The sequence below is a fragment of the Neorhizobium phenanthreniclasticum genome, assembly GCF_040066075.1.
Classification (GTDB): domain Bacteria; phylum Pseudomonadota; class Alphaproteobacteria; order Rhizobiales; family Rhizobiaceae; genus Neorhizobium; species Neorhizobium petrolearium.
Map to the genome: position 1 here is coordinate 1 of NZ_JBEAAL010000020.1, position 52363 is coordinate 52363.

The 52363-nt window shown below is 60.6% G+C and carries 67 protein-coding genes, 5 tRNA genes and 1 pseudogene; 42 read left to right on the top strand and 31 right to left on the bottom strand.

Annotated features, from left to right (window positions below):
• Positions 1 to 401 precede the first annotated feature (401 nt).
• From ABK249_RS22460 to ABK249_RS22490, 7 genes are all read left to right on the top strand, one after another.
• On the top strand, positions 402 to 680 hold the full coding sequence (locus ABK249_RS22460) for a type II toxin-antitoxin system RelE/ParE family toxin (RefSeq protein ID WP_348864212.1): 279 nt from the start codon (positions 402 to 404) through the stop codon (positions 678 to 680).
• An 11-nt stretch (positions 681 to 691) separates the two neighbouring features.
• A complete protein-coding gene (locus ABK249_RS22465) occupies positions 692 to 979 on the top strand; it encodes a HigA family addiction module antitoxin (RefSeq protein WP_037154815.1) in 288 nt (95 codons plus the stop codon).
• A gap of 73 nt (positions 980 to 1052) precedes the next feature.
• Complete coding sequence (locus tag ABK249_RS22470; RefSeq protein ID WP_348864061.1) at positions 1053 to 1691, top strand: LysE family translocator; 639 nt, start codon at positions 1053 to 1055, stop codon at positions 1689 to 1691.
• Positions 1692 to 1712: 21 nt separating this feature from the next.
• Positions 1713 to 2084: a GFA family protein gene (locus ABK249_RS22475; protein WP_348864062.1), complete on the top strand. Its 372-nt coding sequence runs from the start codon at positions 1713 to 1715 to the stop codon at positions 2082 to 2084.
• A 9-nt stretch (positions 2085 to 2093) separates the two neighbouring features.
• A complete protein-coding gene (locus ABK249_RS22480; RefSeq protein ID WP_348864063.1) occupies positions 2094 to 2726 on the top strand; it encodes a LysE family translocator in 633 nt (210 codons plus the stop codon).
• Positions 2727 to 2734: 8 nt separating this feature from the next.
• Entirely contained in the window at positions 2735 to 3145 is a 411-nt protein-coding gene (locus ABK249_RS22485) for a VOC family protein (RefSeq protein WP_348864064.1), read from the top strand.
• A gap of 118 nt (positions 3146 to 3263) precedes the next feature.
• Positions 3264 to 4781, top strand: coding sequence for an ATP-binding protein (locus ABK249_RS22490; RefSeq protein WP_348864066.1), 1518 nt, complete (start codon positions 3264 to 3266; stop codon positions 4779 to 4781).
• 3 nt (positions 4782 to 4784) lie between these two features.
• Here the strand turns inward: ABK249_RS22490 and ABK249_RS22495 are convergent, their stop codons facing one another.
• Positions 4785 to 5030: a DUF982 domain-containing protein gene (locus tag ABK249_RS22495; RefSeq protein WP_348864067.1), complete on the bottom strand. Its 246-nt coding sequence runs from the start codon at positions 5028 to 5030 to the stop codon at positions 4785 to 4787.
• A gap of 301 nt (positions 5031 to 5331) precedes the next feature.
• Between ABK249_RS22495 and rpsD the strand changes: the two genes are divergently transcribed.
• On the top strand, positions 5332 to 5949 hold the full coding sequence (gene rpsD, locus ABK249_RS22500; RefSeq protein WP_348864068.1) for a 30S ribosomal protein S4: 618 nt from the start codon (positions 5332 to 5334) through the stop codon (positions 5947 to 5949).
• Between the two features lie 60 nt (positions 5950 to 6009).
• On the opposite strand, the gene sthA is transcribed toward rpsD, so the two are convergent.
• The gene (sthA, locus tag ABK249_RS22505; RefSeq protein ID WP_348864069.1) at positions 6010 to 7506 is read right to left on the bottom strand and encodes a Si-specific NAD(P)(+) transhydrogenase; all 1497 of its coding nucleotides are present in this window, start codon (positions 7504 to 7506) and stop codon (positions 6010 to 6012) included.
• Positions 7507 to 7721: 215 nt separating this feature from the next.
• Here sthA and ABK249_RS22510 point away from each other — a divergent pair, with 215 nt between their 5' ends.
• The 7 genes from ABK249_RS22510 to ABK249_RS22540 all read left to right on the top strand — a co-directional run bounded on the left by ABK249_RS22510 (position 7722) and on the right by ABK249_RS22540 (position 16346).
• On the top strand, positions 7722 to 8483 hold the full coding sequence (locus ABK249_RS22510) for a FadR/GntR family transcriptional regulator (RefSeq protein WP_348864070.1): 762 nt from the start codon (positions 7722 to 7724) through the stop codon (positions 8481 to 8483).
• 67 nt (positions 8484 to 8550) lie between these two features.
• Entirely contained in the window at positions 8551 to 10062 is a 1512-nt protein-coding gene (locus ABK249_RS22515; RefSeq protein WP_037154846.1) for an ABC transporter substrate-binding protein, read from the top strand.
• A gap of 82 nt (positions 10063 to 10144) precedes the next feature.
• Positions 10145 to 11092 (top strand): ABC transporter permease, encoded by a 948-nt coding sequence (locus ABK249_RS22520; protein WP_348864071.1) that lies wholly within the window; start codon positions 10145 to 10147, stop codon positions 11090 to 11092.
• Positions 11089 to 11964, top strand: coding sequence for an ABC transporter permease (locus tag ABK249_RS22525; RefSeq protein WP_037154851.1), 876 nt, complete (start codon positions 11089 to 11091; stop codon positions 11962 to 11964). The genes ABK249_RS22520 and ABK249_RS22525 overlap by 4 nt, the downstream gene beginning before the upstream one ends.
• Before the next feature lie 21 nt (positions 11965 to 11985).
• Positions 11986 to 13770 (top strand): gamma-glutamyltransferase family protein, encoded by a 1785-nt coding sequence (locus ABK249_RS22530; protein WP_348864072.1) that lies wholly within the window; start codon positions 11986 to 11988, stop codon positions 13768 to 13770.
• 3 nt (positions 13771 to 13773) lie between these two features.
• Positions 13774 to 14538 carry a DUF1028 domain-containing protein gene (locus tag ABK249_RS22535; protein WP_348864073.1) on the top strand — a complete coding sequence of 255 codons (765 nt, stop codon included), beginning with the start codon at positions 13774 to 13776 and terminating at the stop codon, positions 14536 to 14538.
• Positions 14535 to 16346 (top strand): ABC transporter ATP-binding protein, encoded by a 1812-nt coding sequence (locus tag ABK249_RS22540; RefSeq protein WP_348864074.1) that lies wholly within the window; start codon positions 14535 to 14537, stop codon positions 16344 to 16346. Before ABK249_RS22535 ends, ABK249_RS22540 begins: the two co-directional genes overlap by 4 nt.
• 11 nt (positions 16347 to 16357) lie before the next feature.
• Here ABK249_RS22540 and radC read toward each other — a convergent pair whose 3' ends face one another.
• Positions 16358 to 17161, bottom strand: a complete 804-nt coding sequence (gene radC / locus ABK249_RS22545; RefSeq protein ID WP_348864076.1) for a RadC family protein — start codon at positions 17159 to 17161, stop codon at positions 16358 to 16360.
• Positions 17162 to 17163: 2 nt separating this feature from the next.
• Positions 17164 to 18000 (bottom strand): type I methionyl aminopeptidase, encoded by an 837-nt coding sequence (gene map, locus ABK249_RS22550; RefSeq protein WP_227702704.1) that lies wholly within the window; start codon positions 17998 to 18000, stop codon positions 17164 to 17166.
• Between the two features lie 178 nt (positions 18001 to 18178).
• Between map and ABK249_RS22555 the strand changes: the two genes are divergently transcribed.
• Together ABK249_RS22555 and ABK249_RS22560 are read left to right on the top strand one after the other, a co-directional pair.
• On the top strand, positions 18179 to 18427 hold the full coding sequence (locus tag ABK249_RS22555) for a type II toxin-antitoxin system Phd/YefM family antitoxin (protein ID WP_037154866.1): 249 nt from the start codon (positions 18179 to 18181) through the stop codon (positions 18425 to 18427).
• On the top strand, positions 18417 to 18698 hold the full coding sequence (locus ABK249_RS22560) for a type II toxin-antitoxin system RelE family toxin (RefSeq protein WP_227702706.1): 282 nt from the start codon (positions 18417 to 18419) through the stop codon (positions 18696 to 18698). Before ABK249_RS22555 ends, ABK249_RS22560 begins: the two co-directional genes overlap by 11 nt.
• Here the strand turns inward: ABK249_RS22560 and sfsA are convergent.
• Together sfsA and ABK249_RS22570 are read right to left on the bottom strand one after the other, a co-directional pair.
• On the bottom strand, positions 18695 to 19402 hold the full coding sequence (gene sfsA, locus ABK249_RS22565) for a DNA/RNA nuclease SfsA (RefSeq protein WP_037154871.1): 708 nt from the start codon (positions 19400 to 19402) through the stop codon (positions 18695 to 18697). The two genes, ABK249_RS22560 and sfsA, sit on opposite strands and share 4 nt — an antisense overlap.
• 12 nt (positions 19403 to 19414) lie before the next feature.
• The gene (locus ABK249_RS22570) at positions 19415 to 21262 is read right to left on the bottom strand and encodes a PHA/PHB synthase family protein (RefSeq protein ID WP_348864079.1); all 1848 of its coding nucleotides are present in this window, start codon (positions 21260 to 21262) and stop codon (positions 19415 to 19417) included.
• A 124-nt stretch (positions 21263 to 21386) separates the two neighbouring features.
• Here ABK249_RS22570 and ABK249_RS22575 point away from each other — a divergent pair, with 124 nt between their 5' ends.
• The 5 genes from ABK249_RS22575 to recJ all read left to right on the top strand — a co-directional run bounded on the left by ABK249_RS22575 (position 21387) and on the right by recJ (position 26814).
• Positions 21387 to 21788, top strand: coding sequence for a hypothetical protein (locus ABK249_RS22575; protein ID WP_348864080.1), 402 nt, complete (start codon positions 21387 to 21389; stop codon positions 21786 to 21788).
• A 105-nt stretch (positions 21789 to 21893) separates the two neighbouring features.
• Positions 21894 to 23111, top strand: coding sequence for an LL-diaminopimelate aminotransferase (locus ABK249_RS22580; protein WP_037155344.1), 1218 nt, complete (start codon positions 21894 to 21896; stop codon positions 23109 to 23111).
• 70 nt (positions 23112 to 23181) lie between these two features.
• Positions 23182 to 24504, top strand: a complete 1323-nt coding sequence (locus ABK249_RS22585) for a homoserine dehydrogenase (RefSeq protein WP_348864082.1) — start codon at positions 23182 to 23184, stop codon at positions 24502 to 24504.
• A 172-nt stretch (positions 24505 to 24676) separates the two neighbouring features.
• On the top strand, positions 24677 to 24889 hold the full coding sequence (locus ABK249_RS22590; RefSeq protein ID WP_037154881.1) for a hypothetical protein: 213 nt from the start codon (positions 24677 to 24679) through the stop codon (positions 24887 to 24889).
• 92 nt (positions 24890 to 24981) lie between these two features.
• Complete coding sequence (gene recJ, locus ABK249_RS22595; protein ID WP_348864084.1) at positions 24982 to 26814, top strand: single-stranded-DNA-specific exonuclease RecJ; 1833 nt, start codon at positions 24982 to 24984, stop codon at positions 26812 to 26814.
• Positions 26815 to 26843: 29 nt separating this feature from the next.
• Here the strand turns inward: recJ and ABK249_RS22600 are convergent.
• From ABK249_RS22600 to gloA, 5 genes are all read right to left on the bottom strand, one after another.
• Positions 26844 to 26918 (bottom strand) — tRNA-Glu (locus tag ABK249_RS22600).
• Between the two features lie 58 nt (positions 26919 to 26976).
• Positions 26977 to 27051, bottom strand: a tRNA-Glu gene (locus ABK249_RS22605).
• Between the two features lie 152 nt (positions 27052 to 27203).
• Positions 27204 to 27278, bottom strand: a tRNA-Glu gene (locus ABK249_RS22610).
• A gap of 118 nt (positions 27279 to 27396) precedes the next feature.
• A complete protein-coding gene (locus tag ABK249_RS22615) occupies positions 27397 to 27915 on the bottom strand; it encodes a hypothetical protein (RefSeq protein ID WP_348864085.1) in 519 nt (172 codons plus the stop codon).
• Positions 27916 to 28112: 197 nt separating this feature from the next.
• Positions 28113 to 28553, bottom strand: a complete 441-nt coding sequence (gloA, locus tag ABK249_RS22620; protein ID WP_037154890.1) for a lactoylglutathione lyase — start codon at positions 28551 to 28553, stop codon at positions 28113 to 28115.
• A 196-nt stretch (positions 28554 to 28749) separates the two neighbouring features.
• Here gloA and ABK249_RS22625 point away from each other — a divergent pair, with 196 nt between their 5' ends.
• The 5 genes from ABK249_RS22625 (at position 28750) to ABK249_RS22645 (ending at position 30449) form a co-directional block, all read left to right on the top strand.
• Positions 28750 to 29328 carry a cold-shock protein gene (locus ABK249_RS22625; protein ID WP_037154893.1) on the top strand — a complete coding sequence of 193 codons (579 nt, stop codon included), beginning with the start codon at positions 28750 to 28752 and terminating at the stop codon, positions 29326 to 29328.
• Entirely contained in the window at positions 29328 to 29801 is a 474-nt protein-coding gene (locus ABK249_RS22630) for a DUF192 domain-containing protein (RefSeq protein WP_348864087.1), read from the top strand. The genes ABK249_RS22625 and ABK249_RS22630 overlap by 1 nt, the downstream gene beginning before the upstream one ends.
• Positions 29802 to 29892: 91 nt before the next feature.
• Positions 29893 to 29969: transfer RNA gene (locus ABK249_RS22635), tRNA-Pro, on the top strand.
• 49 nt (positions 29970 to 30018) lie between these two features.
• A complete protein-coding gene (locus ABK249_RS22640; protein ID WP_037154899.1) occupies positions 30019 to 30324 on the top strand; it encodes an ETC complex I subunit in 306 nt (101 codons plus the stop codon).
• A gap of 48 nt (positions 30325 to 30372) precedes the next feature.
• Positions 30373 to 30449: transfer RNA gene (locus tag ABK249_RS22645), tRNA-Arg, on the top strand.
• Positions 30450 to 30510: 61 nt separating this feature from the next.
• On the opposite strand, the gene ABK249_RS22650 is transcribed toward ABK249_RS22645, so the two are convergent.
• The 13 genes from ABK249_RS22650 to ABK249_RS22710 all read right to left on the bottom strand — a co-directional run bounded on the left by ABK249_RS22650 (position 30511) and on the right by ABK249_RS22710 (position 37261).
• Complete coding sequence (locus tag ABK249_RS22650; RefSeq protein ID WP_348864089.1) at positions 30511 to 31185, bottom strand: tyrosine-type recombinase/integrase; 675 nt, start codon at positions 31183 to 31185, stop codon at positions 30511 to 30513.
• A gap of 362 nt (positions 31186 to 31547) precedes the next feature.
• Entirely contained in the window at positions 31548 to 31724 is a 177-nt protein-coding gene (locus tag ABK249_RS22655; protein ID WP_348864091.1) for a hypothetical protein, read from the bottom strand.
• The gene (locus ABK249_RS22660) at positions 31721 to 32143 is read right to left on the bottom strand and encodes a hypothetical protein (protein WP_348864092.1); all 423 of its coding nucleotides are present in this window, start codon (positions 32141 to 32143) and stop codon (positions 31721 to 31723) included. The genes ABK249_RS22655 and ABK249_RS22660 overlap by 4 nt, the downstream gene beginning before the upstream one ends.
• Entirely contained in the window at positions 32140 to 32535 is a 396-nt protein-coding gene (locus ABK249_RS22665) for a hypothetical protein (protein WP_348864093.1), read from the bottom strand. Before ABK249_RS22665 ends, ABK249_RS22660 begins: the two co-directional genes overlap by 4 nt.
• The gene (locus ABK249_RS22670; protein ID WP_348864094.1) at positions 32532 to 32768 is read right to left on the bottom strand and encodes a hypothetical protein; all 237 of its coding nucleotides are present in this window, start codon (positions 32766 to 32768) and stop codon (positions 32532 to 32534) included. Before ABK249_RS22670 ends, ABK249_RS22665 begins: the two co-directional genes overlap by 4 nt.
• 268 nt (positions 32769 to 33036) lie before the next feature.
• Positions 33037 to 33309, bottom strand: a complete 273-nt coding sequence (locus ABK249_RS22675; protein ID WP_348864095.1) for a hypothetical protein — start codon at positions 33307 to 33309, stop codon at positions 33037 to 33039.
• On the bottom strand, positions 33306 to 33641 hold the full coding sequence (locus ABK249_RS22680) for a hypothetical protein (protein WP_348864097.1): 336 nt from the start codon (positions 33639 to 33641) through the stop codon (positions 33306 to 33308). Before ABK249_RS22680 ends, ABK249_RS22675 begins: the two co-directional genes overlap by 4 nt.
• The gene (locus ABK249_RS22685) at positions 33638 to 34078 is read right to left on the bottom strand and encodes a hypothetical protein (protein WP_348864098.1); all 441 of its coding nucleotides are present in this window, start codon (positions 34076 to 34078) and stop codon (positions 33638 to 33640) included. Before ABK249_RS22685 ends, ABK249_RS22680 begins: the two co-directional genes overlap by 4 nt.
• Positions 34079 to 34081: 3 nt before the next feature.
• On the bottom strand, positions 34082 to 34981 hold the full coding sequence (locus tag ABK249_RS22690; RefSeq protein WP_348864099.1) for a recombinase RecT: 900 nt from the start codon (positions 34979 to 34981) through the stop codon (positions 34082 to 34084).
• Between the two features lie 186 nt (positions 34982 to 35167).
• Positions 35168 to 35497 carry a hypothetical protein gene (locus tag ABK249_RS22695; protein ID WP_348864100.1) on the bottom strand — a complete coding sequence of 110 codons (330 nt, stop codon included), beginning with the start codon at positions 35495 to 35497 and terminating at the stop codon, positions 35168 to 35170.
• Positions 35497 to 36468 (bottom strand): hypothetical protein, encoded by a 972-nt coding sequence (locus ABK249_RS22700; RefSeq protein ID WP_348864101.1) that lies wholly within the window; start codon positions 36466 to 36468, stop codon positions 35497 to 35499. Before ABK249_RS22700 ends, ABK249_RS22695 begins: the two co-directional genes overlap by 1 nt.
• Before the next feature lie 229 nt (positions 36469 to 36697).
• Positions 36698 to 36916 (bottom strand): hypothetical protein, encoded by a 219-nt coding sequence (locus ABK249_RS22705; RefSeq protein ID WP_348864102.1) that lies wholly within the window; start codon positions 36914 to 36916, stop codon positions 36698 to 36700.
• Between the two features lie 6 nt (positions 36917 to 36922).
• Positions 36923 to 37261, bottom strand: coding sequence for a hypothetical protein (locus tag ABK249_RS22710; RefSeq protein WP_348864104.1), 339 nt, complete (start codon positions 37259 to 37261; stop codon positions 36923 to 36925).
• A gap of 445 nt (positions 37262 to 37706) precedes the next feature.
• On the opposite strand from ABK249_RS22710, the gene ABK249_RS22715 reads away from it, so the two are divergent.
• Together ABK249_RS22715 and ABK249_RS22720 are read left to right on the top strand one after the other, a co-directional pair.
• Positions 37707 to 38009, top strand: coding sequence for a hypothetical protein (locus ABK249_RS22715; protein ID WP_348864105.1), 303 nt, complete (start codon positions 37707 to 37709; stop codon positions 38007 to 38009).
• Positions 38010 to 38262: 253 nt separating this feature from the next.
• The gene (locus ABK249_RS22720; protein WP_348864106.1) at positions 38263 to 39252 is read left to right on the top strand and encodes a DUF2971 domain-containing protein; all 990 of its coding nucleotides are present in this window, start codon (positions 38263 to 38265) and stop codon (positions 39250 to 39252) included.
• A gap of 233 nt (positions 39253 to 39485) precedes the next feature.
• Here the strand turns inward: ABK249_RS22720 and ABK249_RS22725 are convergent, their stop codons facing one another.
• Together ABK249_RS22725 and ABK249_RS22730 are read right to left on the bottom strand one after the other, a co-directional pair.
• Entirely contained in the window at positions 39486 to 39683 is a 198-nt protein-coding gene (locus tag ABK249_RS22725) for a hypothetical protein (protein WP_348864107.1), read from the bottom strand.
• A gap of 1 nt (position 39684) precedes the next feature.
• Entirely contained in the window at positions 39685 to 40380 is a 696-nt protein-coding gene (locus tag ABK249_RS22730; RefSeq protein WP_348864109.1) for a LexA family protein, read from the bottom strand.
• 138 nt (positions 40381 to 40518) lie between these two features.
• Here ABK249_RS22730 and ABK249_RS22735 point away from each other — a divergent pair, with 138 nt between their 5' ends.
• From ABK249_RS22735 to ABK249_RS22750, 4 genes and pseudogenes are all read left to right on the top strand, one after another.
• Complete coding sequence (locus ABK249_RS22735) at positions 40519 to 40710, top strand: hypothetical protein (RefSeq protein WP_348864110.1); 192 nt, start codon at positions 40519 to 40521, stop codon at positions 40708 to 40710.
• A pseudogene (locus tag ABK249_RS22740) lies at positions 40707 to 40949 on the top strand (DUF2312 domain-containing protein); the annotation flags it as partial. The gene ABK249_RS22735 and the pseudogene ABK249_RS22740, both read left to right, overlap by 4 nt.
• 746 nt (positions 40950 to 41695) lie before the next feature.
• Positions 41696 to 41884 carry a hypothetical protein gene (locus ABK249_RS22745; protein WP_348864112.1) on the top strand — a complete coding sequence of 63 codons (189 nt, stop codon included), beginning with the start codon at positions 41696 to 41698 and terminating at the stop codon, positions 41882 to 41884.
• Positions 41881 to 42024: a hypothetical protein gene (locus ABK249_RS22750; RefSeq protein ID WP_348864114.1), complete on the top strand. Its 144-nt coding sequence runs from the start codon at positions 41881 to 41883 to the stop codon at positions 42022 to 42024. Before ABK249_RS22745 ends, ABK249_RS22750 begins: the two co-directional genes overlap by 4 nt.
• A gap of 31 nt (positions 42025 to 42055) precedes the next feature.
• On the opposite strand, the gene ABK249_RS22755 is transcribed toward ABK249_RS22750, so the two are convergent.
• On the bottom strand, positions 42056 to 42334 hold the full coding sequence (locus ABK249_RS22755; protein ID WP_348864116.1) for a hypothetical protein: 279 nt from the start codon (positions 42332 to 42334) through the stop codon (positions 42056 to 42058).
• A gap of 28 nt (positions 42335 to 42362) precedes the next feature.
• On the opposite strand from ABK249_RS22755, the gene ABK249_RS22760 reads away from it, so the two are divergent.
• From ABK249_RS22760 to ABK249_RS22770, 3 genes are read left to right on the top strand one after another with little or no spacing between them, the layout of a single operon-like run.
• Entirely contained in the window at positions 42363 to 42767 is a 405-nt protein-coding gene (locus ABK249_RS22760; RefSeq protein ID WP_348864117.1) for a hypothetical protein, read from the top strand.
• Positions 42768 to 42776: 9 nt separating this feature from the next.
• Positions 42777 to 44633 carry a DNA cytosine methyltransferase gene (locus ABK249_RS22765; protein ID WP_348864118.1) on the top strand — a complete coding sequence of 619 codons (1857 nt, stop codon included), beginning with the start codon at positions 42777 to 42779 and terminating at the stop codon, positions 44631 to 44633.
• Positions 44630 to 44830: a hypothetical protein gene (locus ABK249_RS22770; RefSeq protein WP_348864119.1), complete on the top strand. Its 201-nt coding sequence runs from the start codon at positions 44630 to 44632 to the stop codon at positions 44828 to 44830. Before ABK249_RS22765 ends, ABK249_RS22770 begins: the two co-directional genes overlap by 4 nt.
• A 74-nt stretch (positions 44831 to 44904) precedes the next feature.
• On the opposite strand, the gene ABK249_RS22775 is transcribed toward ABK249_RS22770, so the two are convergent.
• The 3 genes from ABK249_RS22775 to ABK249_RS22785 all read right to left on the bottom strand — a co-directional run bounded on the left by ABK249_RS22775 (position 44905) and on the right by ABK249_RS22785 (position 46048).
• Positions 44905 to 45132 carry a DUF982 domain-containing protein gene (locus ABK249_RS22775; protein ID WP_348864121.1) on the bottom strand — a complete coding sequence of 76 codons (228 nt, stop codon included), beginning with the start codon at positions 45130 to 45132 and terminating at the stop codon, positions 44905 to 44907.
• Between the two features lie 227 nt (positions 45133 to 45359).
• Positions 45360 to 45605, bottom strand: a complete 246-nt coding sequence (locus ABK249_RS22780) for a DUF982 domain-containing protein (RefSeq protein ID WP_348864122.1) — start codon at positions 45603 to 45605, stop codon at positions 45360 to 45362.
• A gap of 140 nt (positions 45606 to 45745) precedes the next feature.
• On the bottom strand, positions 45746 to 46048 hold the full coding sequence (locus ABK249_RS22785) for a DUF982 domain-containing protein (protein ID WP_348864123.1): 303 nt from the start codon (positions 46046 to 46048) through the stop codon (positions 45746 to 45748).
• A gap of 140 nt (positions 46049 to 46188) precedes the next feature.
• Between ABK249_RS22785 and ABK249_RS22790 the strand changes: the two genes are divergently transcribed.
• From ABK249_RS22790 to ABK249_RS22815, 6 genes are all read left to right on the top strand, one after another.
• Positions 46189 to 46377 (top strand): hypothetical protein, encoded by a 189-nt coding sequence (locus ABK249_RS22790; protein WP_348864124.1) that lies wholly within the window; start codon positions 46189 to 46191, stop codon positions 46375 to 46377.
• The gene (locus tag ABK249_RS22795) at positions 46374 to 47132 is read left to right on the top strand and encodes a YdaU family protein (protein WP_348864125.1); all 759 of its coding nucleotides are present in this window, start codon (positions 46374 to 46376) and stop codon (positions 47130 to 47132) included. Before ABK249_RS22790 ends, ABK249_RS22795 begins: the two co-directional genes overlap by 4 nt.
• Entirely contained in the window at positions 47129 to 47353 is a 225-nt protein-coding gene (locus ABK249_RS22800) for a helix-turn-helix transcriptional regulator (protein WP_348864126.1), read from the top strand. The genes ABK249_RS22795 and ABK249_RS22800 overlap by 4 nt, the downstream gene beginning before the upstream one ends.
• A 367-nt stretch (positions 47354 to 47720) precedes the next feature.
• Entirely contained in the window at positions 47721 to 48590 is an 870-nt protein-coding gene (locus ABK249_RS22805; RefSeq protein WP_348864127.1) for a hypothetical protein, read from the top strand.
• A 42-nt stretch (positions 48591 to 48632) separates the two neighbouring features.
• Positions 48633 to 49277 carry a hypothetical protein gene (locus tag ABK249_RS22810; protein ID WP_348864128.1) on the top strand — a complete coding sequence of 215 codons (645 nt, stop codon included), beginning with the start codon at positions 48633 to 48635 and terminating at the stop codon, positions 49275 to 49277.
• 464 nt (positions 49278 to 49741) lie between these two features.
• Positions 49742 to 51034, top strand: a complete 1293-nt coding sequence (locus ABK249_RS22815; protein WP_348864129.1) for a hypothetical protein — start codon at positions 49742 to 49744, stop codon at positions 51032 to 51034.
• Positions 51035 to 51699: 665 nt separating this feature from the next.
• Here ABK249_RS22815 and ABK249_RS22820 read toward each other — a convergent pair.
• A complete protein-coding gene (locus ABK249_RS22820) occupies positions 51700 to 51897 on the bottom strand; it encodes a hypothetical protein (RefSeq protein ID WP_348864130.1) in 198 nt (65 codons plus the stop codon).
• Positions 51898 to 52363 lie beyond the last annotated feature (466 nt).

Consider the following 52363-nt stretch of genomic DNA (forward strand, 5'->3'; position numbering starts at 1 on the left):
ACATCGTCACCGTCGCCATCGCGCGCGAACTCGCTGCTTTCGTCTGGGCGATTGCGACAACAGTTCCCATTCCCCCCACAAAGGCAGCCTGACGAAGGGGGCGCCAAGTACAAAGGAGAGTTTAATTACATCACGCTGCTTATTGCTGGGCGTGGCGGCCGGTCAGGGCAACCCTCGTTGTGATTCTGCGAGCCTGAAACGGCAACACGCGCCACGTGAGACAGAGGAAGGCCCGAGACGAACCACGGTCCTGCGGTATTCAACCCGCGCATCAGAGTCTGATCAACCGTCGTCTCAATGCCGCCGCGTCCTGCAATAGGCAGCATATTTGTCCCTCGTCGACGCTGAAAAAGCGACGCGAAAAACCCATGCCCAAGCTCTTGAAAACGGACATGAGAATCATGATAGTCAGCTTTCGGCATAAAGGACTCGAAGCCTTCTACCATTCGGGTACGACGAAGGGCATTCAGGCGGCCCATGCCGCCAAGTTAGGACGTATCCTGGGCTTGCTCGATGCCGCTGCTGGTCCGGCAGACCTGAATCTGCCCGGCTTCAAGCTTCACCCGCTTAAGGGAGACCTGAAAGGACAATGGTCCATTTGGGTCAATGGAAATTGGCGAGTGACGTTTCGATTTGTTGGCATCGACATCGAACTGGTCGACTATCAGGATTATCACTGAAGGAGCTTGTGATGATGAAATTTCCGCCGCACCCTGGCGAACTGCTCCGTGAGGATGTCCTTTTGCCGCTTGATCTGTCGGTGACGGAAGCGGCCAAGCGCCTCGGCATGTCCCGGGTCGCTCTGTCGCGAGTGCTCCACGGTCGGGCTGCTGTCAGTCCCGATCTCGCCGTGCGTCTGGAGCGGGCTGGTGTCAGCACCGCTCGGGCGTGGTTGTCCATGCAGGCCAATTATGATCTGGCGCAGGCACTGATGCGAGAGCAGCCGCCGGTCAGGCCGATCGGCGACGAGGCCGCCTGATCCCAACAAAACACTGCTTGCAAAGCGCAAAATTCGATGGCTTGCTCGCTTTCTCATCGAGAGGATTTTTTGCATGTCGCTTGAACACTGGCTCGCCTTCGTCGCCGCTTCGTCTGTCCTGCTCGCCATCCCTGGCCCGACGATCCTGCTTGTCATTTCCTATGCGCTCAGCCACGGACGCAATGTCGCCTCGGCGACTGTGGCAGGGGTCGCGCTTGGCGATTTCACCGCGATGACGGCCTCGATGCTCGGCCTCGGTGCGCTGCTTGCGACGTCTGCGGCGCTCTTCACGGTGCTGAAATGGGCGGGGGCCGCTTATCTCATCTATCTCGGCATCAAGCTCTGGCGTGCTCCGGTCTCCGAACGTGCGGCCGATATAGAAGAGGCTGAGGCGCCATCGGCAAAACCTTTCCGCATCTTCCTGCATGCCTATGCGGTGACGGCGCTGAACCCGAAGAGCATCGTCTTCTTCGTGGCTTTCCTGCCGCAGTTCCTGGATCTGACCCAGCCGCTCTTTATGCAGATGGCGATTTTCGAGGTCACGTTCCTGACGCTCGCGACGCTCAACGCCACCCTTTACGGCCTGCTGGCCGCCCTGGCGCGCAATCAGATCCGCAAGCCGAAGATCCAGAGGATCGTCAACCGCACAGGCGGATCGCTGATGATCGGCGCAGGCCTCCTGTCGATCGGCTTCAAGCGCGCCGCCGCCTGAGGAATCTGGGAGGAGTATCTGATGCTGACCGGACGTTGCCATTGCGGCGGGACCGTTTTCGAAATCGACGGCGAGCTGCCGCAGGCGCTCACCCGCTGCACTTGTTCCCTTTGCTCCAGGCGCGGCACGCTTTACGCCTATTACGAGCCGAAGCAGGTTCGCGTGAAGGCGGATTCCGCAAGCGACAGCGTCTACCGCTGGAATACGAAGCTGGTGGCGCACCATTTCTGCGGCATCTGTGGCTGCACGACCTATAGCGACAGCCCGGATTTCCAGATGGACGGCACCTGGGACGGCAAGACGCGCCGCTTCGGGGTGAACGCGCGTCTGTTCGACGATTTCGACGCCGAGGAATGGCCGCATACGGTCATCGACGGCAAGAATCTCTGGTAGGAGGGAGAGATGGGTGAAGTGACCTTGCTCGCGTTCGCGATCGTCGCCGTCATTGGGATCGCAACGCCCGGACCGACCGTGCTGCTGGCGCTGACCAACGGCTCGCGCTACGGTCTCGGCCGCGCGGTTCCCGGCATGGCGGGTGCCATGCTCTCGGATTTCGTGCTGATCGGTGCGGTAGCGCTCGGTCTCGGCGCGCTGCTTGCCGCCTCGGAATTCTGGTTCACCATCGTCAAATGGCTGGGAGCGGCCTATCTCACCTTCCTCGGTATCATGCTTTTGCGGTCGAAGGGGTCGCTTGACGTTACGGAAGGTATTGCAGCGTCAGGCTCGGGGTCTGCAAGGTCGATTTTCCTGAAAAGCTTTCTCGTCGCTGTCACCAATCCCAAGGGGTATCTCTTTTTCTCGGCCTTCCTGCCGCAGTTCATTACATCGGATGCACCGCAGGTTCCGCAATATGCCATTCTCGCCATCGTTTTTGCTCTGATCGACTTTATGGTCATGTTCGCCTATGCGCTGCTCGGGTCACGGGCCGTGCATCTGCTGAAGCGGAAAGGTGCGCTCTGGCTGGACCGTGCCTGCGGCGGCGCACTTCTGGCGCTTGCCGGTTCGCTTGCGTTCTACCGTCGAGCCGCATCCTGAGGGAGAATATGATGGTAAGCCCGACCAAATCCGTCCGGCCTTTCCTGATGTTCCAGGGCAATAAATGCGAGGAAGCAATCACTTTCTACACCTCGGTTCTGCCGGAAAGCCGGGTAGTCGACATCAAGCATTACGGACCAGGCGAGATGGGAGCGGAAGGCAGCGTGTTTCGCGCCACCTTCGAGCTTGCCGGCCAGAAAGTCGATTGCATCGACAGTCCGGTCAGGCACGCCTTCGATTTCACGCCGTCCTTTTCGTTCTTCGTGGAATGTGGGACGGAGGAGGAGCTTGAGCGACTGGCTGGAGCTCTGGGGGAAGGCGGGTCCTTTCTGATGCCGATCGACAATTACGGCTTCAGTAAGAAGTTCTGCTGGCTGAATGACCGCTTCGGCGTTTCCTGGCAGATCAATGTCGAGTAGCTGCAAAGCCCTGTGCATTTTCGCTCTTGCCCGGCGAAACGAATCCCGATCTCTGTTAAGGTTCAAGAGTCGCGGTCCAGTGAGGAGCCGCGAAGACGCGGCATAAGAGGAAAGTGCATTGCAAGTCGGCATCGATATGGGAATTGTGTCCGGGGGCGATCCGGCCAAGCTCGATATCGAGGAGCTTCTGGCCACCCGCCTGCTCGTGCAAGGCAATTCCGGCTCAGGTAAGTCGCATCTCCTGCGGCGCCTGCTCGAACAATCCGCCCAATGGGTGCAGCAGGTGGTGATCGATCCGGAAGGCGACTTCGTCACTCTTTCCGACAGGTTCGGCCACGTCGTGGTCGATGGAGAACGCACCGAAGCCGAACTTGCCGGCATTGCCAACCGCATCCGCCAGCACCGGGTCTCCTGCGTGCTGACGCTCGAAGGCCTCGACCTCGAGGAGCAGATGCGGGCGGCCGCCGCTTTCCTGAACGGCATGTTCGATGCCGACCGGGAATTCTGGTATCCGGTGCTCGTCGTGGTGGACGAGGCGCAGATGTTTGCGCCTTCCGTCGGCGGCGATGTCTCCGAAGATGCTCGAAAACTCTCCCTCGGTGCGATGACCAACCTCATGTGCCGCGGCCGCAAGCGGGGGCTCGCCGGTGTCATCGCCACCCAGCGCCTTGCGAAGCTTGCCAAGAATGTTGCAGCGGAAGCTTCGAACTTCCTGATGGGCCGCACCTTCCTCGATATCGACATGGCGCGCGCCGCCGACCTTCTGGGCATGGACCGCCGCCAGGCGGAAATGTTCCGGGATTTGAAGCGCGGCAATTTCGTCGCCCTCGGCCCGGCGCTCTCGCGGCGGCCGCTGCCGATCGTGATCGGCGCGGTCGAAACGTCGGCCCGCTCGTCGAGCCCGAAGCTGATGCCGCTGCCGGACGCGCCGCAGGACGTCGAGGATCTGATCTTCACGCCCGACCCGGAAGAATTCACCCGGCCGATCGTGGTGCGCCGGGCAACGCCTGCGCCGCGCCCGACGACGGATATCCTTGCCGAACTTTCCCGCTCCATGCCGGCCGCTTCGTCCGCGCCGCAGGAGCCGCGCGCCCCCCAGCAGGAGATATCGCCGGAGGAGCGCGAGGAACGGCTTTCCGCCGTGCTCTCGGAAATCCTCGACGATCCGCAATCGGGTTACCGGACCGATTCGGTGCTCTACCAGGATTTCCTGGTGCGCGCCCGCATGCGGCGTCTGCCAGGGCCACCGCTGTCGCTTTCGGAATTCCGCCGCCGTGCGGCGATCGCCCGCTCGGGCGTCGATGCCGAGACCGCCGCGGGCGAGGCCTGGGCCACGGCGGTGTCCCTGTCTGCCGGTGTTTCCGACGACCTGCAGGGCGTATTCCTGATGATGGCGAAGGCGGCGATTACGGGCGAGCCATGCCCGTCGGATGCCCGGATCGCACGGGCCTACGGCACCCATTCGGCCCGCCGTGCGCGGCGTCTGCTCGGTTACTTCGAGGAGCAGGGTCTGATCGTCGTCCACACGGATTTTTCGGGAAAACGCGTCGTCGCCTTCCCGGATCTGCAGGCGGAAACTGCACCCGGCAACGCCGATGCGGCGGACGAGGGCGAAGCGAGAGCCGCAGCCGAATAGATCTTACTGAATGTGGAAATGCGCTTCCACGGCAGCGGCGATGAAGGCTCGGCGCGCTTCCGTAGGATCGGATTTTCCCTTCAGGGCATCGTCGCATGCCTGTTCGGCCCGATGATGCTGGCTGCCGTGATAGGCCGGCCAGAAGCGGTCGAGCACGGTCTTTGCCTGTCGCACCGTCTTGACAGCGCGGATGATGCCGGTTTCGGGATCCTCGACTCTCAACGGGCTGGTCCAGTTTGTGCGTCTCATGACACATTACCTCCCTCAAATATGAGATGGGTTGGATATTCGAAGAGTCAAACCGACCTTGGAAACAGCCTTGCCGAGAGGTTAAGGAACCGCTGCTGTTGACATTTCCATGACATCCGCCTAAAGACCCCGCCAGCACCGGGTGGCAACGCCCGGTGTTTCATTTGACATGTCCCGTGGTTGTCTCCGATCGCTTTCGTGAGAAACCTGTCAGAGCTTCTCGATCGAGGCTCAGAGGAGGGCGTGTTTCCTTGATCCGGTTTGGCAACAAACCGGTGTAACCTGTTGAGAAGGAAATGCGATGAGCAAGCGCGAATCGTCCAAGTACAAAATTGACCGCCGTATGGGCGAAAATATCTGGGGCCGTCCGAAGTCCCCGGTCAACCGCCGCGAATACGGCCCGGGCCAGCACGGCCAGCGCCGCAAGGGCAAGCTTTCCGACTTCGGCGTGCAACTGCGCGCCAAGCAGAAGCTGAAGGGCTATTACGGCGACATCCGCGAGAAGCAGTTCCGCGCGACCTATGATGAAGCCAACCGCCGCAAGGGCGACACGTCCGAGAACCTGATCGGCCTTCTGGAATCGCGCCTCGACGCCATCGTCTACCGCGCCAAGTTCGTGCCGACGGTTTTCGCGGCTCGCCAGTTCGTCAACCACGGCCATGTGACCGTCAACGGCGTTCGCGTCAACATCGGCTCCTACCGTTGCAAGGCCGGTGACGTGATCGAAGTCCGCCAGAAGTCGAAGCAGCTCGTTTCGGTTCTGGAAGCGGTAAGCCTCGCTGAACGCGACGTTCCGGACTATATCGAAGCCGATCACAACAAGATGGTGGCAACCTTCGTCCGCGTTCCGAGCCTTTCCGACGTGCCGTATCCGGTCATCATGGAACCGCATCTGGTCGTCGAATTCTATTCGCGTTGATCCTGACGAAAATGGCCCCGAAAGGGGCCATTTTCATATCGACGCTCCGGAAAAGCCGCTTCATTTCGAGGCGGCTTTTTTCTTTTCGGTCGTTGCGGTTTCGGCCCCCGTCACGGTGGTTGCCGTGTCGAGCGGCTGGGCGGTTGCGATCGGTGCTTCCTTCGGCAGTTCGCCCATGCGGTTCCAGGCGTCGAGGCCGGCGATCTTGTAGGCTTCGGCGAGTGTGGGATAGTTGAACGTGTTCTCGACGAAATATTCCACCGTGCCTTTGAGGTTCAGTACGGCCTGGCCGATATGGACGAGCTCGGTGGCGCCTTCGCCGACGATATGCACGCCCAGCAGGCGGCGGGTCTTCAGCGAGAAGATGAGCTTCAGAAGTCCGGTGTCGAGGCCCATGATATGGCCGCGCGAGGTTTCGCGGAAACGGGCGATGCCGCATTCATAAGGGATGCCACGCTCCTTCATCTCCTCTTCGGTCAAGCCGCAGGTGGAGATTTCCGGCACCGCATAGATGCCGTAGGGGAAATATTTCTGCGGCTCCTTGGCGATCGCGCCGACGGCGACACGGGCGGCGATGCGGCCCTGTTCCATCGAGGTCGAGGCAAGGCTCGGGAAGCCGACGACATCGCCGGCCGCATAGATGCCGGGAACGTTGGTTTCAAAAGTCTCGGGGTTCACTCTCAAACGTCCGCGGCTGTCGGCTTCCAGGCCGGCGGCGGCGAGATTCAGTGTGTCGGTGGCGCCCATGCGGCCTGCGGCGAAAAGCACCATGTCGGTGACGATGCGGCGGCCGCTGTCGACCGTCACCGAGACCTTGCCGTCGGGCAGGCGCTCCACCTTCTCGGCTTTCTGGCCGAGCAGGAGCTTCATGTTGCGGTCGCGGAGCTGATAGGTGAAGTCCTCGACGATCTCCTTGTCGATGAAGTCGAGCATGGTCGATTTGGGATCGATGACCGTGACGGCGGTATCGAGTGCGCTGAAGATCGTCGCATATTCAATGCCGATGACGCCTGCGCCGATCACCACCATGGACCGCGGGAGTTCTTCGATTTCCAGCAACTCGTCGCTGTCTAGGACCGTCTTGCCGTCGAAGGGTATGTAGTCGGGCCGGAAGGGCCGCGTGCCGACGGCCAGCAGGATCGACTTGCCGGTGACGTGCATGACGTCGCCGTCGTCCTTGACGATGGCCAATGTCTCGTTCGTCGCGAAACTGGCCTTGCCGCGAATGTGCTGGACCCGGTTGCGCGCGAACTGATGCTCCAGGACCTCGACCTCGTGATCGAGCGTGATCAGGAGGCGGCGGCGCAGGTCCTCCGCGCTGATTTCCTCCTTGACGCGATAGGCGCGTCCGTAGAAGCCGCGCTCGCGCCAGCCGGACAGGTTGAGAGCTGTTTCGCGAAGCGTCTTCGACGGAATGGTGCCGGTATGGACGGAGACGCCGCCAACCCGGCGGCCTTGCTCGATGACAAGCACCTTCCTGTCGAGTTTGGCTGCCTGGATGGCCGCCCGGCGGCCTGCCGGACCGCTGCCGACGACGATGAGGTCGTATTGGTTCATGGATTACTCCGCTTCGAAACTCCGGCTGCCGCACTGCGGCAGCGCTCACGATTCCGTTTGTAACCACCTATTCTAAAGTTTTGATTGCGGCGCGTCCAAGCCTCGACTCCGACCTTTCTGCACAAATTTTGTGCACTGCAAAAATTGATGAAAAAGTGTCTTGACTGGGCACGCGAAATGCCATCCACTTGAACCAATCAAGAATTGGTACAAAAATGGTTCAGGGGAAAACGAGCGAGGCTCACGACAATTCGAACTATGCGCTTGATCGCCTGAGGGAGCTTATGGCTGCCGGGGAATTCGGTGCCGAGGGACGTTTGCCGACCGAGCGGGCATTGGCCGAGATGCTTGGGATCAGCCGCCGCGCGGTACGCCGGGCGCTCGAAGTGCTGGAAGCTGAGGGGTTGATCTGGCGCCGCCAGGGCTCGGGAACGTTCATCGGCGAACGGCCCGCCCGCTGGAGCGAACATCTCGGCGATCTCGTCGCCGGCACCGATTTCATGGAAATCATGGAAGTCCGGTTGAGGATCGAGCCGCAGCTTGCCCAGCTTGCTGCCATGCGCGCCAAGCCTCGCGACGTGGAGAAGATGCGCGATCTTGCCCGCAAGATCGCCGAGAGCACTGACGCGGATTCGAAGGAACTTTGGGACGGCGCGTTTCACCGCCAGATCGCGCAGGCGGCCGGCAACCAGCTCTTCCTGTCGATTTTCGACCTCATCAACCGTGTTCGCCAGGACGAGGCCTGGCAGGCGATCCGGGAGCGGGCGCGTGCCAGCAACCGCCGACAGGGCGCCATCCATATCCAGCATGCCAGCATCATCGATGCGATCGAGGCACGGGACCCGGCGCGAGCCGGGGAGGCGATGCGCGAACATCTTCTCGGGCTCCAGGAGGTGCTGATCCGTGCGACCTCCGTCGATCACGGGGGCGCGGAGACTGCCCCGGAGGATTTGAAGACAAGGAACGCGACTGCATGAGAAGCCGGCAGCCAAGCCGGACAGCAGAAAAACAGGAACCAGAGAACCAAAAGAGAGGAATGACCATATGAAACGACTTGCCAAGCTGACGACAGCGTTGCTTGCTGGCGCGCTGTTTGCCCTTCCGGCCATGTCCGCCGAACTCCGTATCGGTCTGCAGGACGATGCGGATGTTCTCGACCCGGCCCAGTCCCGCACCTTCGTGGGCCGCATCGTCTACACCGCCATGTGCGACAAGCTGGTCGATGTCTCCCCGGATCTGAAAATCGTTCCGCAGCTTGCGACCGAATGGAATTGGTCCGCCGACGGCAAGGAACTGACGATGAAGATCCGCGAGGGCGTCAAGTTCCATGACGAAACGCCGCTCGACGCGGCCGCCGTGGTCGCCACGATCGAACGCAACATGACGCTGCCCGAATCCCGACGCAAGAGCGAGCTCTCCTCGGTGGAAAAGGTCGAGGCGACCGGCCCGCTGGAAGTCAAGTTTACGCTGAAGGCTCCGGACGTGACGCTGCTCGCCCAGCTTTCCGACCGCGCCGGCATGATCGTTTCGCCGACGGCGGCCAAGGAACTCGGCGCCAACTTCGGTTCCAAGCCTGCCTGCGCCGGCCCGTTCAAATTCGTCGAGCGCGTCCAGCAGGACCGCATCGTGCTCGAAAAGTTCGCCGATTACTGGGACAAGGACAAGGTCTTCATCGACAAGGTCACCTACCTTCCGATTCCGGATACGACCGTCCGCCTCGCCAACCTGCGTTCCGGCGACCTCGATTTCATCGAGCGTCTGGCGCCGACGGATGTTGCGTCCGTCAAGGGGGATTCCGGCCTGAAATATGATGCCGTCGTCAACATCGGCTACATGGCGCTTTATGCGAACATCGGCAACGGCCCGCGCGCCGACAATCCGTTCGGCAAGGACAAGCGCCTGCGCCAGGCCTTCTCGCTGGCGATTGATCGCGATGCCCTGACCCAGATCGTCTATGAAGGCACGGCCGTCGGCGGCAACCAGCCTTTCCCGCCGAACAGCCCGTGGTTCAACAAAGCGATTCCGGTCCCGGCGCGCGATGTCGAAAAGGCCAAGGCCTTGATCAAGGAAGCCGGCTTCGACCGTGTGCCGATCGAGATGCAGATTCCGAACAACCCGGTCGCCCAGCAGATGATGCAGATCGTCCAGTCGATGGTGGCGGAAGCCGGTTTCGACGTCAGCCTGAAGTCGACGGAATTTGCGACCCTGCTCGACGAGCAGACCCGTGGCAACTACCAGCTCAGCCGCTCCGACTGGTCCGGCCGCGTCGATCCCGACGGCAACGTCCATCAGTTCGTCACCTGCAAGGGCGGCATCAACGATACCAAATACTGCAACCCGGAAGTCGACAAACTGCTCAACGAGGCGCGTGCTTCGACCGACGATGCGATCCGCAAGGAGAAATACGACGCGGCGACCGCCATCCTGAACGACGAACTGCCGGTCATCTATCTCGGCCACCAGTCATGGATCTGGGCTTACAAGAACAGCGTCAGCGGCTTTGTGCCGAGCCCCGACGGGATGATCCGCCTGCAAGGCGTCAAGAAGGAAGGCTGATCTGCCGGTGCCGCGCGGGAATTCCCGTGCGGCATCTTTCCCTCGCACCTTTGAACCGCATACTTCAACAAGGGACGGCATCATGCCTGTCTATATTGGAAAGCGTCTGCTGGTCGCCATCCCGACCCTGCTGATCATCTCCGTCTTCGTCTTTTCGCTGCAGAAGCTCTTACCCGGCGATCCGATTCTCGCCATGGCCGGGGAGGAGCGTGATCCGGCGGTGATCGAATTCCTGCGCGAGAAATACCATCTGAACGATCCCGTGCCGGTGCAATATGTCCGCTGGCTCGGCGGCATCGTGCAGGGCGATTTCGGGATTTCACTGAGGACCAATCAACCGGTGCTCGAACTCATCCTGCAGAAGTTGCCGGTGACCATTCAGCTTGCTGTCATGTCGATGATCATCGCCTTCGTGATCGGCATACCGACCGGCATCCTGGCCGCCGTCAAGAAGAATACGGCCCTCGACTATATCGCGAACATCTTCGCGCTTTCCGGGCTGTCGATCCCGAATTTCTGGCTCGGAATCATGCTGATCCTGCTGATTTCGGTCAATCTCGGCTGGTTGCCGGCCTCCGGCTACGAGTCGATTTTTGTCGACCCCGTGCGCTCCCTGCAGACCATGATCATGCCGGCCTTTGTGCTCGGCACCGCGCTCGCAGCCCAGCTCATGCGCCACACGCGCTCAGCCATGGTGGGCGTCATGAGCGCGGATTATATCCGCACCGCCCGCGCCAAGGGGCTTTCGCCCCGCGAGGTCGTCCTGAGCCACAGTTTCCGCAACGCGCTGCTTCCCGTCGTCACGCTCTCGGCGCTGCTTTTCGGCGAGCTGCTTGCTGGCGCGGTCCTGACAGAACAGATCTTCACCATTCCGGGTTTCGGCAAGCTGATCGTCGATGCCGTCTTCAACCGCGACTATGCGGTGGTGCAGGGCGTCGTGCTGTGCACGGCCGTTGGCTTCATCCTCATGAATCTCATCGCGGACGTTCTCTACGTTCTGCTCAATCCGCGTCTGAGGGCAACCCTATGACCACGATCGATCAAGTGCCGTCCATAACGGTGGCAAAGCGCGGGGAAAGCCGCGCCTGGCGCAAGATGAAGCGAAACAGAAGCGCACTCGTCGGCGCGGCAATCGTTCTTTTCTTCGCCATTCTGGCGGTCGCCGCGCCGATCCTGCCGATCATCGATCCGATCGCCACGAGCTGGTCGGCGATCCGCAAGGCGCCGTCCGCGGCGTACTGGCTCGGCACCGACGATCTTGGCCGCGATATTCTCTCCCGGATGATCTGGGGTGCGCAGGCATCGCTGATGGCCGGCGTCGTCTCGGTGGCGATCGCCGTCGTGATCGGCGTGCCCTTCGGCCTCGTTTCCGGTTATTTCGGCGGCTGGGTGGATATGGTGATCTCGCGCATCACCGAGGCGCTGCTCGCCATGCCGTTCCTGATCATGGCGATCGCGCTCGCCGCCTTCCTGGGGCCGAGCCTGATGAATGCGATGATCGCCATCGGGCTTTCGGCGATGCCGATCTTCGTGCGGCTGACGCGCGGCCAGGTTCTCGCGGTAAAGACGGAAGACTATGTCGAAGGCGCGCGTGCCGTCGGCCTGAACCATGTGGAGATCATGGTTCGTTACATCCTGCCGAACGTCTTCGCACCGATCATCGTGCAGGCGACGCTGACGGTGGCGACCGCCATCATCGCCGAGGCGAGCCTGTCCTTCCTCGGCCTCGGCCAGCAGCCGCCGGCGCCCTCCTGGGGTTCGATGCTGAACGTCGCCAAGAATTTTCTCACCCAGGCGCCGTGGATGGCGATGTGGCCGGGCGCGGCGATCTTCCTGGTGGTGATCGGCTTCAATCTGCTCGGCGACGGCCTGCGCGACGCGCTCGACCCGCGCGAATCCTGATTTGAAAGGAATATCGATATTATGACTGAATTCACCACAAGGCCCGAGATTCTCGGCACGTTCGGCGTCGTCACCTCCACCCACTGGATTGCATCCGCCGTCGGCATGGCGATCCTGGAAAAGGGCGGCAATGCCTTCGATGCGGCGGTTGCGACCGGCTTCGTGCTGCAGATCGTCGAGCCGCATCTCTGCGGTCCGGGCGGTGACATGCCGGCCGTCTTCTACTCGAAAAAGAAGGACAAGGTCGAAGTCATCTGCGCGCAAGGGCCGGCGCCGGCCGGCGCGACGATCGAGCATTACACGTCGGAAGGCCTGACGCTGATCCCCGGCGACGGGCTGCTCGCGACCGTCATTCCGGGTGCCTTCGACGGCTGGATGCTGATGCTGCGCGACTACGGCACGATGAGCATTCGCGAAGTGCTGGAGCCGGCGATCTACTACGCCGAAAACGGCCATCCGGTGCTTGCCCGTGTTTCCGCCACCATCAAGGGGCTTGCCGGCTTCTTCGAGAAGGAATGGCCGACCTCCTACGCGACCTGGTTGCCGGGCGGCGCCGCACCCGAGCCGCAGGCGAATTTCAGGAACCCGGTTCTCGCCGAAACCTGGAAGCGGATCATTGCCGAGGCCGAGGCGAAGACCGGCCGCGAAAACCAGATCGAGGCTGCCCGCGACGCTTTCTACCGTGGCTTCGTGGCAGAGGCGATCGACAAATATGTCAGCACCACCGCAGTGATGGATGCGAGCGGCGCCAGGCATAAGGGCGTTCTGACTGCCGATGACATGGCGAACTGGGAGGCGGCCATCGAGGCACCGCAGACCTACGATTACCACGACTGGACGGTCGCCAAGACGCCGGCGTGGGGTCAGGGGCCAGTGCTGCTTCAGTCCCTGGCGCTGCTGAAGGGGTTCGACCTGTCGACGATGGACCCCGCCGGCCCGGACTTCGTGCATGTCGTCGTCGAAGCCATGAAACTCGCCTATGCCGACCGCGAGGTCTATTACGGCGATCCGGAATTCGCGCAGATCCCGACCGAATACCTGTTGTCGGAAGGCTACAACGCCGAGCGCCGCAAGCTGATCACCAAGGAAGCCTCGCTTGAACTCCGCCCCGGCCGCGTGCCGGGTTACGACAACCAGTTCGACCTGACGATGGCGATGCTGGCGCAAGTAAGCGGCAAGGGGGCGGTCTACGAGCCGACCATGTCGCACCTCACCGAGAAGCGCGGCGACACGGTGCATATCGACGTCATCGATCGATGGGGCAACATGGTCTCGACCACGCCGTCCGGTGGCTGGCTGCAGTCTTCGCCGATCGTGCCCGGCCTTGGTTTCGCACTGAATTCGCGTGCCCAGATGTTCTGGTTGAAGCCCGGCCTGCCGACCTCGCTCGCACCGGGAAAACGGCCGCGCACCACGCTGACGCCATCGCTTGCGCTGCACCAGGGCCGGCCGACGCTGGTTTTCGGCACGCCCGGCGGAGACCAGCAGGACCAGTGGCAACTGCCTTTCTTCCTGCGGTACGTCCACTACAAGAAGAACCTCCAGGCGGCGATCGACATGCCGCTCTTCCATACGACGCATTTCCCGGGCTCCTTCTATCCGCGCACCAGTGAGTCCGGGAACATCATGGTGGAAAGCAATATCGGCGCCGAGGTCCTGGACGAACTGCGCCGCCGCGGTCATCAGGTGACGGTGGCCGATCCCTGGAGCGTCGGCCGCCTGACCGCCGCCCGCCGCGATGCGGACGGCCTGATGCGGGCGGCGGCGACGCCGCGCCTGATGCAGGCCTATGCGGTGGGGAGGTAGTCCATGACCTGGTCGATCGTCGCGCGCGACCCGCAAACGGGTCATCTGGGGATTGCCGTCGCGAGCCGCTTCTTCGCCGTCGGCGCCGCCGTGCCGCATATCAGGGGCGGGGTGGGCGCGGTCGCCACCCAGGCCTTCGTCAGTCCGCTCTACGGTACGGACGGGCTGAAGCTGCTCGAAGAGGGAAAGTTGCCGGAAGAGATCATCGGGACGCTGACGGCCCGCGACGACGGGCGGCGGCAGCGCCAGTTCCACCTGATCGACGCGAGCGGCCGCAACGCCGCCTATACCGGCGAGAACTGCGTCGACTGGGCCGGCCATCTGGTGGACGACAATGTGTCCGTCGCCGGCAACATGCTGGCCGGGCCTGAGGTGATCGCCGAGACGTTGCGCGTCTATAAGGAGAGGGCGGCGGCCGGCGCGCCGCTTGCCGAACGGCTGCTCGATGCCATGGATGCGGGCGAGGCGGCCGGCGGTGACAAGCGGGGCAAGCAATCCGCCGCCATGGTTATCTATCGCGACCAGGATTATCCGTGGCTGCGCATCCACGCCGACGATCATACCGATCCGCTGCGTGAACTGCGGCGCCTCTACGCGGTGGCGCAGGAGCGTTACCTGCATGTCGCCGAGACCATGCCGACCCGCGAGAACCCGCACGGCATGATCGACCGCCGGGTGATCGACGAGAAGATCGCAGCACTTGAAGCCGCCCGCGAGGCGGAAGGCCGCCCCTCCGCCTCCTTTGCCACGCCCTGGAAGCCCCAATGAGCGAAACACCCGTCCTTTCCGTCAAGAACCTCACGACCTCCTTCCTGGTCGACGGCGAATGGAAGAGCGTCGTGCGCGACGTCTCCTTCGACGTCGGTCCCGGCGAAACGGTGGCGATCGTCGGGGAATCCGGCTCCGGCAAGAGCGTCACCTCGCTTTCGATCATGCGGCTGCTCGCGCCGGGGTCGAGCCGCATCGAGGGAAAGATCCTGCTGGCCGGCAAGAACCTGCTGGCGCTCTCCGAAAAGGAGATGCGCGGCGTGCGCGGCAACGACGCCTCGATGATCTTCCAGGAGCCGATGACCTCGCTCAACCCGATCTTCACCATCGGTCGGCAGATCTCGGAAGTGCTGACCCGCCACAAGGGCCTGTCGAAACAGGAGGCGCGCGCCGAGACGGTGCGGCTTCTGGAAAAGGTGCGCATTCCGAACGCCTCGGCGCGCTTCGACGATTACCCGCACCAGTTCTCGGGCGGCATGCGCCAGCGGGTGATGATCGCCATGGCGCTCGCCTCCAGGCCGAAACTGCTCATCGCCGACGAACCGACAACGGCGCTTGATGTCACCATTCAGGGACAGATCCTCGATCTGATCAAGGTGCTGCAGGAAGAAGAGGGCATGTCCGTCCTCTTCATCACGCACGATATGGGCGTCGTCGCCGAGATCGCCGACCGCACCATCGTCATGTACCGGGGCGAGGCGGTGGAGAGCGGCCCGACGGAGGAAATCTTCCACCGCGGCAAGCACCCCTATACGCGCGCACTTCTCTCCGCTGTGCCGCGGCTCGGCTCGATGCGGAACCGCAAATGGCCGACCCGTTTCCCGGTTGTCGATGTTTCGACCGGCGAAGCGGCCGAACCCGCCGAGGTCGCGGGTACCGTCGATACGCGCAAGACGCCGGTCCTCGCCGTCAGGAACCTTGTAACCCGCTTTCCGATCCGCTCCGGCCTCTTTGCGCGCCAGACCGGTGCGGTGCATGCGGTCGAGAACATTTCCTTCGATCTCTTTCAGGGTGAGACGTTGTCACTGGTTGGTGAATCCGGCTGCGGCAAGTCGACGACCGGTCGATCCATCATGCGGCTGATCGAGCCGACCAGCGGTGACGTGGCGCTCGACGGTTACGACGTGCTGCATCTCGACCAGGTCGGCCTGCGCAACATGCGCAAGACGATCCAGATGATCTTCCAGGACCCGTTTTCATCGCTCAACCCCCGCATGACGGTAGGCCAGGCGATCGCCGAGCCGTTCATCAAGCACAGGCTCGGGACGGTGAAGCAGGCGAGGGAGAAGACCGCCGACCTCTTGCGCAAGGTGGGGCTTTCACCCGACATGGCGAGCCGCTATCCGCACGAATTCTCCGGCGGCCAGCGGCAGCGCATCGCGATCGCCCGGGTGCTGTCGCTCGATCCGAAGGTGATCGTGGCGGACGAAAGCGTCTCGGCGCTCGACGTGTCGATCAAGGCGCAGGTCTGCAACCTTTTGCTCGACCTGCAGCAGAGCCTGAACCTCGCCTTCCTGTTCATTTCCCACGACATGGCGGTGGTCGAGCGTGTAAGCCACCGGGTGGCGGTGATGTATCTCGGCGAGATCGTCGAGATCGGACCGCGGGCTGCCGTCTTCGAGAACCCGCAGCATCCCTATACGAAGAAACTGATGGCTGCCGTTCCGGTGCCGGACCCGGCGCGGCGCGGCATCCGCAGGGGCATTTCCAACGACGAACTGAAGAGCCCCGTGCGCCCGATGGATTACCGGCCGCCGAAGCGGGAATATCGTGAGGTTTCCGAAGGCCACCTGGTGCAGGTGGCCTAACGTCCGGGAAATCAGATCAGCCTGAGGCCTTTCAGGCTGACATGCCCGTCCTTGCCGATGATGATGTGGTCGTGCACGGTGATGCCGAGCGGTTTGGCGGTGTCGATGATCGTCTTCGTCATATCGATATCGGCGCGCGAGGGCGTCGGGTCGCCGCTTGGATGGTTGTGGACCAGAATAATGGCGGTGGCGGAAAGCTCCAGCGCGCGGCGCACCACTTCGCGCGGATAGACCGGCGTGTGGTCGACCGTGCCGTGACCCTGCACCTCGTCGGCGATCAGCGCATTGCGCTTGTCGAGAAAGAGGATGCGGAACTGCTCGCGGGATTCGTAGGCCATGGCGGCATGGCAATAATCGATGACCGATGACCAGGAGGAGAGCACCTGCTTGCCGCGCAACTCGCTTTTCAGCATCCGCTGGCCGACAGTCGCGACGAGCTTGAGGTCCAGTGCTACGGCCTCACCGACGCCCTTGACCTCCTGCAGCAGCGCCGGCGGCGCACCGAAGACCCCGGCCAGCGTCCCGAAACGATCGATCAGGGCCTTGGCGATCGGCTTGGTGTCGCGCTGCGGGATCAGCCGGAAGAGCAGCAGTTCGAGGACTTCGTAATCGGCGAGTGCTGTGTCGCCATGGTCGCGGTATTTGGTGCGCAGCCGCTCGCGATGGCCATAGTAATGGGCGCTCGGCTCTTCCTTGTCCAGAGCCGTCGATTTCCTGATGGCTTTCGGCTTGGAAAGCTGTTCGGCGAAAAAGCCGCGCTCGTCCTCGATGAAGGACGCCTGATCGTCCGGCGGAGAGGCCGAGCGGTTCGCCATGGCTACCTCGAAAGCGGCGGCAGGCCCGGCCGGTCGAGACCCGCGGGCGACAGCGTAAAGACCTCGCAGCCTGTGGCCGTCACGCCGACGGCATGCTCGTATTGCGCCGAAAGCGAGCGGTCGCGGGTAACCGCCGTCCAGCCGTCGGAAAGCACTTTCACATGCGGTTTGCCGAGATTGATCATCGGCTCGATCGTGAAGATCATGCCTTCCTTCATTTCCGGGCCTTCATCGGCGCGGCCGTAATGCAGGATGTTTGGCGAGTCATGGAAAAGCCGTCCGACGCCATGGCCGCAGAAATCGCGCACCACCGAGCAGCGTTCGCCTTCCGCATAGGTCTGGATCGCTTCACCGATCGCGCCGGTGCGCGCGCCTGGGCGGACGGCCGCGATGCCGCGCATCAGGCATTCATAGGTGACTTCGAGCAGGCGCTCGGCGGCGCGCTTGATCTGTCCGACAGGATACATGCGGCTCGAATCCCCGTGCCAGCCATCCAGGATATAGGTGACGTCGATATTGACGATGTCGCCTTCGCGCAGCGGCTTGTCATCCGGCATGCCGTGGCAGACGACGTGGTTGATCGAGGTGCAGACCGAATATTTGTAGCCGCGATAATTCAGCGTGGCAGGCAGGGCACCATGATCCATGCCGAACTCAAAGACGAAGCGGTCGATTGCACTGGTGGTGACGCCGGGCTTGACGATCGACGCGAGTTCGTCAAGGCAGCGTGCCGTGAGCAGGCAGGCCTTGCGCATGCCGGCAAAGTCTTCCGGAGTATAGAGACGGATCGCGCCCGTGTTCTTAAGAGGGGCGGAAACCGCCTCGATGTAGTTGACCATGGTTCTTCTCTCGCAATTCCTCCGTTCATAAAGCAGCAGGGCAGGGTTCGTCCATCGGGTTCAGCGAATCGTGAGCGGTTTGTTGGCGGCGATGTGGATTGATCGCACTGAAAGAGCCTTTTAAAGTGCTGTTTAGCGCTCTATATAAGGAGCGGATTGATATACGAAAGAGAGAGCCATGGTTAGCGTTGTCCTTGCCGAAGTGACAGCCAGCATTTCGGAACTGAAGCGCAATCCAATGGGAACCGTCGCCGCAGGCGAGGGAGCCCCGGTCGCCATCCTGAACCGCAACGAGCCGGCCTTTTATTGCATTCCCGCCAAGGCTTACGAAGTCATGATGGATAGGCTCGAAGACCTTGAACTCAATGCGCTGGCGGACAGCCGGGCAGGGGAAGCCGTCGTCAAGGTGACGCTGGATGAGCTATGAGCTCGCCTTTCTCGACGTTGCTTTGAAGGAGTGGCGAAAGCTCGACGCCAATATCCGCGATCAATTCAGGAAGAAGCTTGCCGAGCGGCTTGAAAATCCGCGCGTGCCCTCCGCCCAGCTTTACGGCGCCAAGGACCGCTACAAGGTCAAGCTCAGAAGCGCCGGTTATCGTCTCGTCTACGAGGTCCGCGATGCGCAACTGATCGTGCTAGTGATCGCAGTTGGCCGGCGTGACCGGAATGCCGTCTACAAGGCGGCCGAGAAGCGTTAACCGAGACCGTCGACCGGAATCAGTCCCGAAGGGACGATCTCTTCGGGCGAAACGCGGCAGCGGACGGCATAGGCTTCGACGCCGCGGGATTTTGCCCGCTCGAAGGCCAGGGCATAGAGCGGGTCGAGGTCGGCGCAGATCGAAAAGCGCGTGCAATCGTGCCGCTGGATCAGGTAGATCATCACCGCCCGGTGACCGGCTTCCGCCATGTCGCCCAGTTCCTCCAGATGCTTGGCGCCGCGCTTGGTCACGGTATCGGGGAATTCGGCCAATCCGGTTTCCCGCATGAAATGGACGTTCTTCACTTCGACATAGGCATCCGGCAGGCCATCCCCGGAGAGCAGGAAATCGATGCGCGAATTGCGGCCATAGCGCTGTTCGCGCAAAATCGCCCCGTAGCTGGCGAGGCTCGGGATAAGACCGGCGCGGATTGCCTCCTCTGCAAGCCGGTTCGGCAGGCCGGTATTGATGCCGACCGTTTCGCCATCCACCTCGACCATCTCGAACATGTGCCGGTATTTGCGGGTCGGGCTGTCATGCAGCGACACCCAGATACGTGAACCCGGAGCCGTCAGCCCACGCATCGAGCCGGTATTGGGGCAGGAACCGGTAAACGGCGTGCCGTCCTCTGCGACCGCATCGAAGAGGAAGCGCTTGTAGCGCTGCAAAAGGGTCGCGGGGACGAGCGGCGGATCGAAACGCATGGGGAAGGGCGGTCAGATGCGGGCAAGCACATAGGTGCCGGGCGCGTCGGCAATCGCGTTGAGCGCCGAGCCGCCGGGCTTGCGGGCCGGGACTTGGGCGTCGTCCTTCGCCTCGATCCACTGATGCCAGTGCGGCCACCAGGAACCCTTGCTCTCCTCAGCCTTGGCAAACCAATCCTCGAAATCTCCCTTCACCTTGCCGCCCGTCCAGTATTGGTACTTCTGTTTGTCGGGCGGATTGACGACGCCGGCGATATGGCCGGAGCCGGTCAGCACGAAATCGACAGGTCCGCCGAACAGCGAAGAGCCGAGAAAGACGGATTTCGGCGGCGCGATATGATCCTCGCGGGTTGCGAGATTGTAGACCGGGATCTTGATGTCCTTGAGGGAAACCAACTTGCCGCCGAGCTTCATCTCACCCTTGCTCAGATTGTTGCTGAGATAGCAGTTGCGCAGGTAATAGGCATGGTTGGCGGCTGCCATCCTGGTCGAATCGGAATTCCAGTAGAGCAGATCGAAGGGCGGTGGCTCCTGGCCCCTGAGGTAGTTGTTGACGACATAGGGCCAGATGAGTTCGGAAGCGCGCAGCATGTTGAAGGCGGTTGCCATCTTCGAACCTTCGAGAAAGCCGGCCGCATCCATCTGCTTTTCGATCGCAGCGATCTGTTCCTCGTCGACGAAAACCTTCAGATCGCCCGCATGGGTGAAATCCACCTGCGTCGTGAGGAAGGTCGCGGAAGCGATCCGGCGGTTCTTCTGCTTTGCGTGATAGGCAAGCGTGGCGGCGAGCAGCGTACCGCCGACGCAATAGCCGACCGCGTTCACCTGTTTCTCGCCGGTCGCCTTTTCGATCGTTGTGAGCGCGAAATCGATCCCCTCGCGCATGTAGGATTCCCAATCCTTCCTGGCGTGCCGCTTGTCCGGGTTGACCCAGGAGATGACGAAGACAGTGTGGCCCTGGTCGACGCACCACTTGATGAAGCTCTTCTGCGGGTTGAGATCGAGAATGTAGAACTTGTTGATCCAGGGCGGCACGATCATCAGCGGCCGTTTCAGCACGGTCTCGGTCGAAGGATCGTATTGCAGGATTTCGCAGATATCGCTTTGGGCGATGACCTTGCCCGGCGTGAGCGCCAGATTGTGGCCGATGGCGAACTTGGTCGCGTCCGTATGGCGCAGCCTCAGTTCCCCGCCGCCGGCGGCGATGTCTTCGGCGAGCATCTTCATGCCGGCTACGAGGTTGGCGCCGCTGGTTGCGATCGTCTCGCGATAGATTTCCGGGTTGGTGAGCGCGAAATTGACCGGCGAAAGAGCCGCCGTGATCTGCTTCACGTAGAAAGCGGCCTTATGTCTGGTGTGTTCGTCCAACCCCTCGGCGTCACTCACCAGCTTTTCTGCCCAGGAGGCGGTGACCAGATAGACCTGCTTCAAAAACGCGAAGAACGGGTTCTTCACCCAGTCGGGATCGGCAAAACGCTTGTCGTTGGGCAACATTTCCGGCGCGAGTTCGACCGGCTGGCCGGAGAACCGGCTCAAGCTGCGCATCCAGATGCCCATGTAGCTCGAGAAAAGCAGCGTCTGCGCTTCCAGCGTCCGCTTCGGATCGGAGATCCAGTATTCCGTCACTTTCGAGAGCGTCTTCACGAGATCGGTCATCGGGTCGGCGGCCGAATCGACGATCTCGCCACTCTCACGGGGCTTGAGCCATTCCGATGCCGCCTTGCCGAGATTCTCCAGCGCCCGAGCGACGTTCATCGCAAGCGCGTGCGGGTCCTTGACCATATAGGCCTCGACCGATTTGGGATCGAAGCCCGGAAATTCCTGTCCCGTGCCGCCCTTATCCTCGGTCTTTTCCGTCACGCACGGCCTCCCAGCGAATTCTCGTTTGTTTTCGTTTGTACATTGTGCCCGAAAGCGAATACAAGTGCCAGCGATCGGCGCGTTCAGGTAGATATATTGCCGGCACGGAAACTGGGTTACGGAAATGGAAAAACTGAGGCATGGAATCGTCGGCATACCGCTATGGGTGGGTCTTGGCGCACTGCCTCTTTTGACCGGCTGCAACAGCCAGAGCTTCGCGCTCGACGACGGCATTCCCAACACGCCGCCGCCCGCCGTCGTCGCCCAGTCCAGCACCTCGCCGGCGCCCGGTCCGCTTGTCAAGAAAAACACCGGCACCTATCCCACCTTCGCCCCGACTCTGACGGCTGCCGCAGAGCAGATCGAAGATGACGATTACCATAAGAGCGAGCCGCGGCTTGCCGCACTGGCCCGCGCCCGCAGGACCGGCTCGATCTCGGAAGCCGAGTATCAGCGACGCGTCGCCGAATATCGCAAGCTCGCTGCCGAGCACGGCAACGACGCCTTGGCCAACATCGCCAAATAGCGCTTGCGTTTCGGCCCGTTTGGCCGCAAATCACAAATCGTCTAGGATGCGCCACGAAGCAGCGCAATGAGGCCTGCTTTCCGCATCTATTTTTTCGAGGGAGCCATGGAAGAGTTTCATAAAGTCCGGCGTCTGCCGCCCTACGTTTTCGAACAGGTCAACCGTTTGAAGGCGAGCGCGCGAGCGGGTGGCGCCGACATTATCGATCTCGGCATGGGCAATCCCGATCTTCCAACGCCGAAAGCGATCGTCGACAAGCTATGCGAAGTGGTGCAGGACCCGCGCACGCACCGCTATTCGTCTTCCAAGGGTATTCCAGGCCTGCGCCGCGCCCAGGCCGCCTATTACGCCCGCCGGTTCGGCGTCAAGCTGAACCCTGAGACCCAGGTCGTCGCGACGCTGGGCTCCAAGGAAGGCTTTGCCAATATGGCGCAGGCGATCACCGCGCCAGGCGACGTGATCCTCTGCCCGAACCCGACCTATCCGATCCATGCCTTTGGCTTCCTGATGGCGGGCGGCGTGATCCGCTCCATGTCGGTCGAGCCGGACGACAGTTTCTTCCCGCCGCTCGAACGCGCCGTGAAGCATTCGATCCCGAAACCGCTGGCGCTGATTCTCAACTATCCGTCCAACCCGACGGCACATGTGGCGTCGCTCGATTTCTACAAGGAAGTGGTGAGCTTCGCGAAGAAGCACGACATCATCGTGCTGTCGGATCTGGCCTATTCGGAAATCTACTTCGAAGGCGAGCCGCCGCCGTCCGTGCTGCAGGTGCCGGGCGCGATGGATATCGCCGTCGAATTCACCTCCATGTCGAAGACCTTCTCCATGCCCGGCTGGCGCATGGGTTTTGCCGTCGGCAACGAGCGCCTGATCTCCGCATTGACGCGGGTGAAATCCTATCTCGACTACGGCGCCTTCACGCCGATCCAGGTGGCCGCTACCCACGCGCTGAACGGCGACGGTTCCGACATTGCGGAGGTCCGCAACATCTACAAGCGCCGCCGCGACGTGATGGTCGAGAGCTTCGGCAAGGCCGGTTTCGAAGTGCCGCCGCCGGCTGCGACCATGTTCGCATGGGCGAAGATCCCGGAAAAATTCCGCCACCTCGGTTCGCTGGAGTTTTCGAAGCTTCTTGTCGAGAAAGCGGATGTCGCGGTCGCGCCGGGCGTCGGTTTCGGCGAAATGGGCGACGACTACGTCCGTCTGGCGCTCGTCGAGAACGAGCATCGTATCCGCCAGGCTGCGCGCAACATCAAGAAGTTCCTGTCGACGGCGGATGACACGATGCACAACGTCATCTCGCTCAATACGCGCCGCTGATCGGATTTCTTTAGCATGAGGCGGGTCCCCGTGGTCCGCCTCCTCCTCCCCAGGAACCAGGAAGAATAGCATGTCAGATGCCCTCAAAGTCGGGATTGCGGGTCTCGGCACCGTTGGTGCCTCGCTCGTCCGGATCATCCAGAATCGCGCGAACGAACTCGCCGTCACGTGCGGCCGTGCGATCGAGATCACGGCCGTGACGGCCCGCGACCGCAATCGCGACCGGGGCATCGACATTTCCGGCATCGCCTGGTTCGATACACCGGAGAAACTGGCAGCAGAAGCCGATATCGACGTTTTCGTGGAACTGATGGGCGGCGCCAATGGACCGGCCGCGGACTCCGTCCGGGCGGCGCTGGAGCGAGGTCTCCATGTGGTGACCGCCAACAAGGCGCTGCTCGCCGCCTCCGGCGTGGAACTCGCGAAGATCGCCGAGGAAAAGGGCGCGCTCCTCAATTTCGAGGCGGCGGTCGCCGGCGGCATTCCGGTCATCAAGGCGCTGCGCGAATCCCTGACGGGCAATACCGTCTCGCGCGTCTACGGCATCATGAACGGCACCTGCAACTACATCCTGACCCGGATGGAGAAGGAGGGCCTGTCCTTTGCCGACTGCCTCAGGGAAGCACAGCGTCTGGGCTACGCCGAAGCCGATCCGGCCTTCGACATCGAGGGCAACGACACGGCCCACAAGCTTGCCATCCTCACGACGCTGGCCTTCGGCTCCGAGATCGCTGCGGACGAGATTTATCTCGAAGGCATCACCAATATCTCGATCGAGGACATCCGTGCCGCGTCCGATCTCGGTTATCGCATCAAGCTGCTCGGCGTTGCGCAAAAGACCGAGAGCGGTATCGAGCAGCGGGTGCACCCGACCATGGTGCCGCACGACACGGTGATTGCGCAGGTTGACGGCGTCACCAATGCGGTCGCGATCGAATCCGATATCCTTGGCGAGTTGCTGATGGTTGGCCCCGGTGCCGGCGGCAATGCGACGGCATCCGCCGTATTGGGTGATATCGCCGATATCGCCAAGAGCCGTCCGGGAGAGCAACGCGTGCCGGTGCTGGGGACGCCGGCGGCATCGCTCGCTCCTTACAAGCGCGCGCGCATGCGCAGCCACGAGGGCGGCTATTTCATCCGCCTGACGGTGGCCGACCGCACCGGCGTCTTCGCCTCGATCGCGACGCGCATGGCGGAAAACGCCATCTCGCTCGAATCGATCGTGCAGCGCGCAACACCGGAGGCCGGCGACGACAGCCCCAAGACGATCATCCTCGTCACCCATGCGACGACCGAGGCTTCGATCCGCAAGGCGGTTGATGCGATCAAGACGGAAAGCTATCTCGTCGGGGAGCCTCAGGTGATCCGCATCGAGCGGCCTAAAGCCTTCTAGGACTTCAGGAAAATGGCCGGCTTCCTTGCCGGCCATTTTATTCGCGGAAGGGACGGTATGCTCCTGAAACAGCCGTCAAAAAAGCAGGCCTTATGAAGATTTCAAGACTAGCCGGGCGAGGTTCCCGGGCGTAGATTGTCAGGTGTAATCACCATCGCGAGGAGGCGCTTGCGTGATCACCATGAACACTGGGAAAAAGGCCTACCGGCTGGGAATTGGTGGAGCCGTCGACAAGTCGATGGGTTCGCGGACCTTGCATCTGGTCCATGCAAACGATCAAGCGAGTGACGATTTCGAAGGGCGCGGGAATTGGAGCTTCATGCTCGTCTTCTTTGCGGCCCTGATAGGCTTGGCCGCGTGTGCGATAATCTGGTTTTCGCTCTGAGAGCTCACAATAAATTCAGGAGAGGACGCAATCCACACGATGGTTCGGTGGGGTGGATTACTGTTTCTCCTTGAATGCGCTAAAAGCGATCGATGACCAGACTTATCTCCGCGCTTTCGTCGGCGGCGGAAACGGTTGATCCCGTCCCGCGCGCATTCCTGGGTGTTGAACGCTCTGCAAGCGATCAGCGCTGGGTATCGCGTCTCGACCAGGCGGCGCAAAACAGGGCGCTCGCGATTGCCCAGATCCATGGCATCCCCGATCTTGTCGCCCGCGTTCTGGCAGGGCGCGGTGTTACGCTCGACGATGCTCCGGCCTTCCTCGATCCGACCATCCGTTCGCTGATGCCGGAGCCCTTCACCCTGACAGATTGCGAAAAGGCGGTGAACCGTCTGGCCGATGCCATCGCAAGGCGCGAGAAGGTAGCGATCTTCGGTGATTACGACGTCGATGGCGCCGCCTCTTCCGCGCTCCTCTATCGCTTCCTCCGGCATTTCGGCGTCGACGCGGAAATCTACATCCCGGACCGCATCTTCGAGGGCTACGGCCCCAATCCGACGGCGATCCGCCAGTTGATCGCCAACGGTGCAGGACTCATCGTCACCGTCGATTGCGGCTCCACCAGCCATGATGCGCTCGCTGCCGCCCGCGACGAAGGCTGCGACGTCGTGGTCATCGACCACCACCAGCTCGGCCACGAACTGCCCCCATGCCTGGCGCTCGTTAATCCCAACCGCGAGGATGATCTTTCCGGCCAGGGCCACCTCTGCGCCGCCGGTGTGGTTTTCATGGTGCTCGTAGCCGCCGCGCGCCTTCTGCGTGAGCGTGGCGATCCGCGCGCAAAGTCGCTCGACCTGCTCGCCTGGCTGGACATCGTGGCGCTCGCGACCGTCTGCGACGTGGTGCCGCTCAAGGGCCTCAATCGCGCCTATGTGGTCAAGGGGCTGCTTGCCGCGCGCCATATGGGCAATGCAGGCCTCGCAGCACTTTTTCGCAAGGCTGGGCTTGGCGGGCCGGTGACGCCCTATCACATGGGTTTCCTCGTCGGTCCGCGTATCAATGCCGGTGGCCGCATCGGCGATGCGGCGCTGGGCAGTCGTCTGCTGACGCTGGACGACGCGGTCGAGGCCGAAGAGATCGCCGGTCGGCTGGATGAGCTCAACCGCGAGCGGCAGGCGATGGAGGCGGCCATGCTCGCTGAAGCGGAAGCCGAAGTGCTTGCCGAATACGGAACGGGCGAGGGCGCGTCAGTGCTGGTGACGGCAAGCGAGAAAGGGCACCCCGGCATCGTCGGACTGATTGCCGCGCGGCTGAAGGAGAAGTTCAGGCGTCCGGCCTTTGCGATCGCTTTCGATCCGTCCGGCAAGGGGATGGGATCCGGCCGCTCGATCAACGGTTTTGACATGGGTCGTATGGTTCGGGCCGCCGTCGACGCTGGCCTGCTCGTCAAGGGCGGTGGCCATGCCATGGCGGCGGGCCTGACGGTCGATCGGGCCAATCTCGGGCGTCTGCGCGCCTTCTTCGAGGAAATGGCGGGCGAAAGCGTGCCGGGCCTCGTCGCCAACCATGTGCTGAAGATCGATGGCGCTCTGTCGGCTTCCGGTGCGACGCTGGAGCTTTTCGATATGCTCGAACAGGCTGGCCCCTACGGCTCCGGCCATGCCCAGCCGGTCTTTGCGATCCCCGCCCATCGGCTGAAGGATGCGCGGTTGGTCGGCACGGCGCATATCAAGGTGACGCTGGAGGCGGTGGACGGCTCGCGGATTGAAGGAATCGCTTTCCGCGCCGCCGAGACGCCGCTCGGAAACATGCTGCTCAATTCGCGAGGAAGCCAGATCCACGCCGCCGGTTGCCTGAGCGCCGACCACTGGCAGGGCAACCGCCGGATCCAACTCCGCCTGCTCGACGCGGCAAAAGCGGTATAAACGCGATCAGTTCATTTTGAAGAGGGAAGTGGTACGCCCAACGGGACTCGAACCCGTGTTACCGCCGTGAGAGGGCGGCGTCCTGACCGCTAGACGATGGGCGCCTGCTACTGAAGATCAGCACCATACTATGAAAAAGATGGAATGCAAAAAAATGCCGGATGGCACGCCCTAGGGGAGTCGAACCCCTCTTTCCAGAATGAAAATCTGGCGTCCTAACCGATAGACGAAGGGCGCGTGCGGTGAGCGCCCTTATAGTGAGGGTGCTGACTTCCCGCAAGCGCAAAATTGCACTTTTTCCACTTGGCGGACGCAAAAAAATAGCGCGCGCAAATGCCGCTGGAGATCAGCAGATAGAGAAGCAAAAACAAAAACTTGGGAGAAGGGAGTGGCACGCCCTAGGGGAGTCGAACCCCTCTTTCCAGAATGAAAATCTGGCGTCCTAACCGATAGACGAAGGGCGCGTGCGGTGAGCGATCTTATAGAGAGGTGATTTCTTTCCCGCAAGCGCCAAAACCATCTTTTTTGCAAAAAAATGACAGGTGTCGTGCGGTCGAATTTACGGACAAAAATAGCGTCGAATCAGCAAGTTAACGGATTGCCCTGCGGATCGGTGCCGCATGTCGCGGCAGGGATGGCCTGCTGAAGACCGAAGAGGCTTGCGGTTGTGGCGTTGAAATTACGCCTTGGCAGTTCGGCCGGAACCGGACCGCTGGCGGACGGGGAGGTGGAAGGCGCGGAAGCGGGCGGATTGGACGAGAAGATCGTGCTGCTGCCGGCACGGATGGCTGTCGGCTGGGTCGCGAGGCCGGCGATAGAGGAGGGCTGCGGAGCGGCGGGAGCGACCGGAAAACCGCTCTCGTTCGGCGACGCGGTGGACGCGGGAGGAGTTTGCGCTTGGGCTTGTTGCTTTCCAGAGGCTTTGGAGATCACCGGATCGACATAGCGGTTCGAAGCGGTGGTGCCGCCTTTGGCGAGAATCCCCTTGGCGCTTGACGGTTTTGTCGTCTCAGGCTGCGATATGCCTGCTTCGGCGGTTTCCTTCGTCGTGGTGCAGCCGCTCAGCAACAAGGCGGAAACGGACGCAGCAGCCAGCGCCATGCGGATGCTCGAAGAAGAGAAAGGCATTTTTGGCAAGGGAAGCCCCGTCAGCTCGCGTCGAATCGTGATTTGGAGCATCTCCCGGAAGTGCCGGGCAGACAAGCCGTGTGAGGCCGGCACGTGAGTGCCGGGTCAGCTTGAGGCAAGGTTGGATGAGGGCTGGCGCGGCGATTTGAAGAGCGCCGCGCCAGAGGGTATTACCATGTGCCGATATTTGGCATCGACGCCCAGGGCTCGGCGACCGGCAGGTTCTCGCCCTTCTGGAGGAGTTCGATGGAAATGCCGTCGGGAGACTTGACGAAGGCCATGCGGCCCTCGCGCGGCGGGCGGTTGATAGTGATGCCGTTGTCCTGCAGATGCTTGCAGAAGTCGTAGATGTTGTCGACTTCATAGGCGAGGTGACCGAAATTGCGCCCGCCCGTATAGTCTTCGGTGTCCCAGTTATAGGTAAGCTCGATGCAAGGCGCGAGATTTTTCTCCGCAGCCTGGAGGTCGTCGGACGCGGCGAGGAAAACCAAAGTGAAACGGCCTTTTTCGTTTTCGCTGCGCCGAATCTCCTTCAACCCGAAAACAGTTGTATAGAAATGAAGCGAAGCATCCAGGTCTTTCACCCGGACCATGGTATGAAGATAACGCATTATGATGTCTCCCTCCGATGAATGCCGTACGGATATGGCGCAGACGTCAGCCTGGAGCAAGCCACCCTGAATAGAGATGAAGGTGGATAAAGCCAAGACGGGGACTTGCGCTGGACGGTTAGCGGGATGTTAATCTATCCTTCGGGAATCAGTTAAACCGTCACGTCGTAACGCGTAATCGAGGGGCCGACAGGATATGGCAGACAGGATGTCATCGAAGGGCGTTGCCGGTTTCGAGGAGCTCTCGGGTGAGCCGGTTGAGCTGATCGAGATCACCGGCGTCGTAAAGTGGTTCGACGTGGCCAAGGGATTCGGCTTCATCGTTCCCGATAACGGCATGCAGGATGTTCTCCTGCACGTGACCTGCCTCAGGCGCGACGGTTACCAGACGATCCTTGAGGGGACCCGCATCGTGGCGATGATCCAGAAGCGGGATCGTGGCTACCAGGCCTTCCGTATCCTCTCGATGGATCAGTCGACCGCCGTGCATCCCTCGCAGCTTCCGCCGGTTCGCACGCACGTACAAGTGACTGCTACCAGCGGGCTCGAACGCGCCTTGGTTAAATGGTTCAACCGCACCAAGGGTTTCGGCTTCCTGACGCGCGGCGAGGGGACAGAAGATATTTTCGTGCATATGGAGACGCTACGGCGCTTCGGCCTCACCGAATTGCGCCCCGGCCAGGTGGTCCTGGTCCGCTACGGGCCTGGCGACAAAGGCCTGATGGCCGCCGAAATTCATCCCGACAATCCCAATCCTGTGAGTCGGTCACACTGATGCGTATTTCGTTGAAAGTTATCAAAAGCGCCCTTGCGGCGCTTTTTCTGCTCCTGGCGGGGGCGGCGATTGCGCAGGAGATGACGTTCCCGCGCGACGAGCTTTCGATCAGGACGGCGGGTGGCACTCACAGGCTTTCGATCGAGTTGGCGGTCACCGACGCGCAGCGGCAACATGGCCTGATGTATCGCAAGGAAATGGCGCCGGATCACGGCATGCTGTTCGACTTTGGCCAGGCTCGGCGGGTTTCCATGTGGATGGAGAACACCGTTCTCGCCCTCGACATGCTGTTCATCCAGGGGGACGGCACGATTTCCCATATCAAGGAGAACGCCGTGCCCTTCTCGCGGGATATCATCGATTCGCAGGGACCGGTGAAATTCGTGCTGGAGATCAACGCCGGCCGGGCGAAGGCGCTTGGCATAAAGGTGGGCGACAAGGCGGTCGGCAAGCGCATCGGCAATCAGTGGTGATCCCCACTTAACTTTTCCTTTGATGGGCTAAGGTCCTATTTTGATGTTGCGACACAAAAAGGAACCGTGTATCTCGCAGTCAACGTAGGAACGGAGTGTAGCGCAGTCTGGTAGCGCATCTGGTTTGGGACCAGAGGGTCGGGAGTTCGAATCTCTCCACTCCGACCACGCTTTCAGGCGAGGCTTGCGCCGGTCCAGTCCATGGAGCGTCACAGGAATGCCCGCGAAGATCTATCGTCCCGCAAAAACCGCTATGCAGTCCGGCAAGGCCAAGACCCATCTCTGGGTCCTGGAGTTCGATCAGGAACAGCCGCGCCGCATTGATCCGATTCTCGGTTATACGTCTTCCGGCGATATGAAACAGCAGTTGCGGTTAACTTTTGAGACCCTGGAACAGGCGGAAGCCTATGCCAAGCGTGAAGGTATCGAATACCGGGTGATCCAGCCGAAGGACCCGGCCCGCCAGGTCGTTTCGTACACCGACAATTTTCGCTTCAACCGCGTCCAACCCTGGACACACTGATTTCGCGGTCCGGCCACAGGCATTGTGATGCCGGACGCTGTCGGGATCGGCCCCTTAGCTCAACTGGATAGAGCAGCTGCCTTCTAAGCAGCAGGTCGCAGGTTCGAGTCCTGCAGGGGTCGCCAAACTACCCTCTAAAATGTTGAATTTGTTAAAGGTGCGACCAGTCGGGGATATAGGTGCGACCTACATTCTGTTCGACAGGCGTTCCGAAGCGCCTCTGGCCAGCTTCTTTTTATCGGCTTCCTTCGTGTAGACCTCAGCCATAGCCAGCCTCGACCAACCAAACATTGCCATCAGTTCATGAGCCGTCGCGCCTTCATCGGCGGCTATGGTGGCGCCTGCCTTCCTAAGCCCATGCGCTCTGCATTCGTCCGGCAGCCCTGCCGCCTTGCATTGCTTCGCGAACCAGTTCCCGAACGATGCTGCCGAGCTGAATGGTTTTCCCTTTTCCGTCGTCAGAAATGCAAGGTCGCCGGTTGGCGTGGCTTCGATCGATTCCCTGAGTTGCTTGAAGACCGGCAGATAAACCCATGCGCCTGTCTTGCCGGTCCTCAAGGAGATGAGCTCGTCTTTCATATGTTGGCGTCCGACAACAACCGCATCGGATCTCCGCAGGCCAAGGAAGAGGAGGATGTCGATGGCCAAGCGCGGCTTGGTGCCGAGTTTGTGGTGGGCGCGGAATTTTTCGACCTGATCGACGGTCCAGGTGTGAAAGCCATCTGACTTCACACTGACCTTGGAAACCCCGGCAACGGGGTTTGTCTCGAGGTGTTCAGCCTCGACCGCCCATTTGAACAGGTGGCTAAACGTCTTGAGGAGATTGTTAGCCGCATTCGGAGTAGCTGCGCGCTTGTCCATCGCCTTCTTGATATGCGCCTTTGTGATCTTCCCGAACTGGCCATCCGCGTTCTTTGGGTCCGCCAGCAACTGTTTCAGGATGTTGTCTCGGGCGCGTCGTGTTGCTGGCGCCAGGGCTGCAAAGGCGGCGCTCCGCTTGTATTGTCCGACGAGCGATTTGAAGGAACCGGTCTTCGATTTTGGTTCTTCCGGCGCTGAAATAGTCGATCCCGTGAGCGCCTTCTCGTAAGCCGCGTTGAATTCGGCGCTGCCGTATTCGTCAGGCAGCCGAATGCGCTTTCCGTTCCGTTTGAAATACCAAACGAGCCGGCCGTGGCGGCTCTTCTCACGAGAAAGGAACGGTTTGCGGGGCATGTCTTCCATTAGAAATCGAAGTCCACTTCTTTCTCAACAGGCCTCTGGCTGTGGATTGTGGGGATATCGGGGGCAACACGGATAATTTTTCCGTCAACCTCGATTTCGACGCGGACGCCGTCACGCTTGGCAATCGCTGCCATGCGTTTCAGGTCGGCGGATTTTACCAGAGCCGGCGTCGTCATTCCGACTGCTCCTCTCGGAGTGCGCCGCGGGTGGCAGTACGGAAACTTGATTGACTAGCTTCGACCGCACCGTTAGCCACGGCATTGTGAATCGACGCAGACAAAGGTGCCGTATGTCCAACCGGAGACGTAGCTTCTTCGACTTCATCTACGAGGCAAATATGATCACGGGGACCGTCCGCGCGATCCTGTTTATCTTGGCTTTCACCGCTATCGGAGGCAGTGCCGTCTATTTCATTAAGCAGTGGTAGATTGCCCACCAAATGCGACTGGGGTGCGGGAGTGGCTTCGAAGATGCGGCGCAAGCCATCTATCTCGTCGGATAGCGGATCGCCCTCCCAACCCGGGGGCATGTTCGAACGGAATTCTTTGTCGGCCTCTAAGACAGAGGCAACGGCCAGGCGCAACATATCGGTCATGGCTTCGCCTCGTATAGCTGGCGCGGCGGGAGAGCCTGGCGCTCGTGCTTCGGTTTTGAGGATTTGGGGAAGGGCGCACCGCGGAGCTTTTTAGCGGGTGCAGTTTTAAAGCCGAGGTGGTTCGCCTCATTGCGTTTAGCCTTGGCGATTTTCCCTTTGTCGTCGGCCGTCTTGGGCTTATGGCAGCAGTCGAGACCCAAGAGCTTGCCGTCGTCGGCCGTGAGCTTCGCGTTCTTATCGACCTGCAGTGCGTCAGCAACTGTGTGGTCAATCTCGTAGGCTTTCTTCCCCAGAATGAGCCCGCACCCCTCGCAGGTGATTTCACCACTCGCGAGCATGGCGCGTTTGACGATCTGGGCTTTGACTGTCTTCGTGAATTCGCGGCGGCTCATCCCTGCCCCCCGATCATCCTGGCGATGTCCTTCAGTTGCCGCTTTATGGATTCGACTGTGACGCGGCCGGGACCGGCTACAGGATCTGCGACGGGTGCCGCTAGCCGATCATCGTTCGCGCCGAGAAGCTCGACGCCCCATTTCAGAGCGAAGTCCTTCCGGCGAGCTTCGAAAACGGGTGTAAATGGATCGGGGACGCCTCGGGTATGGGCTTTGACTTTGGTAACGGTCATAGCGGCTGCCCCCTCGTGTCGGCGACAAGGCCAGAGTTGATCATGCCATCGGCGGCCGCGCGAAGATCGATGCGACTAAGCCCAGTGGCCTTTGCCGCCTGTCCTTCGGTTAAGGTGCCCTCGACATGGAGCCGCACGAGCCATTGGCGCATTCGGATGCAGTCCTGGCACGGCGGGGAATTTCGGCTGTATGATCCACTATGGCCGTGAGTGCCGTATTTCTTCCGGCGCGTTTCCCATGCCTGCTTTCGGATTTCGGAAATGGAGGTCATGACGCACCTGCCTTTGCCCTGGCGATCATGCGCTCAAGCGGTGAAAGGTGGTTTTCGATGGACTTCGGCTTCAGCGGCGGCAGACCGTGCTTTTCCAGGTAGGCCCGGGAGTGCTTGGCCCAAACCTTACGGCCCCAACTCGTCGAGGCGAATTCCCACGGGCGAGCGGCGCGCAGAGCTTTCTTGCGGGCGGCGAGGTCGGCGTCGGCCGGAAGGTTTCGGTGAACCTCGCCGATGACGTGAGAGGCGGTTTTCTGCCAGTCGATCATGCCGCCAACTCCTTCGCGCTGTCGACGAAGTGCTCGCGGTATGTCCGGTCAACGACTGCTTGGAACTGCCCGACGACATCGTCTGCGCGCTCGGCATCAACGAGGTAGGCGGCGAAACTCGCGTGCATCTGGATCATGTAGGCGGCCATGCCGATAAGCATGTGGTCGGCATTTGCATTCGGGCGCTTGATCTCGGAGTTGATGAACTCGACGAGGCCGGCGTGAACGTTGGAGACCGACATCCGGGCAATAAGGCTAGTGATAGGGTCGTCGCAGGTCAGCGCATCCACTTCGGACATGCTTCCAGGCAAAAGGCGTACGTCTTCGCTCATGCCGATCTCCTCCGATCCTCCCGCTCCGGCATCACATCTTCCGGCGTCACTCCGAATTCCGATGCAATGAAGTGGATCGCGTTGTTGAGGAAGCCTTCGAAGGTAGGCTCGTCCATGCTCTCGAAAGCGATCGACGAGGGAACCTTCACAATGAAGCCGCCCATGATCACGTCATCGGTATAGCCGGTGCGGAGCTTCACCATCTGGTGCAGCGCCTTCGGGTGCGGCGCGCATTCGGTCGCCTTCACGACTTCCCGCAGGAATTTGAAGTAGAAGCGGAGGCGGCTGGGCACGCGACCGGTCCGAAGGTCAGCCTGGATGCGCTGGCCGACCGAGAACTCTCGGATCATTTCGCGATCCATCTCCATTTCGCCGATGAGGCGGTCACCATCGCGGACGAGATAAAAGGGCGGGTGCTCGGGGGCTTTCTTGATCACTGGTCAGCCTCCGTTGATCGGCTCAAGCTGGGCAAGCCGACGGTCGCGGATCGCGTATGCGGTGTCGATCATGTCGGCATGGCCGGCGCTTTCCAGCGTGGCCGGTGCGTCGAAGTCGTTCCAGATTTCCGCCGCGTCCTCGGCAGTCTTGGCGCCGGCGAGCGCAGTTTCGATTTCCTCAAGAAATGCGCCGAGGTCGAACTCGTTCTGCTCGGCGGTTTCTTCCTTCGCCGGTTCAGCGTCTATGGTCTTAGCGGACGGAGGGGCGGGCGGCTTTGGCGGCGCAGGAGGTTTCGACGGACCAGTTTTGATTTCTGCCGGCGGCGTGACATCGCGCATTTCTTCGATGTCGGCGATCTCGCGAGCTTCATACTCGTCGCGGATACCGCCGAGCACGTCGCCGAATAATTCGCGAAGGCAATAGCCGGCCGCGCGCCAACCAAACATCCGCTTGTAGAAGCGATACCAAGGCGCGTCGTTCGGCTGGTCTTTCTTGAAGACCTTTTGACCATTCTCCCAAACATACTTGTCGACGGTGGGGCTGTCCTGATATAGGCCGGCTCGCTTCGCGTCCTCGACAGTGAAGATGACTGTTTTCTTCTCTCCGGTGTCGGTGCGTTCTGCTTCGCAGAAGCCAAAGGTGCGCTGGTCCTCGGAAAGCGCCTTAAAAGCTTCCTCGGTGCAGCCAGGAAATTCCTTTTCGTCCTCAGCAGACGGTAATACGCCAGCAGCGCGAAGGAGCCGGCGGTTATCTTTGGCGTAACCGAAATTGAGAAGCTTGGCCTTGCCTGACTGACGAACCACGTTGATCAGGCCGTCACCGTAAAGCGCCGGCTTGCCGTTGATGACGGTGAAGCTGCGCAGGCTGACCATTGGCTTGAGGCCGAGCTCGGCGCCTGACATTATGCAGACTGCTACGGCGCTCGCGGCATCATCGCCAGTCTTTTTCCCGACCAGGGATGCAGGCGCAAGGCCTGCCGCAACGACAGCGCGGGCGATGCGGAAGGTTTCTTCAAACGACTGTGGGACGATAGCCATAACCTGGCCGCCGCCGGCGAGTGCTGGAACGTGAGCGTTCATGGATTTCTCCTATCGATCGACGTCATCGAAGATCGACCGAGTGCCCTTTTCATCGAGCATCGTTCGGTCTTCCGAGAACATGCGCTGTGCGTTGGGGTACTTGGCTTGCTTCTCTTCTTCCGTGCGCAGGTCTTCGACCGGACGGAGGGCGGCGACCGAAGCCATTTCGGATTCGGTCTTAATCGCCATAATCTCGACCTTCGCTTCGCCTCGTCTGGTCGGAACGTAAATGCGCTGTCCGACTTCGACCGGGAAATCGACGAAGTAATCGTAGGTCTTGTCGGCCTTCTCCCAGGCAAACTTGACGGCGACGATCGTGCGGGGTGCTGCTTCGGTCATCAGGCAGCCCTCTGCTCTTCGAAGCGTTCGACGCCTTCCACTTCGACACCAGCCCGGACGGCGCGGTTCGCAAGCGTTTCGACAAGCGCTTTCATTTCGGGATGGTCGCTTAGGGCCCTGAGTGCCCTGTCGTAATCGACGATCCGGGCGGACACAAAGGTGCGCAGCGCAACACGGGCGCCGGTACGGCCGGCGGTTGCGTTGCGCATCTGTGCATCGCGTTCCGCCTGGGCGGCTTCTTCCTGTTTCCGTTTTGCTTCGTCTGCCGCTGCGTCGTCATTTGCGACGGCGGCGAGACGGGCTGCCTCTTCTGCCTCACGGCGCTTGCGGTCGGCCTCTTCCTGCGCCTTTCGCTGGCGTTCCGCTTCAATCCGCTGCTGCTCGCGCAGATAGTCGTCCATATGGCGCTTGAGCCGTTTGCTCAGGGCGTCCGGCTCTTCCTTTAGCTCGCGCCATTTGTTGTCGACTGCACGGCCGGCGTCGAGGTGCGGCTGCTTCTCGACCTTGTGCAGGTCGGTCGCCTTCTTCGCGATGGTGGAAAGCCGCTTGGACCAGATCGCCGCGCGGTCGGCGTCGGCTTGCGTCTTGATCGGCTGTTTCAAGAACGCTTCGGCCTGTTCCTTCTCGGCCGCGAACTCGACCTGTAGAGCGTCGAAAGGATCGTCGGGCAGATTGTGCCCGATGGCCGGAGCCTCCGGCTCGTCATCCCAGCCCGCGCCTTCAATGGCCTTGTTATAGGCTTCGTAGGTGATCGGGTTGCGGCAGCACCAAGTCCAGATGTCGGAAGCGTCAACCTTGCGCTCGCCGCGCAGGGCATGCCATTCGCCGTCCTCGAACCAGATCGCGACGGGTTCCCACGGCTTATCCTTGAAGCGGGTGCGGTAATATCCCTGCTGCGGGTGGCCGTCGTGGATCGGCCCGATCCGGCCGGCAAGCGCTTCTTGCCACCAATGCCAAGCATTCTCGGTCATGTCCGGTTCTCCAGTTGCTGCTGCCGGTCCATGTCCCGGAGCTCGTTGATGGTGATGAGGATCGCCGCCGACACCGCGGCCCAAGCGAGGAAGGCGAGGGCTATGCGGGAGCATGGCGAAAAAGGCGGCTCGGTTCGTTTCTGAAACCTGCCAAGATCGACAGCGCGGGACCGGCATTCGCAGGAACCGCAGGAGCAACCTTCAAAGGCTCGGATCGAATAGGAGCTGGTCATTCTGCGGCCACCAGCAGCGGCGGCGTGATGCGCTCGACCTGATACCCGAGCTCGGTGGCAAGGCTTTCGAATTGCAGCCGCGCCGCCTGCACATGATAATTCACGTCCCACTGGTGCTGCGGATCGTGCTTTCCAGCAAAGGCGCGGGCACATGCCAGTTCCTGGCCGATGCGCTCGGCGTATTGCATACCGACTGACATCTGCATGTTGTTCATGGCGGCTTACTCCGCTGCGATCTTGAAGTGGTGGGGGATGGGGAACGGAAAGCAGTCGAACACGCCCTTCCATTCCAGTGCCTTGCGTTCTTCGGCGGTGCGGCCGACGAGCTGGCTATTGAAGACGTCGGGCATCAGAGGCTCGACGAGCGGGCCGGTCGCGCCGAGGGTACCGGCCTTCACCTGCAGTTCGTAGACGTCCCTGATCTGGCGCAGATAGTTCCGGCCGGTGATGATCTCGCCCTTGCGATGTTTACGGCGCGCGCGCTCGACTGCTTCCGACAGATCCTGCACGGCGAGGCGGAGCGCGTCGGTCGTGCGGTTCATTTGCTCGATGTGCTGCATTGCCGGTCCTCATCTTGTCGCCGTCCCGTCGGAGCTTCTCTTGCGAGGTGTTCGGGGCGGCTGGTGAAGAGAATGTACGCAAATCATACATTGCCGTCAAGTGTGAATGTATGAAAAACTTACATACAGCGCCGAATGAAGAATCTTTAACGCTCAAGCCGAATCACTCTCGACTTCTCGTCCCGGTTCTGTTTTCGTTAGAACGAAAGGAGAACAAAGATGGGGCTGGAGTTAGCGAGATCACAGTCGCCTGTGCGGCTGCACATTCGTTGCGAGAACTGCTTGCGTGAAAGTTCAAAGCTCTTGGAGCCGCCGCCGGGTGCCGAGTTACCGGACGATCCGTGCGCGTTGGCGGAGGAGGGCTACCTCGACAACCTGCCGTTCTTTTGCGGCCACTGTGAAAGCGTCATCGGCCGCCTTTTCGCGATCAGCGGAGGAAAGCGTTATGGATAGGGAAGTGCTGGAATTCATCATCGTGCCGCCTTTCGACCGGCGGCACGAAATCACCAATTCAAAAGAGAGGATGGAGCATTATCTCGGCAATCGGTTCCCCGGGTACAGCTTCAAGCTGGTGGCCTTTGCAACAGTCGGTGACGAAGACGATTTCCGAGTCCTGCCGGTAATGAACTTCATCGACGGGGAGGGGGTAAGCCGGATGTGTTCGGAACCGAAGCGCTGGATGATGGTGGAGATCGCGCAAGCTTGCCATGAGTTCGATGCGAATGGTCGTCGTTCTTGTGCCGCATAGCCGAGAGCCGGACCCCCTGAACACGTGCGCATAAGCGATTGTAGCGCCAAGCCCGAAGTGAATGACGCATGCAGCATGAGGAAATGTCCTATCCTCAAGGCTACAGTTAGTCGGGATGACCGCCATCCGCACCTGCATCTCCGCCGCCTGTCGGGCTCAGCATAGGGCAGGGCGAAACGGACCGGAGCCTCGTGTCCTTGAGGTAGAACGTCTTGATAGCTATTAGTGTGTCTTCAGGATGGGGTTGGGGATAATGATCGAGGACAGCGTGAGTGGCGACGCCGGTCGCTTAGCGTGGATTTTTAATCCGGACGAAACAGATCGGCTTCGGAAACAATTCTTTTCCAATCAGAAGCTTGTTCATTACACGACGGCGGAGAATGCCATCAACATACTTCGTGGAGAGGTTTGGCTTCGGAACGCACGGGTGATGAATGATAAAGCGGAGATACATCATGGGTTCTCCCTTATCCAGAAATCCATCTCATCACCAACGGACACGTCTATCGAGCCCGCGCTCACTGCAGTTGCCGTTGCAGTTGACCAAGCACACCCAGGTCTGTCTCAAGAAGTATTTTCTGACTTTAAGCAAAGGGAGCTTATGCTCCTGCATCGCACGTATGTGACTTGTCTCTCCGTCCACCATTCCGATGAGGTGCACGGACGCTTATCAATGTGGAGGGCATACACGGGGACATATGCGGGAGTGGCACTGGTGGTAAATCCGGAGCCATTCACAAATCTGGTAGAGAATCCAAGTTTTTTTAGCACTCCAGTAAGTTATGATACTGAAGATGAGCTCAGGGCGAAACTCGCGAAAGTGGCCGAGGGAATCCGACGAGATGTCGATTTCATAAAGGGCCAGCCGCGCCAACTTATCGGATGGTACTTAGGTGCCGCGCTGAGGAAAATTGCTACCGCCTCGAAGCATCATGGCTTTAGAGAGGAAGAAGAATGGCGGGTGATGCACACCGATGATGTAGATCCCTTGGACGGGTTGCGCCAGGAGGTAGCAGTAATCCGTGGTATCCCTCAACTGGTGACAAAGCTTTCGTTGAAAACGGACGGACCATTCGCGTCGCAAGGGATTACGATACCCAATCTGCTGGAGAGGGTTATCATCGGACCGACAAACTATCCCTTTATTGTCGCTGATGCGATTGTAAAAGCGATGGAGGAAGCAGGGGTGCAGAATATCAAGGAAAAAATCACGATATCTGAAATACCCCTGCGGATGGAGTGAGAGCAGAAATTAGCGTGATTTCATCCTCGTCGAACATCGGGATCGACCTCGACATGGTCAGGAAATCGATTGCCGGATCGCGGGCCAGGCTGTCTCGCGCTAGGCCGATCTCATCCCGGCCGTCGCGGATCGTCTGTTAGGCACGGTCCAGCAGCCGGCGCTTCTCGAAGCTGCCAGCCGATCAACTTCATTCGCCGCGCGCACAAGTTCCGCAACGGAGTCCGTGATGGAACTCACTGCACTGTCACCTCATCGGGCCAATAGTCGCCTGAGTTCAGCACGTCCAGGTAGATATCCGCTTCGTCGAGCTTCAGCTTTGCGTATGGCTTGCCGTTGACGAAGACGGTCCGGCCGGTTTCGGTGACGAATATCTCCCAGGTGTCGTACCCGTCCTTCCGCATATCGTAGCGTGCTGGGTGATCACCGGCCATTTCATAGCCCCGGCATCGTGTTCATCACCATCCTGACGACGGCGATCACCTCGACTGAAACGCCGTCGTCAGTATCGAACTGCCGATGCACGATGATCGGCTTGTGCTTCGGGTTGCTCGATCGAGGATGAAACTCCGTCCGATCCTCGTAGATCTCGATCTGCTTAACCGACCATTCCCGCATGTGGCCGCCGTCGCGGGTGCGCTGGACAACAACCACCATTCCATCCCGTAGCACGACACGGCCGGCGATATCCTCATAGGCCGTGGCGACAACGGTATCGCCTGGCAGGATCGGGCGGGGCTTCAGCTCGTTCATGCTGTCGCCTTCCACGTCGAATATCAGCTGCCGGGCGCTCGGGAAATTCTCATCCCGCGGAACGGTGATCTCTTCCGGCTCCGACTGGTCGAACTCGTCGACTTCACGAAATAGGCCGGCCGCGACGATCCCGGCCTTTCGTGCCGGTACCCATTTCGATGAAGAAGGCTTGATCTCACCACCTGGCGGGTCAACGCCAAGATAAGCGGCGATCTTCGGTATTTCGTTGACCTTGAGCTTCCGCTTGCCTTTCAAAAGCTGGGTGATCTGCGGATGCGCGATCCCGAGGTGGGCGGCAAGGCCTACCTGAGTTTTGCCCGGCTGTTTCAGGGCTTCCCGGATCCAATCCAGATACATGTCGGTCGGTGCGTCAGTCATTGTACAATTTTCGCACAAGCCTGAAAAACATGCATTTAGGAAAATCGTACATTCGGTATTGCCTAAACTGTATGAATAACGTACATTTCTGGTATGAGATGCGAACCGGCAAACACGATCATCAAGAAGTTCAAGGGCTTGAAGCCTCTCGCTGAGGTGACCAACGTCCAACCGCACACCGTCATGCGCTGGCGCATGCCGAAAGAGAAAGGCGGGACCGGCGGCGTCGTGCCCCACTGGCATGTCCCGGCCATTCTTGAAGCTGCTCGCGAACGCGGTCTCGACATCCGCCCATCTGATTTTGCACCGGTGCTGGAGACTGCAGCATGACCAACGCACACGGCGTCGCCCGCGACCAACTCCGCGCCTTCATTGAGCGGATCGAGCGCCTCGAAGAAGAAAAGAAGACCGTCGCCGACGACATCAAGGATGTCTACGGCGAAGCCAAAGCCATGGGCTACGACACGAAGATCATGAAAAAGGTCATCGCGCTCCGGAAGAAGGATGAGCAGGAGCGCACGGAAGAGGAGATGATCCTCGATTCCTACCTCGCCGCACTTGGCATGATCCCTCAGTTCGAGATGTTCGAACCGGACGAGGTAAAACCGGCATCCCGAGAGGAACGCCGTCGCCAGCGCATGTCGGAAGACATGGACGACCACAAAGCTCTCATCGACGAGATGGCCGACGCTGGCCTGATCTCCGAGGATGCTCGTGCAGAGAACAAAGCCCTTGCGGATGCCGTCGCCACGAAATTTGGCAACGGTCCTGCAAAGGCTCTCCAATCCCCGCGCAAGGCGGCGGAGGCGGTATCCGAGAGGACCCGCACCAATCCCGTGGCGAACGTCGAGGAGGAATTTGCGGACAAGGGTGCCGCATCTTCTGACGATCCGGCTAGTAGGGCCTTTGAGGAGAGCGAGCGTCAGCGCGCCTCGATGGTCGGCTTTGCTGACGATTGCCGAACCGGAGGCAAGGAGCAGTCGGATGCGTCTGCTGCACCGGTAGGGGATGCCGCCGCGAATGCACATGGCATCCCCGACACCTTTTCCGAAAGCGACACCGTTGCGGCTGTAGCGACGGTTCTCCCCAGCGCCGAGCGCGTAACTCCCCATAGGTCGGGCAGCGCCGCCGCCAACGCAGGAGGCGATTATGTAACCGCGCACCAATCCTCCGCTGCAACGGCCGGTGCGATCGTCAGGAAGGCACCGGCCACCTTCAACCTCAGACCTCATTGCCAGCACCGCGACTTGTGCCGCTCGGGAACGATCGACCACTGCCATTCTTGCAAGGTCGCGATGCGGGAAAGGGAGATGGCATGAGCACGATCATCACCCACGACGGCACCTGCATCATCGTCGATCCCGAACTCGGGGCGGTATCCGGCCGGAACCGGGAAGAGACCGAAGCCGAAATCCGTCGGCGCAAGGCTTTGCGGCAGCGGTCTGACGGCGGCCTCAACATTTTCACCAAGCATACGGAAATCCAAACGGGGTCAGCGGCATGACACAGTTTCTCTCAGGAGCACTGGCCGGGGTTCTCGTCGGCGGCTTCGCCGGCTGCATCTCTGCCGCCTTGCTCATCGGGTGGAAATCCGAGCGCCAATTTCGGGAAAAAGCCAAGTCGTTCGGCATGAGCGGCGAATGAATTGACGGGGTGGGGATCGATCACAACCCCGTCAAGGCTGCCGGTCCGTCTCCTCCTCCTCCCGTGGACCGGCAGCCAAAACCTTCAACCGGACAGCATCATTCGCCAGTCGCAAGACGACGGCTTGAGTGACCGATCCGAGACTTTCGAAAGGGGCTGGCGGCGACGAGGGATCGCCACCAGCAGCAGGGCGCGGCGGATTTGCCCTGCGGAATGGAATTACGGACTGCCCAGACGGCGGGCCGGCGACGAAGGGCGAAAGCCCGGCAAGGCGTTCCCCTTCGTCGTGATCATCATCTCTCCGGTGCATCAGGCGTCTCCTTCGAACGAGGACGAACATGGCACAGGAGATTTCGGAAATGTCCGAAAAGGCTTCGGAGAAATCAGAAATGAGTACCGTTGAGTTTTGTCAGAAGGCTTTGAGGGAGGAAATTGCGCCTCCCAGCGTCGGCGCGAAGCTGGAGCGTATCCGGCATGCGTCTCGCGCGCTCGGCTGGTCCTACAGCAGGACGAAAGATGCCTGGTACGCCAACCCCAAGATGTCAATCAAGCCCGAAGAACTGTTCCGTGTCGAGGCGGTCAGCGGGCTTTCCTATGCACGGCAGGAGATGCGGAAAAATGACCAAGCAATTGAAAGAGCCAACGCTCTCCTTGGCGGGGAAGATGCGCGTTTCCTTGGCGAGATCGTTGCTGCGTTGTTCGCGCGCCTTGGCCTACGCAATCGCGCCGGAACTGAAGGCTGAGGAAGAGTGATGCCGCGCAAGATGCTTGTTGCTGACCTTCTGTGTGGTGCCGGCGGTTCGTCCACCGGTGCGCAGCGCGCGCTCAAAGAACTCGGTCTGGAAATGGAACTGGTATGTGTGAATCACTGGCCGACGGCCATCGAGACGCACCAGAAGAACCACCCGGAGGCGAGGCACTATGTGCAGGACATCTCGACCGTCCGGCCGCACATCCTCGTGCCGGAGGGATATCTTGACCTGCTGATGGCATCCCCGACCTGCACGCACCATTCCGTGGCGCGTGGCGGCAAGCCGACCAGCGATCAGCAGCGGTCCGATCCTTGGCACATCGTCACCTGGCTTACCGAGTTGCGGGTCAAGCGGATCATCATCGAAAACGTCTGGGAGTTCATCGGCTGGGGACCGGTCAACGTGAAGACCGGCCGGCCGGTCCCCTCGAGGAAGGGCGAGTATTTCCATGCCTGGACCGAAACCCTGCGGCGTCTCGGATTTGAACTCGAATGGCGCAAGCTGAACGCGGCCGACTATGGCGATGCGACAACCCGCCAGCGATTCATTCTTATGGGCCGGTCAGATGGCCGTAAGATCCACTGGCCCATGCCGACGCATAAGAAGCGGGACGAAGTGACCGCCGACCTGTTCGGTACCGCAAAGCCCTGGCGTCCGGCGCGGGAGATCATTGATTGGAACATCAAGGGCCGCTCGATCTTCAATCGCAAGAAGCCCTTGGCGCCGAAGACGCTTGCCCGAATTTATGCCGGTGCTGTCAAGTTCGGTTGGCCGGAACCGTATCTCGTCATCCTACGGAACCACATGTCTGCCCAGGGCATGGACCAGCCGTTGCCGACCATAGCCGCGAATGGTTTGCACATCGGCCTTGCCGAGCCCGTGATCGTGTCTCCTCGCCATGGCAAGGACGGTGCTGGCCCACGTCCTCGTGGCGTTGGTCAACCGCTTCCGACGATCACGGCAGGCGGCAGTCAGATGGCTGTTGCCGAGCCGATCATCATGAACGGCCGGAAAGGGAACAAGGCCGAGGGCGTTTCAGAGGGCCTCATCCCGACACTCGACACGAAGGGCGGCGTCTGGCTGGCCGAGCCCATGGTCCTCTCGCAGCACAACAGCGGAGCGCCGCGCTCGACCAAGGAACCATTGCCGACGATCACGACCGGCGGCGCCGCGAATGTTGCCCGACCGGGATGCGCGCGCCCGATGCTGATTGAGCCATTCGTTCTTTCGCAAGCCTCTGGCGGGTCGCCGCGCGCTGTGAGCGAACCGATCCCGACACAGACCACTGGAGGCAATGGCGCTGCGCACGCGCTTATCTCGCCCTACTACGGCTCCGGCTCCGGCGAGACCTGCAACCACGTCGACGATAGCCTTCCGACGATTACCGCCAAGGCAAGATTCGGCATGGTCGTACCAGTCACCAACTCCAACGGCGGGGCCCAGGCGCGCAACATCGATGTTGATCCGCTTCCGACCATGACCACGGCCAAGGGAGGTGAGTTTGCAACAGTGCTGCCGATCACCCATGCAGGGGGGTGGAATAGGGTCAGTGGTGTTCATGAGCCAATTCCGACGGTGACAGGCGCCAACCGTGGGGAGTTGGCGATGATCGAAGCATCTCCAGAGTACGACATACTTTTCCGGATGCTCGAACCGCACGAGCTCGCCGCCGCCATGGGCTTCAACACCGACGAGATAAGATACGAGTTCGCGGGCACCAAGACCGAGCAGATCAAGCAGATCGGCAATGCCGTCTCCGTCGCGAAGATGAAGGCTTGCGTGGGCGCGATCATGGCCGATGCCGCGCCGAAGAAGAAGGTGTTTTCCGAGCAGGGTTATCTGGAGGCGGCCGAATGACCGACCCCTCTGAAATGATCGCATGGCTCGATCGCCGCATCGCGAGCGCGATGACCTGGCTCGAAGATCACGGTCCTGGCTCCAAACGCCCGCGTCCTGAAAACGAGATCGCCATCAAGGAATACGACATTGCCCGGTTCGAGGAGATCAAGGGCGCGTACCTCAAGGCGCTCGCCAAGAGGGAGCAGGCCGCATGACACGCAAGCCGGCCCACGTCACAGCCAGCAGCCCCCGCGAGATCGATCCGAGCGATTGGCGGGCGATGCCGCAATTAATGTCGGGTGCTTTCGACAGCCCGTTCCACGGCGGGTCTTGCCTCGTCGGCCGGCAATCTGCCCTCCCGCGCAGCCAGGCACTTTCTCCAAGCCTTACGAAAGCTATCCCTGTCTCGGTTCGAGGCCTGCGAGAGCCATGTCATCGCTTCCTCTGGCGACCCAATTGTAATTCGAAGGCCGTCATCGTCGAACACAACCGGCTTTTCCCATCGATTTACGAGCACGTTGGTACCTCCGTCAAAAACAGCCCCGGGAAACAAACTGCGGAGAGGCCAAGGGGGTTCCGGAATTGGGGCCGGATCGATCCTGAGGCGTCAAGCGCCACGGCCTATTCCTGGGTTGTCTGGATCAAGGGCGAGGCTGACACCCGGCAGCGCTGGATTGCCCCATGCCGAAAAAGACTCGAGCGTCCCGATGACTATGCAGCCTATCGCGAGGTGGCAGCATGACGCTACTCCTTGATCTCAATCGCGGCTTCGTGCGCTGCGGCAATGAAAGCCAGACGAGCGGCTTCCGCCGACTTCTTGCCCTTCATGGCTTGCTCAAGGGCCAGCAGGGCCTTGTCGAGAGCATCGCCATCCTCAAGCGGCCAGTCCTCGATCAGGGCCCACGACGCTTCCCGGATCGTGCTTATGGTGCTGAACTTGCCAGGCCCTTCCAGCGCGAGCGTGACGCCCTTGTTCCAGTCTTTGCTCAACGCGTGGCCTCCAGATTCCGACTCGGTAGTCTCTTAGCTCCGATCTCCTCCTTTGGCGAGGTGATGGCATGAACGGCAGCAGCGTCAACTCTGGCGAACAGAGAGGCCGCAATTGCAGCCTCTCCTTCTTCCCGGAACGATCAAGCAGAGACCCGACCGCCACCCGTCGTTCCGCCGATCATCCAGGGCTGGACCGCCGGCGCCTTCACGAGAATTCCCTTCTTCTTTCCGAAGGCCCGCATTGCATCGCGCGCCACGTTAAGCGGCTTGTGCCCGTCGTGAGCCAGGAAGCAGGTCTTAAGGGTGACCTCATGGATGAGGTCCCTGTCGCGTTCGGGCCAATCCTCAAGAAAATCGATGGCATCATCGAGGGTGGTTATCTCGCGGACAAGGCCCTTCTTCTCTTTGAGATAAACCGGTCGGTCGAACATCTTTTCGATCATTTCTACCTCACTGAAAACGTTGGTGATCAACAAGGAAAGCGCTGTGGCTCAGCGCCGACAATCGATTTGTGGTGCCACGTTTTCCGGTTCAAGAGCCGAGTGGCTGTTGTTGCGATTTCTTTCGAACGGAAGGCGATCGCATGACCTTCTCCGAAGCCTACGCCCTCCATGGCCCCGACACGATCGCCATCAGCGAAGCCCTCGGCATTCGGGAACACGAGGCCGATCGCCTCATCAACGAGCGGATGGACCGGAAATACGCCGACAAGGTCGAGAACCTGCGTCGTAGTGCCGAACCGCGCGAGATCCGCGCGAGGAGGCCTGCATGAGCGAGCGGCCATTCATGCAGCTCTACGTGTCCGATTTTATCGGTGACACTCTGCATTTGAGCACCGAGCAGATCGGCGCCTACATGCTGCTGCTGATGGCAATGTGGAACGCCGGCGGAAAGCTGCCTGGCGACGAGGCCAAACTTGCTCGCGTAGCACGGATGTCGGTTAAGAAGTGGAAGGCGATCGCCGGCGACCTCATGCCGTTCTTCGAGATTGACGGCGATGCTATTCGGCATAATCGTCTGACGAAAGAGCTCCAAAAAAGCGAGAGTAAATCTCAATCGAGAGCCGCCGCCGGGGCAGAGGGTGGACGCGCTAAGGCGTTGAAAGATAAAGAGGCGAGGTTGGCAAATGCTATGCCGACGCCACAGCATCTTCCAGATACCATAACCAGAATATCTTCCTCACTTCGTTCGGAAGACGCGCGCGCGGTCGAGTTCGAAAAATTCTGGGAAGTCTACCCCAACAAGGTGGGCAGGCCGGCAGCGGAGAAGGCGTTTTGCCAAGCTCGAAAGCGCGCCAGCCTTGAGGATATCATGGCGGGCGTCGCTGCCTATGCTTGCAAAACGGACGATCGCCAGTGGTGCAATCCGGTCAAATGGCTCTCCGAGGACCGCTGGAACGACAGGCCGGCCAAGCCTCCAGACAAGCCGCCTCCCAAGCCGAACGGCCTAACCCACCTACAGAGTTTCCAATCCCGAGAAGACTACATCCGCGCCGAGCTGGCGCGTTCCGAAAGGAGCTTCAAATGATTGCGTTATCGCACGAAACCGAGATCATCGGACTGACAAGACGGCAGCTTCAGGTCATCGACGGCCTATCGACAGGCAAACCTGCCAAGGCGGTCGCCGGCGAGCTCAAGCTCACGATCAACCAGGTCACAAACGACATTCAGCGAGCCATTCATGTGCTGGACGCCGGAAACACCGCCGGCCTTGTCGCGACTGCGCTACGGAAGGGTTGGATCGAATGACTCGGCTTGCTCGTGTAGATTTCGACGCCGTCGCACCGCTTCTTCCAAGCGACAAAGTAGCTGGTCGAGTAGCGGCGAGGGGAGAGCACTTCGATTGGAAACCGGACCTTCCGACCACGGTACATTCATCAGTTCCTCTCGCCACTCGCAGGCCGACGGCTCACGAGCTTTGCCAGCCGCATTACACCGACCTGACCGGCAAGAGGATAGGGCGGCTGACGGTGATGGGTGTCGCGGCCGAGATCACCGGAAACGGACAAAAATGGGTCGTCCGCTGCGTTTGCGGTGCATACGAAACCAGGAAGGCTAGATCGATCAAGTCTTGGTTGGTTGGCGAGTGGAAGGGTGACCACGAGCCGATGTGTGATTGCTGCGGCTATACGCGACGATTGCAGATGGGAAAGTTCAACAAAAAGAAGGCCGCCGCGGCTGCCGAAGCGATCATGGAGGCGGCGCGATGAGCGAGGTAGCCGAGAAGGTCACGGCGTCGGCGGTGAAGCAGGCGATAGCTTCCACATTCGCCGCGCCGGCCTATCAGACATTTTTTGAAGTCTCGAACGCGACCGGTTACGGGATCAAGAGCTATGCCGACGCGGTCAGCATGGGAGTGTGGCCGTCGACCGGGCATGAAATCCACGGCTTTGAGGTTAAGGTTAGCCGATCGGATTTCCTCAATGAGATGAAGAACCCAGCGAAGGCGATGCCGATCATGCAGTATTGCCATCGGTGGTCGCTCGTGTGCCCCGCGAACATGGTGAAGCTGGACGAGGTCCCTTCGACGTGGGGTGTTTACTGGTTCAAGGACGGCGCGATCAAGAAGGCTCGTCAGTCGCCGATCCTGCAGGCCAAGCCTCTAACTGCGGAGTTTGTCGCCTCGCTTGTCCGGCGAGCGGGTGACATCGACCGAGCCGCAGTGGCTAAGGCTGTCAACGACGCCAGAGAGCAGTGGGAGAAGCACCGCAATGCCGACATCGAGAATGAGGTCATCAGGCGTGTTGGTTCCCGCGACAAGGCCCTCAAACTGCTCGAGGCGATGGAATCGGCCTACGGACAAATCGGCTCGTATGAAATCGACCGGCTTTGCAAGGCTGTCGCCGTGGCCGCGAAGATGGGCCTTCACGAATCCTGGAACGGACCTGCATCGATCCTCAGCTACATGGAGGACTATGCGGGCAATCTCAGAAGAATGCTTTCCGAAGCCGGAGCGGAACTGCCGCGTCCGGTCAAGAAGCGCTGAATTTCGATAACCGAGCGGCGGCTCTAACACGAGGGAATGAAGATGGCGGAAATGAATGTGCTGGCGAAGGCCGCGAAGACGAGAGCGTTTAAAAAGGCAATGCGGCTGGGCAGGGAAAAGATGGCGTCAATCGAACGGTGCGACTGGTATGCGGTTCGCACCGCACCCGGCTCGCAGAAGCCGCAACGGGAATATGCCGTCGAAACCACATCGCCCGGGAAGGACGGCAAGCCACGAGGGAAGGGGTACCGGATCGTTCCAAGCCTCAACCCGAATATGTCAGCGATAGAGCGCTCCCTTGCGGATGCCGGTTTTGAATTCTGGATGCCGGCCGAAAAGCGGTTGGTGCGCGATCGCCGGCACACCGATTTGTGGAAGGTTCGCCGGTTCGCTCTCATGGTCGGGTATGTGTTCGTCAGAGACCCTGCCGACTTCGGAAAGCTCGCGTCTGTTCCAGGCGTCTCTGGCGTCGTCAGCGACGGCTACGGCAGGCCACTGGCTATAGATTTCCTTGATGTACTTGCCGTCAGGGCGGCGGAAGCTGAAGCCGATGTGGAGTTCGATCGGCGTTCTCGGATGGCGCGGCAGAACCTCCGGAAAAACGCCAAAACGGACCCGAGGCTCAAGAAGTTGGTGGAAAAGCTAGATATCGCGGGAAATCTCACCGTCCCTCTTGCGGCCGCTTGAAAACGGGTGCGATGTGCTATAGTTTCCTGCAACTGATTTGGCGCGGCGGGGATACGTCCCGGCGCCTCCCTGCCAGCCTCGTTAACTGGCGCATAGGGGAAATGCGCCTTATATTCTGGGGGTATTATGTCCCCCGCAGCGCCGAGGCTCTTGGGGTGCCGGTGATTTCGCGGCGGCTGTCGCTCTTCTCGCCGGATCCTGGGTAGCACTTGAGGCCGGCGCTTGTGGGTGCCATTCAACAGGCAGTTTTGCTGGTTCTGGGTTGGGCGCTAACTTGGGTTTTCTCGGGATTCAGGACGTTGGCCTGAATTGGAGCATGTTGCCGATTCGACCACGGTCCCGCCTTCATGTCGAGGTGGCCTGCGGCGTTGCGCCTTCTGCCCCTTCATGAGATGATCTCGCCGTAATCGTCAGTGCATGCATTTTCGTACACTCACCACCTGTCAGGGTCGCGGGAGAATCCGATGCGCATCATTACGTGCACGATCAAGAATACAGGGAATGGCGATCTGTCATGGGTAGCGGATCATCTCGATCACGGAGTCTGGTCCGACGGAAAAGCCCCTACGGAACGAGCGAACGTGATTGCTCCTGGCCGTGAGGGCATGTTTGAGTCTCGGGATGGCGGCGACATTCCCATCATCGGAAGCATCGCGACAGGTACCGAAGGTTGGGTGCTGTACCGCACATTCTGGTCGGAGTTCGTCGGGAGCAATTCCGAGGTCTTCATCCGCATATCCTGGAATATTCCGTTCTTGATGTTCGATCAGCCGACGGACGCCTTCGACGTCCAGGTCAGCCGCTACGATCCACGCCAGACAATGGGTGCCGCAGAATTCAACGAGCGGGACCCGACGAAACCGCCTCCGCCTAAGCCAGGTGTCTTCGTAGCCGGACCGGGCGGCGGAGACTTCCTCTCCGATACGGTTCCGTGGGTACTGGTCCCGGCTCTCTGGCCGATGGTACTCACCGGGTCCAAGCTAGGGATCAACACTACTATCACCGTTCCTTACAGTGCTCCTCCCACGGCCACGACGATTCCGATCGGCACCCCCCGAACCGGAAAGAAGACGCTCAAGCCCATGGTCAACTCGACCCCAGATTCGTGGGAAGGAAGCTGGTCCGCGGAAGGCGTATCGGCACGGATCGGGAAGATGGCCGGAGGCTCCTTGCGGGTGACGGTTGACGAGCCAATGGGCCACTTCGAGTACGAAGGAATACGCATCAATCGTATCCTGTTGAGGAAGATGCTGACGGAGCCGGGAGGAACCATAAGCGCCGCTGGCGGTACCCGACAAGCGAGGCGTCGGGAAGAGGGCGCAGGAGCGGCCCGGCAGCGTATCTCTCGCATAGCGATATTGAACGACAGGTTTTCGTTCAGGCGGGCTGCGGAGGACGGCTCACTGACAGTCGTGTCACCGAAGAAGATGATCTCCGCGGCGTCGCGCTTCGTTCTGGAGGCAGAGGAAGGCGTTGGTTTGGCCGAGGCACGGACGAAGCCAGTCGCTACCCGCGTCTTCGACAACATAGTGTCCTCTTCCGTAGAAAGCCTGACCAGGCTTGCCGACGGCCGCCATCAGCTTGACGGGGATTACCTCTCCCTCCCGCACGACGCCACGCTCGAGATATACTTGGTGCGCCAGGCGGGGCAGGATGTCGACGTGAGGTTGAGGTATCGCCGGCCTGGCCTGATCGCGTCCGCGATCGCCGGAGGCAACATTGACAAGATCCTGGAATACCATCCCGACGTGCATTGAGGCTCGCTGGCGACGGGATCATCTGGCGATTAAAGCGCGCCGGCGCTCTCTTCTCCGTTGCGCCGGGGAGCCCGATGCTACGGGCTCTGATCGAAGGTTGGATGGACGAAGCCGGGAATTCGGGTCGGGCGGTTATGGCTGGGCGACGGCCATGCCCCTGAACCGTCTGATTACCCTCCAGCCGCGGTTCTTGCTCATTGGGAGGTTCCCGCAGAACGGGGATTGAGCGGATCATGCCACTCCAATATCGCGCTCTGCATCGCATATACGTTAAACGGCAAGCCAAGGGTTGTTCGTTCTCAAGACCCGAAAGGGGTCTATACCAGGGGAAGCCGACGCGCCCCGAACTTATGGAGCGCTGGATACGCAACCAGCGCCGTCGGCCAATCTGGGTGGATAGCCCGGCATCAGTTCACCAGCGCCGGCACACACCCCGGCTTACCTCCATACCGTCTCCGGCAATCTGGGTGCGAGGGACAACGATAGCCAGCAGGCATTGACGCCTCTACGACGTTGCGAGGGTCACAAGCCTGATAGCGAGGCGCGGAACGGGTTAACTGACCGGTCTACGGCGTGGAGTGGGGAAGCCCCAGCCTCGAAGTTTCAGCCCAGTCAGAAATGGTTGGGCTTTATCGTTTCACGCGACATTCTGCGGCAGGCGATCCTCAACCCATCCAATATAGGTCTCGCGAACGCCAAACATCCTTAAGTTTCGCCTCGATCTCGTCGACCGTGCGATGGGTAAAGTGGGCGCTGAGTGTCATCGCGATTGCCTTTATGTCGGCATGCGAGAATTTGTTCTCCTCCGCTCTATCGGCAAATGCGTTTATCTCGCGCATCAGTAAATCGTCTTCAGTTTCCATTTCTTCCCCCAAGGTTAACCCATGCCAATTCTGATCGGCCGCTATCACATTTGCAGACTGCGCGGCCAATGAAGCGGTGTTTGATCGTTGCCGTGTACTGATACCCGCTTATCCGCATGCAGCAGGACGAATTGTCGAGCCTCGACGATGGTCTTTGGGTAGGGGGTGCCGATCCGGTAGTATGGGAAACCCTGACGGATAAGGTAGCTAGCTACTTCCCACGCCTTTCGATCAGAGGAGACCGGTGCTTTGAAATCGGAGCCCGTTCGATAGGTTGTCCCGCCACAGCGAGGGCAAATCTTCTGCGCGGTGTCAGCAGGTCGCTTGAACACGCGGCAGCAGTCGAGGCACGCAAATTTCGTTAATGGTGTTCGCATTTTCTGCCTCGTATGGATGTCGATGCCAGTCCTGAAAAGTGCCCGACATGAGAAGTTCGCTCGCAACCTTTGATAAGGCAAGACCGAAT

Bases quoted from the DNA above. Each gene is read 5' to 3' on its own strand.
- ABK249_RS22715 (WP_348864105.1), top strand. From the start codon at position 37,707: ATGGATAGGGAAGTGCTGGAATTCATCATCGTGCCGCCTTTCGACCGG.
- ABK249_RS22630 (WP_348864087.1), top strand. From the start codon at position 29,328: ATGCGTATTTCGTTGAAAGTTATCAAAAGCGCCCTTGCGGCGCTTTTT.
- map (WP_227702704.1), bottom strand. From the start codon at position 18,000: ATGGTCAACTACATCGAGGCGGTTTCCGCCCCTCTTAAGAACACGGGC.
- ABK249_RS22820 (WP_348864130.1), bottom strand. From the start codon at position 51,897: ATGGAAACTGAAGACGATTTACTGATGCGCGAGATAAACGCATTTGCC.
- ABK249_RS22560 (WP_227702706.1), top strand. From the start codon at position 18,417: ATGAGCTATGAGCTCGCCTTTCTCGACGTTGCTTTGAAGGAGTGGCGA.
- ABK249_RS22815 (WP_348864129.1), top strand. From the start codon at position 49,742: ATGCGCATCATTACGTGCACGATCAAGAATACAGGGAATGGCGATCTG.
- ABK249_RS22520 (WP_348864071.1), top strand. From the start codon at position 10,145: ATGCCTGTCTATATTGGAAAGCGTCTGCTGGTCGCCATCCCGACCCTG.
- ABK249_RS22575 (WP_348864080.1), top strand. From the start codon at position 21,387: ATGGAAAAACTGAGGCATGGAATCGTCGGCATACCGCTATGGGTGGGT.
- ABK249_RS22640 (WP_037154899.1), top strand. From the start codon at position 30,019: ATGCCCGCGAAGATCTATCGTCCCGCAAAAACCGCTATGCAGTCCGGC.
- ABK249_RS22790 (WP_348864124.1), top strand. From the start codon at position 46,189: ATGACCTTCTCCGAAGCCTACGCCCTCCATGGCCCCGACACGATCGCC.
- ABK249_RS22765 (WP_348864118.1), top strand. From the start codon at position 42,777: ATGCCGCGCAAGATGCTTGTTGCTGACCTTCTGTGTGGTGCCGGCGGT.
- ABK249_RS22700 (WP_348864101.1), bottom strand. From the start codon at position 36,468: ATGACCGAGAATGCTTGGCATTGGTGGCAAGAAGCGCTTGCCGGCCGG.
- ABK249_RS22650 (WP_348864089.1), bottom strand. From the start codon at position 31,185: ATGGACAAGCGCGCAGCTACTCCGAATGCGGCTAACAATCTCCTCAAG.
- ABK249_RS22580 (WP_037155344.1), top strand. From the start codon at position 21,894: ATGGAAGAGTTTCATAAAGTCCGGCGTCTGCCGCCCTACGTTTTCGAA.
- ABK249_RS22770 (WP_348864119.1), top strand. From the start codon at position 44,630: ATGACCGACCCCTCTGAAATGATCGCATGGCTCGATCGCCGCATCGCG.
- ABK249_RS22510 (WP_348864070.1), top strand. From the start codon at position 7,722: ATGGTTCAGGGGAAAACGAGCGAGGCTCACGACAATTCGAACTATGCG.
- ABK249_RS22465 (WP_037154815.1), top strand. From the start codon at position 692: ATGATGAAATTTCCGCCGCACCCTGGCGAACTGCTCCGTGAGGATGTC.
- ABK249_RS22625 (WP_037154893.1), top strand. From the start codon at position 28,750: ATGGCAGACAGGATGTCATCGAAGGGCGTTGCCGGTTTCGAGGAGCTC.
- ABK249_RS22665 (WP_348864093.1), bottom strand. From the start codon at position 32,535: ATGAGCCGCCGCGAATTCACGAAGACAGTCAAAGCCCAGATCGTCAAA.
- recJ (WP_348864084.1), top strand. From the start codon at position 24,982: ATGACCAGACTTATCTCCGCGCTTTCGTCGGCGGCGGAAACGGTTGAT.
- sthA (WP_348864069.1), bottom strand. From the start codon at position 7,506: ATGAACCAATACGACCTCATCGTCGTCGGCAGCGGTCCGGCAGGCCGC.
- ABK249_RS22540 (WP_348864074.1), top strand. From the start codon at position 14,535: ATGAGCGAAACACCCGTCCTTTCCGTCAAGAACCTCACGACCTCCTTC.
- ABK249_RS22655 (WP_348864091.1), bottom strand. From the start codon at position 31,724: ATGACGACGCCGGCTCTGGTAAAATCCGCCGACCTGAAACGCATGGCA.
- ABK249_RS22755 (WP_348864116.1), bottom strand. From the start codon at position 42,334: ATGCACCGGAGAGATGATGATCACGACGAAGGGGAACGCCTTGCCGGG.
- ABK249_RS22745 (WP_348864112.1), top strand. From the start codon at position 41,696: ATGAGCACGATCATCACCCACGACGGCACCTGCATCATCGTCGATCCC.
- gloA (WP_037154890.1), bottom strand. From the start codon at position 28,553: ATGCGTTATCTTCATACCATGGTCCGGGTGAAAGACCTGGATGCTTCG.
- ABK249_RS22725 (WP_348864107.1), bottom strand. From the start codon at position 39,683: ATGGCCGGTGATCACCCAGCACGCTACGATATGCGGAAGGACGGGTAC.
- ABK249_RS22680 (WP_348864097.1), bottom strand. From the start codon at position 33,641: ATGAGCGAAGACGTACGCCTTTTGCCTGGAAGCATGTCCGAAGTGGAT.
- ABK249_RS22795 (WP_348864125.1), top strand. From the start codon at position 46,374: ATGAGCGAGCGGCCATTCATGCAGCTCTACGTGTCCGATTTTATCGGT.
- ABK249_RS22690 (WP_348864099.1), bottom strand. From the start codon at position 34,981: ATGTCAGGCGCCGAGCTCGGCCTCAAGCCAATGGTCAGCCTGCGCAGC.
- ABK249_RS22670 (WP_348864094.1), bottom strand. From the start codon at position 32,768: ATGACCGTTACCAAAGTCAAAGCCCATACCCGAGGCGTCCCCGATCCA.
- ABK249_RS22495 (WP_348864067.1), bottom strand. From the start codon at position 5,030: ATGAGACGCACAAACTGGACCAGCCCGTTGAGAGTCGAGGATCCCGAA.
- radC (WP_348864076.1), bottom strand. From the start codon at position 17,161: ATGGCGAACCGCTCGGCCTCTCCGCCGGACGATCAGGCGTCCTTCATC.
- ABK249_RS22750 (WP_348864114.1), top strand. From the start codon at position 41,881: ATGACACAGTTTCTCTCAGGAGCACTGGCCGGGGTTCTCGTCGGCGGC.
- ABK249_RS22535 (WP_348864073.1), top strand. From the start codon at position 13,774: ATGACCTGGTCGATCGTCGCGCGCGACCCGCAAACGGGTCATCTGGGG.
- ABK249_RS22525 (WP_037154851.1), top strand. From the start codon at position 11,089: ATGACCACGATCGATCAAGTGCCGTCCATAACGGTGGCAAAGCGCGGG.
- ABK249_RS22530 (WP_348864072.1), top strand. From the start codon at position 11,986: ATGACTGAATTCACCACAAGGCCCGAGATTCTCGGCACGTTCGGCGTC.
- ABK249_RS22615 (WP_348864085.1), bottom strand. From the start codon at position 27,915: ATGGCGCTGGCTGCTGCGTCCGTTTCCGCCTTGTTGCTGAGCGGCTGC.
- ABK249_RS22760 (WP_348864117.1), top strand. From the start codon at position 42,363: ATGGCACAGGAGATTTCGGAAATGTCCGAAAAGGCTTCGGAGAAATCA.
- ABK249_RS22710 (WP_348864104.1), bottom strand. From the start codon at position 37,261: ATGCAGCACATCGAGCAAATGAACCGCACGACCGACGCGCTCCGCCTC.
- ABK249_RS22785 (WP_348864123.1), bottom strand. From the start codon at position 46,048: ATGATCGAAAAGATGTTCGACCGACCGGTTTATCTCAAAGAGAAGAAG.
- ABK249_RS22730 (WP_348864109.1), bottom strand. From the start codon at position 40,380: ATGACTGACGCACCGACCGACATGTATCTGGATTGGATCCGGGAAGCC.
- ABK249_RS22810 (WP_348864128.1), top strand. From the start codon at position 48,633: ATGGCGGAAATGAATGTGCTGGCGAAGGCCGCGAAGACGAGAGCGTTT.
- ABK249_RS22660 (WP_348864092.1), bottom strand. From the start codon at position 32,143: ATGACCGATATGTTGCGCCTGGCCGTTGCCTCTGTCTTAGAGGCCGAC.
- ABK249_RS22800 (WP_348864126.1), top strand. From the start codon at position 47,129: ATGATTGCGTTATCGCACGAAACCGAGATCATCGGACTGACAAGACGG.
- rpsD (WP_348864068.1), top strand. From the start codon at position 5,332: ATGAGCAAGCGCGAATCGTCCAAGTACAAAATTGACCGCCGTATGGGC.
- ABK249_RS22675 (WP_348864095.1), bottom strand. From the start codon at position 33,309: ATGATCGACTGGCAGAAAACCGCCTCTCACGTCATCGGCGAGGTTCAC.
- ABK249_RS22720 (WP_348864106.1), top strand. From the start codon at position 38,263: ATGATCGAGGACAGCGTGAGTGGCGACGCCGGTCGCTTAGCGTGGATT.
- ABK249_RS22695 (WP_348864100.1), bottom strand. From the start codon at position 35,497: ATGACCGAAGCAGCACCCCGCACGATCGTCGCCGTCAAGTTTGCCTGG.
- ABK249_RS22480 (WP_348864063.1), top strand. From the start codon at position 2,094: ATGGGTGAAGTGACCTTGCTCGCGTTCGCGATCGTCGCCGTCATTGGG.
- ABK249_RS22475 (WP_348864062.1), top strand. From the start codon at position 1,713: ATGCTGACCGGACGTTGCCATTGCGGCGGGACCGTTTTCGAAATCGAC.
- ABK249_RS22485 (WP_348864064.1), top strand. From the start codon at position 2,735: ATGATGGTAAGCCCGACCAAATCCGTCCGGCCTTTCCTGATGTTCCAG.
- ABK249_RS22555 (WP_037154866.1), top strand. From the start codon at position 18,179: ATGGTTAGCGTTGTCCTTGCCGAAGTGACAGCCAGCATTTCGGAACTG.
- ABK249_RS22705 (WP_348864102.1), bottom strand. From the start codon at position 36,916: ATGAACAACATGCAGATGTCAGTCGGTATGCAATACGCCGAGCGCATC.
- ABK249_RS22515 (WP_037154846.1), top strand. From the start codon at position 8,551: ATGAAACGACTTGCCAAGCTGACGACAGCGTTGCTTGCTGGCGCGCTG.
- ABK249_RS22470 (WP_348864061.1), top strand. From the start codon at position 1,053: ATGTCGCTTGAACACTGGCTCGCCTTCGTCGCCGCTTCGTCTGTCCTG.
- ABK249_RS22585 (WP_348864082.1), top strand. From the start codon at position 23,182: ATGTCAGATGCCCTCAAAGTCGGGATTGCGGGTCTCGGCACCGTTGGT.
- ABK249_RS22460 (WP_348864212.1), top strand. From the start codon at position 402: ATGATAGTCAGCTTTCGGCATAAAGGACTCGAAGCCTTCTACCATTCG.
- sfsA (WP_037154871.1), bottom strand. From the start codon at position 19,402: ATGCGTTTCGATCCGCCGCTCGTCCCCGCGACCCTTTTGCAGCGCTAC.